General features: G+C 45.1%; 51 protein-coding genes, 3 tRNA genes and 1 pseudogene (2 of these 55 cut by a window edge). 28 read left to right on the top strand and 27 right to left on the bottom strand.

Annotation, left to right across the window (positions count from 1 at the left end; translation table 11 throughout):
- The 3 genes in view from BMX44_RS01905 to BMX44_RS01895 are tightly spaced (at most 59 nt apart) and all read right to left on the bottom strand, a layout consistent with a single transcriptional unit that may run on beyond the window.
- Positions 1-1,052, bottom strand: the 5' portion of a protein-coding gene (locus BMX44_RS01905) for a dicarboxylate/amino acid:cation symporter (RefSeq protein ID WP_090627430.1). The gene continues 247 nt to the left of window position 1, outside the view; the window shows 1,052 of its 1,299 coding nt (coding positions 1-1,052); the start codon lies at positions 1,050-1,052; its stop codon lies off the left edge, out of view.
- 59 nt (positions 1,053-1,111) lie between these two features.
- Positions 1,112-2,242, bottom strand: coding sequence for a S1C family serine protease (locus BMX44_RS01900; RefSeq protein WP_090627428.1), 1,131 nt, complete (start codon positions 2,240-2,242; stop codon positions 1,112-1,114).
- Positions 2,243-2,293: 51 nt separating this feature from the next.
- Positions 2,294-3,463 (bottom strand): alkaline phosphatase PhoX, encoded by a 1,170-nt coding sequence (locus BMX44_RS01895; protein WP_090627426.1) that lies wholly within the window; start codon positions 3,461-3,463, stop codon positions 2,294-2,296.
- Positions 3,464-4,422: 959 nt separating this feature from the next.
- Here BMX44_RS01895 and BMX44_RS01885 point away from each other — a divergent pair.
- The 3 genes from BMX44_RS01885 (at position 4,423) to BMX44_RS01875 (ending at position 4,963) form a co-directional block, all read left to right on the top strand.
- Positions 4,423-4,497, top strand: a tRNA-Gly gene (locus BMX44_RS01885).
- 66 nt (positions 4,498-4,563) lie between these two features.
- Positions 4,564-4,637, top strand: a tRNA-Cys gene (locus tag BMX44_RS01880).
- A 238-nt stretch (positions 4,638-4,875) separates the two neighbouring features.
- Positions 4,876-4,963, top strand: a tRNA-Leu gene (locus tag BMX44_RS01875).
- A gap of 267 nt (positions 4,964-5,230) precedes the next feature.
- On the opposite strand, the gene BMX44_RS01870 is transcribed toward BMX44_RS01875, so the two are convergent.
- Entirely contained in the window at positions 5,231-5,602 is a 372-nt protein-coding gene (locus BMX44_RS01870) for a hypothetical protein (RefSeq protein ID WP_245738789.1), read from the bottom strand.
- 304 nt (positions 5,603-5,906) lie between these two features.
- On the opposite strand from BMX44_RS01870, the gene BMX44_RS01865 reads away from it, so the two are divergent.
- Entirely contained in the window at positions 5,907-6,791 is an 885-nt protein-coding gene (locus BMX44_RS01865) for a ParA family protein (RefSeq protein ID WP_090627423.1), read from the top strand.
- 17 nt (positions 6,792-6,808) lie between these two features.
- Here BMX44_RS01865 and BMX44_RS01860 read toward each other — a convergent pair whose 3' ends face one another.
- From BMX44_RS01860 to BMX44_RS01825, 8 genes are all read right to left on the bottom strand, one after another.
- Positions 6,809-9,676, bottom strand: coding sequence for a type I restriction endonuclease subunit R (locus tag BMX44_RS01860; protein WP_090627421.1), 2,868 nt, complete (start codon positions 9,674-9,676; stop codon positions 6,809-6,811).
- Positions 9,677-9,685: 9 nt separating this feature from the next.
- Positions 9,686-10,909 (bottom strand): restriction endonuclease subunit S, encoded by a 1,224-nt coding sequence (locus tag BMX44_RS01855; RefSeq protein ID WP_177167634.1) that lies wholly within the window; start codon positions 10,907-10,909, stop codon positions 9,686-9,688.
- A 2-nt stretch (positions 10,910-10,911) separates the two neighbouring features.
- Positions 10,912-12,513, bottom strand: coding sequence for a type I restriction-modification system subunit M (locus tag BMX44_RS01850; RefSeq protein ID WP_090627418.1), 1,602 nt, complete (start codon positions 12,511-12,513; stop codon positions 10,912-10,914).
- Positions 12,514-13,013: 500 nt separating this feature from the next.
- The gene (locus BMX44_RS01845) at positions 13,014-14,009 is read right to left on the bottom strand and encodes an AAA family ATPase (protein WP_090627417.1); all 996 of its coding nucleotides are present in this window, start codon (positions 14,007-14,009) and stop codon (positions 13,014-13,016) included.
- A complete protein-coding gene (locus BMX44_RS01840; protein WP_143056864.1) occupies positions 14,006-14,365 on the bottom strand; it encodes a hypothetical protein in 360 nt (119 codons plus the stop codon). The genes BMX44_RS01845 and BMX44_RS01840 overlap by 4 nt, the downstream gene beginning before the upstream one ends.
- A 4-nt stretch (positions 14,366-14,369) precedes the next feature.
- Positions 14,370-14,582, bottom strand: coding sequence for a MerR family transcriptional regulator (locus BMX44_RS01835; protein ID WP_090627413.1), 213 nt, complete (start codon positions 14,580-14,582; stop codon positions 14,370-14,372).
- 79 nt (positions 14,583-14,661) lie between these two features.
- A complete protein-coding gene (locus BMX44_RS01830) occupies positions 14,662-15,279 on the bottom strand; it encodes a hypothetical protein (RefSeq protein ID WP_090627412.1) in 618 nt (205 codons plus the stop codon).
- A gap of 69 nt (positions 15,280-15,348) precedes the next feature.
- Entirely contained in the window at positions 15,349-16,656 is a 1,308-nt protein-coding gene (locus tag BMX44_RS01825) for a tyrosine-type recombinase/integrase (protein WP_090627410.1), read from the bottom strand.
- Between the two features lie 459 nt (positions 16,657-17,115).
- Between BMX44_RS01825 and BMX44_RS17500 the strand changes: the two genes are divergently transcribed.
- The 5 genes and pseudogenes from BMX44_RS17500 to BMX44_RS17370 all read left to right on the top strand — a co-directional run bounded on the left by BMX44_RS17500 (position 17,116) and on the right by BMX44_RS17370 (position 19,710).
- Complete coding sequence (locus tag BMX44_RS17500) at positions 17,116-17,508, top strand: IS3 family transposase (RefSeq protein WP_177167633.1); 393 nt, start codon at positions 17,116-17,118, stop codon at positions 17,506-17,508.
- Positions 17,509-17,724: 216 nt separating this feature from the next.
- Positions 17,725-17,853, top strand: a pseudogene (locus tag BMX44_RS17495) (IS3 family transposase); the annotation flags it as partial.
- Between the two features lie 195 nt (positions 17,854-18,048).
- Positions 18,049-18,714: a hypothetical protein gene (locus tag BMX44_RS01815; protein ID WP_245738799.1), complete on the top strand. Its 666-nt coding sequence runs from the start codon at positions 18,049-18,051 to the stop codon at positions 18,712-18,714.
- Between the two features lie 173 nt (positions 18,715-18,887).
- A complete protein-coding gene (locus tag BMX44_RS01810) occupies positions 18,888-19,184 on the top strand; it encodes a hypothetical protein (protein WP_090627405.1) in 297 nt (98 codons plus the stop codon).
- Between the two features lie 391 nt (positions 19,185-19,575).
- Entirely contained in the window at positions 19,576-19,710 is a 135-nt protein-coding gene (locus tag BMX44_RS17370) for a hypothetical protein (protein ID WP_281246231.1), read from the top strand.
- 56 nt (positions 19,711-19,766) lie between these two features.
- Here the strand turns inward: BMX44_RS17370 and BMX44_RS01805 are convergent, their stop codons facing one another.
- Positions 19,767-21,134 carry a GGDEF domain-containing protein gene (locus tag BMX44_RS01805; protein ID WP_177167631.1) on the bottom strand — a complete coding sequence of 456 codons (1,368 nt, stop codon included), beginning with the start codon at positions 21,132-21,134 and terminating at the stop codon, positions 19,767-19,769.
- Positions 21,135-21,543: 409 nt separating this feature from the next.
- Here BMX44_RS01805 and hemE point away from each other — a divergent pair, with 409 nt between their 5' ends.
- The 4 genes from hemE (at position 21,544) to BMX44_RS01785 (ending at position 25,762) form a co-directional block, all read left to right on the top strand.
- Positions 21,544-22,611 carry a uroporphyrinogen decarboxylase gene (hemE, locus tag BMX44_RS01800; protein ID WP_090627400.1) on the top strand — a complete coding sequence of 356 codons (1,068 nt, stop codon included), beginning with the start codon at positions 21,544-21,546 and terminating at the stop codon, positions 22,609-22,611.
- 55 nt (positions 22,612-22,666) lie between these two features.
- Positions 22,667-23,356 (top strand): response regulator transcription factor, encoded by a 690-nt coding sequence (locus BMX44_RS01795; protein WP_090627399.1) that lies wholly within the window; start codon positions 22,667-22,669, stop codon positions 23,354-23,356.
- Entirely contained in the window at positions 23,337-24,653 is a 1,317-nt protein-coding gene (locus BMX44_RS01790) for a sensor histidine kinase (RefSeq protein ID WP_090627398.1), read from the top strand. Before BMX44_RS01795 ends, BMX44_RS01790 begins: the two co-directional genes overlap by 20 nt.
- A gap of 275 nt (positions 24,654-24,928) precedes the next feature.
- Positions 24,929-25,762: a CPBP family intramembrane glutamic endopeptidase gene (locus BMX44_RS01785; protein WP_090627397.1), complete on the top strand. Its 834-nt coding sequence runs from the start codon at positions 24,929-24,931 to the stop codon at positions 25,760-25,762.
- Positions 25,763-25,792: 30 nt separating this feature from the next.
- Here BMX44_RS01785 and BMX44_RS01780 read toward each other — a convergent pair whose 3' ends face one another.
- Positions 25,793-27,346, bottom strand: a complete 1,554-nt coding sequence (locus tag BMX44_RS01780; RefSeq protein WP_090627395.1) for a M10 family metallopeptidase — start codon at positions 27,344-27,346, stop codon at positions 25,793-25,795.
- 115 nt (positions 27,347-27,461) lie between these two features.
- Complete coding sequence (locus BMX44_RS01775) at positions 27,462-28,463, bottom strand: terpene synthase family protein (protein WP_090627393.1); 1,002 nt, start codon at positions 28,461-28,463, stop codon at positions 27,462-27,464.
- Between the two features lie 437 nt (positions 28,464-28,900).
- Between BMX44_RS01775 and rsxB the strand changes: the two genes are divergently transcribed.
- From rsxB to BMX44_RS01760, 3 genes are read left to right on the top strand one after another with little or no spacing between them, the layout of a single operon-like run.
- Positions 28,901-29,620: an electron transport complex subunit RsxB gene (gene rsxB, locus BMX44_RS01770; RefSeq protein ID WP_090627391.1), complete on the top strand. Its 720-nt coding sequence runs from the start codon at positions 28,901-28,903 to the stop codon at positions 29,618-29,620.
- Positions 29,617-30,249 (top strand): endonuclease III, encoded by a 633-nt coding sequence (nth, locus tag BMX44_RS01765; protein ID WP_090627390.1) that lies wholly within the window; start codon positions 29,617-29,619, stop codon positions 30,247-30,249. Before rsxB ends, nth begins: the two co-directional genes overlap by 4 nt.
- Before the next feature lie 48 nt (positions 30,250-30,297).
- Positions 30,298-30,741: a DUF1841 family protein gene (locus tag BMX44_RS01760; RefSeq protein ID WP_090627388.1), complete on the top strand. Its 444-nt coding sequence runs from the start codon at positions 30,298-30,300 to the stop codon at positions 30,739-30,741.
- A gap of 381 nt (positions 30,742-31,122) precedes the next feature.
- Here BMX44_RS01760 and BMX44_RS01755 read toward each other — a convergent pair whose 3' ends face one another.
- Entirely contained in the window at positions 31,123-31,938 is an 816-nt protein-coding gene (locus BMX44_RS01755; RefSeq protein ID WP_090627386.1) for an SDR family NAD(P)-dependent oxidoreductase, read from the bottom strand.
- A gap of 216 nt (positions 31,939-32,154) precedes the next feature.
- Between BMX44_RS01755 and BMX44_RS01750 the strand changes: the two genes are divergently transcribed.
- A complete protein-coding gene (locus BMX44_RS01750; RefSeq protein ID WP_090627384.1) occupies positions 32,155-33,675 on the top strand; it encodes a BCCT family transporter in 1,521 nt (506 codons plus the stop codon).
- 225 nt (positions 33,676-33,900) lie between these two features.
- Here the strand turns inward: BMX44_RS01750 and BMX44_RS01745 are convergent, their stop codons facing one another.
- Positions 33,901-34,503 (bottom strand): histidine phosphatase family protein, encoded by a 603-nt coding sequence (locus BMX44_RS01745; protein ID WP_090627382.1) that lies wholly within the window; start codon positions 34,501-34,503, stop codon positions 33,901-33,903.
- Between the two features lie 90 nt (positions 34,504-34,593).
- On the opposite strand from BMX44_RS01745, the gene BMX44_RS01740 reads away from it, so the two are divergent.
- The gene (locus BMX44_RS01740) at positions 34,594-35,019 is read left to right on the top strand and encodes a secondary thiamine-phosphate synthase enzyme YjbQ (RefSeq protein WP_245738788.1); all 426 of its coding nucleotides are present in this window, start codon (positions 34,594-34,596) and stop codon (positions 35,017-35,019) included.
- 53 nt (positions 35,020-35,072) lie between these two features.
- On the opposite strand, the gene BMX44_RS01735 is transcribed toward BMX44_RS01740, so the two are convergent.
- The 3 genes from BMX44_RS01735 to BMX44_RS01725 all read right to left on the bottom strand — a co-directional run bounded on the left by BMX44_RS01735 (position 35,073) and on the right by BMX44_RS01725 (position 38,044).
- A complete protein-coding gene (locus BMX44_RS01735) occupies positions 35,073-35,333 on the bottom strand; it encodes an acyl carrier protein (RefSeq protein ID WP_090627378.1) in 261 nt (86 codons plus the stop codon).
- 15 nt (positions 35,334-35,348) lie between these two features.
- Entirely contained in the window at positions 35,349-36,572 is a 1,224-nt protein-coding gene (gene fabF / locus BMX44_RS01730) for a beta-ketoacyl-ACP synthase II (protein ID WP_090627376.1), read from the bottom strand.
- Positions 36,573-36,820: 248 nt separating this feature from the next.
- Positions 36,821-38,044, bottom strand: a complete 1,224-nt coding sequence (locus BMX44_RS01725) for a porin family protein (protein WP_090627374.1) — start codon at positions 38,042-38,044, stop codon at positions 36,821-36,823.
- Between the two features lie 508 nt (positions 38,045-38,552).
- Between BMX44_RS01725 and dnaB the strand changes: the two genes are divergently transcribed.
- From dnaB to BMX44_RS01710, 3 genes are all read left to right on the top strand, one after another.
- The gene (gene dnaB / locus BMX44_RS01720) at positions 38,553-39,941 is read left to right on the top strand and encodes a replicative DNA helicase (protein WP_090627679.1); all 1,389 of its coding nucleotides are present in this window, start codon (positions 38,553-38,555) and stop codon (positions 39,939-39,941) included.
- Between the two features lie 182 nt (positions 39,942-40,123).
- Complete coding sequence (locus BMX44_RS01715; RefSeq protein WP_090627372.1) at positions 40,124-41,296, top strand: FAD-dependent monooxygenase; 1,173 nt, start codon at positions 40,124-40,126, stop codon at positions 41,294-41,296.
- Between the two features lie 80 nt (positions 41,297-41,376).
- Positions 41,377-42,054 (top strand): class I SAM-dependent methyltransferase, encoded by a 678-nt coding sequence (locus BMX44_RS01710; RefSeq protein ID WP_090627370.1) that lies wholly within the window; start codon positions 41,377-41,379, stop codon positions 42,052-42,054.
- Here BMX44_RS01710 and BMX44_RS01705 read toward each other — a convergent pair.
- Both BMX44_RS01705 and BMX44_RS01700 read right to left on the bottom strand, forming a co-directional pair.
- The gene (locus tag BMX44_RS01705) at positions 42,040-43,527 is read right to left on the bottom strand and encodes a sensor histidine kinase (protein WP_090627368.1); all 1,488 of its coding nucleotides are present in this window, start codon (positions 43,525-43,527) and stop codon (positions 42,040-42,042) included. The genes BMX44_RS01710 and BMX44_RS01705 overlap by 15 nt on opposite strands.
- A gap of 27 nt (positions 43,528-43,554) precedes the next feature.
- Positions 43,555-43,959, bottom strand: a complete 405-nt coding sequence (locus tag BMX44_RS01700; protein WP_090627677.1) for a response regulator — start codon at positions 43,957-43,959, stop codon at positions 43,555-43,557.
- A gap of 362 nt (positions 43,960-44,321) precedes the next feature.
- Here BMX44_RS01700 and BMX44_RS01695 point away from each other — a divergent pair, with 362 nt between their 5' ends.
- The 5 genes from BMX44_RS01695 (at position 44,322) to BMX44_RS01675 (ending at position 49,935) form a co-directional block, all read left to right on the top strand.
- A complete protein-coding gene (locus BMX44_RS01695; RefSeq protein WP_090627366.1) occupies positions 44,322-45,020 on the top strand; it encodes a TIGR04282 family arsenosugar biosynthesis glycosyltransferase in 699 nt (232 codons plus the stop codon).
- The gene (locus BMX44_RS01690) at positions 45,013-45,687 is read left to right on the top strand and encodes a TIGR04283 family arsenosugar biosynthesis glycosyltransferase (protein ID WP_090627364.1); all 675 of its coding nucleotides are present in this window, start codon (positions 45,013-45,015) and stop codon (positions 45,685-45,687) included. Before BMX44_RS01695 ends, BMX44_RS01690 begins: the two co-directional genes overlap by 8 nt.
- A gap of 67 nt (positions 45,688-45,754) precedes the next feature.
- Positions 45,755-46,801 carry a methyltransferase domain-containing protein gene (locus BMX44_RS01685; protein ID WP_090627362.1) on the top strand — a complete coding sequence of 349 codons (1,047 nt, stop codon included), beginning with the start codon at positions 45,755-45,757 and terminating at the stop codon, positions 46,799-46,801.
- Positions 46,798-47,760, top strand: coding sequence for a radical SAM protein (locus BMX44_RS01680; protein ID WP_245738787.1), 963 nt, complete (start codon positions 46,798-46,800; stop codon positions 47,758-47,760). Before BMX44_RS01685 ends, BMX44_RS01680 begins: the two co-directional genes overlap by 4 nt.
- A gap of 30 nt (positions 47,761-47,790) precedes the next feature.
- Complete coding sequence (locus BMX44_RS01675) at positions 47,791-49,935, top strand: FAD-dependent oxidoreductase (protein WP_090627360.1); 2,145 nt, start codon at positions 47,791-47,793, stop codon at positions 49,933-49,935.
- Between the two features lie 32 nt (positions 49,936-49,967).
- Here BMX44_RS01675 and msrB read toward each other — a convergent pair whose 3' ends face one another.
- Complete coding sequence (gene msrB, locus BMX44_RS01670; protein WP_090627358.1) at positions 49,968-50,480, bottom strand: peptide-methionine (R)-S-oxide reductase MsrB; 513 nt, start codon at positions 50,478-50,480, stop codon at positions 49,968-49,970.
- 170 nt (positions 50,481-50,650) lie between these two features.
- Here msrB and BMX44_RS01665 point away from each other — a divergent pair, with 170 nt between their 5' ends.
- Positions 50,651-51,253, top strand: coding sequence for a DUF4202 domain-containing protein (locus tag BMX44_RS01665; RefSeq protein ID WP_090627673.1), 603 nt, complete (start codon positions 50,651-50,653; stop codon positions 51,251-51,253).
- Positions 51,254-51,653: 400 nt separating this feature from the next.
- Here the strand turns inward: BMX44_RS01665 and BMX44_RS01660 are convergent, their stop codons facing one another.
- The 4 genes from BMX44_RS01660 to BMX44_RS01645 all read right to left on the bottom strand — a co-directional run bounded on the left by BMX44_RS01660 (position 51,654) and on the right by BMX44_RS01645 (position 56,260).
- Positions 51,654-52,622 (bottom strand): calcium/sodium antiporter, encoded by a 969-nt coding sequence (locus BMX44_RS01660; protein WP_090627356.1) that lies wholly within the window; start codon positions 52,620-52,622, stop codon positions 51,654-51,656.
- An 84-nt stretch (positions 52,623-52,706) separates the two neighbouring features.
- Positions 52,707-54,626 carry an Lnb N-terminal periplasmic domain-containing protein gene (locus BMX44_RS01655; RefSeq protein WP_090627354.1) on the bottom strand — a complete coding sequence of 640 codons (1,920 nt, stop codon included), beginning with the start codon at positions 54,624-54,626 and terminating at the stop codon, positions 52,707-52,709.
- 66 nt (positions 54,627-54,692) lie between these two features.
- Positions 54,693-55,202, bottom strand: a complete 510-nt coding sequence (locus BMX44_RS01650) for a DUF3015 domain-containing protein (RefSeq protein WP_090627352.1) — start codon at positions 55,200-55,202, stop codon at positions 54,693-54,695.
- 209 nt (positions 55,203-55,411) lie between these two features.
- Positions 55,412-56,260 (bottom strand): alpha/beta hydrolase, encoded by an 849-nt coding sequence (locus BMX44_RS01645; RefSeq protein ID WP_090627351.1) that lies wholly within the window; start codon positions 56,258-56,260, stop codon positions 55,412-55,414.
- A gap of 606 nt (positions 56,261-56,866) precedes the next feature.
- Between BMX44_RS01645 and BMX44_RS01635 the strand changes: the two genes are divergently transcribed.
- Positions 56,867-57,671: the 5' portion of a PepSY-associated TM helix domain-containing protein gene (locus BMX44_RS01635; protein ID WP_090627347.1), read on the top strand. The gene runs 371 nt beyond the window's last position; 805 of the gene's 1,176 nt are visible here — the first part of the coding sequence; its start codon is at positions 56,867-56,869; its stop codon lies beyond the right edge, outside the window.

Here is a 57,671-nt window from a genome sequence, read left to right as displayed (position 1 = left end):
ACGCCTGGCACACCCGCAGTTCCGATTGATGCCAGAACGGACATTCCGATAACAGTTAGATAGCCGACAATACCGATTTCTATACCATAAACATTGGCGATGAACACTGTCGCGACACCTTGCATAATGGCGGTACCGTCCATGTTGATTGTGGCGCCAAATGGCACGATAAATGCAGCGGTTGAATTATCAACGCCCATTCGCTTCTCGACTGTTCTGAGCGTTACAGGAATGGTTGCGTTTGAGCTGGCAGTGCTAAAGGCGAAAATCTGGGCCGTTCGCATTTTTCTCAAAAACTTAGTTGGGCTGATTTTTCCAAGAAATTTTAGTAACAGCATCAGCGTGCCCGTCGCGTGGCAGACTAGTACGCCTACTACCACGCCAAAATAGCCAATCATTGGCATAATCAGACCGATTCCCTGTTGTGCAAAGGTTTTTGCCATTAATGCAAATACCCCATATGGTGCGAAGGACATCACAACATTCACCACCTGCATCATGACATCATTAATGCGTTCCGCAGTCTGTATCAGTGGTCGCCCGCGTTCACCGATCATGAGCAGTGAAATTGCAAACAGTATTGTAAAAAAGATAATCTGCAGCATGTTGCCTTCTGCCAGTGCGGTGACTGGGTTGCTTGGCACCAGATTGATAAAAACCTGGGTAATTGGCGGCGCTTCCGGCACGGTAAACGTATCTGGCAAACCTTCCGCTAAATTAAAGTTTTTACCGGGTGCAACGTTCTTTGCCACCAGGATCGCTAATGAAATAGCCAGAGACGTAGACAGTAAAAATAAAGTAAACGCTTTTATACCGACACGTCCCAGTTTATTGATATCGCCAATACCGCAAACGCCGCAAATCAGTGAAAATGTGACCAGTGGAACCACCAGCATTTTCAACAAATTGATAAATACTGCACCTGCTACATGGAACAGTCCGTCGACAAAATAGACCTGGATAATAGAATTGTCTGTCGCAAAATAGTTGATCAGGCTGCCAGTGACCAATCCGGCGGCCATCCAGATAAGAATTTTGGTTGTTATGTTCATGATGCCTGATCAGCCGCCCTGGGTCGGCATGCTGTTATGAATGGATGATGTGGCGTTATTTATTCACCCGGCTGTAACGTAACAGGTATTTCCATCTCCTGCTCATTGCGTATTATTCTGACTTGTATGGTATCACCAACGCGGTATCCATCAATAATTGACAACAGCTTTTCAACCGAATCGACCTGTTCGCCGTTGATGGCGATTATGATATCCCTTGGTGTGATTTCGCCATCGGGAGAAATCACGGCACCTTTGAGTCCTGCGGCCTCTGCAGCCGAGCCCCGGCCGACGCCCAGTATGACAATTCCATTAACATTGATAGTGCTGGTTAAACGTTCATTAAACTTGCCATCGACAGTTATGCCCAATGCCGGCCGAATATATTTGCCACGGCTGATGAGTTGCGGGACAACTCGATTAACGGTATTGACCGGTACGGCAAACCCGATACCTGCGCTTGCGCCACTGGGACTGTAAATCGCTGTATTAATGCCGATCAGTCGGCCTGCAGAATCCAGCAGGGGGCCGCCAGAATTGCCAGGGTTAATGGCGGCATCTGTCTGAATCAGATTACTGATTATGCGTCCGTTTTCACCTGGAAGTGAACGGTCGAGAGCTGACACGATACCGGTTGTTAATGTCCAGTCCAGACCGAAAGGATTGCCGATGGCAAACACTTTTTGCCCTACCTTAAGATCATCGCTGGTACCGAGCGGAACAGGCGCGGGGCGTTGAAAGCCGATACCGATGCGTAGAACAGCAATATCGTGTGCAGGACTTGCGCCAACCAGCGCTGCTTTATAGTCCCGTCCGTCAACCAAGCGAACCATGGCTTCGCTGGCACCTTTAATGACATGAAAATTGGTTATGATATGGCCGTGATCATCCCAGATAAAACCGGAACCCGTTCCACTGGGTACGGAAAAGATATTTCGTGTCCAGGCGTCCATGACGCGTTGACGGGTCGTAATAAAAACTACCGAGTCGCGTGAGTTTTCAAATAACTCAATTGTGCTGAGTTCGTCTTCGGCAAGATTTCCACGCGCTTCGACAATGCGAGGTTCGGCGTATTCGCGTTTGTCTCCGAAAATAAAGAAATCGGACATATCGCGAAATAAAAGAATCAGCAGCATGACCGCCAGTGTGATCCAGATCAAACGGGACAGAAAACGGCCGTTATCGGGCATATGGATTAACTCCTTAATAAGGTTTGGGTATCATTATTAAATTCGGCACAGTCAAAAAGGCCCGGTTATTTCAAAAGTCATGCCGTCTTCTGATTTGCCCGTCGAACCACGTTGCGAACTGAAATACAAACGCGTCCCGTCCGGACTGAAAGAGGGGCCTGTAATTTCTGATCGGTCATGGTTAACCACTTGTAGCAACGGCATGACAGTGTCCGAAGAGACGACAACTATCTGCATATCGCCGCCGTCTTCGGCCACCAGTAATTCGCCTGATGCATTGACCGTAATATTGTCGACACCGGTCAGTACAGGATTTGGATAACGGGCAGCATTATAAATGATGGTGAGCCGCTTCCTCAGCGTGTTGTATGCCCAAATCCGATCGTTTCCCTTGGTGGTGAAGTAAACAATGCCTGCATGGAACCAGATACCTTCACCACCATCAAATGCCGTACATTGCTTTATTTGATAACGCGTCGGTGTGTGCTTCGCAAGTGGATCGTGAATTAAGTGCCAGCGTACTGTGCCAATGCGGTCGTCGACAACCTCGGCCACTTCCAGAAAACCGTTATCAAGATCGGGTCTGCCCGTAGCATCAATTGCTCTGGCGGTGTAGCGGTATAAACATCCATCGGGTTTATCTTCAGTCAAGTACAATTGCTTACTTTGCAAATCGACGGCTACAGCCTCGTGGCTGAAAGTACCCAGTGCAGGCCTCAAACGTGCGGGTTGTATGCCGAAAGGGTCGCATTCCCATACTTGACCATTGTCATATTCCTCGCATGAGAACCAGGTCTGCCATGGTGTATGACCACCCGCGCAATTTCGCGTGGTATTGTTAAGTATGGAATAGGCGTCGGTTATTTCGCCAAGGCGGTCAAAACGAATCGCGCCAACACCACCCTTTTGGGAATCGAGTTCGCTGTTGGATACGTATATCCATCCACCGTCTGGTGATGCAAATGTTGCGCCACCATCAGGCGCTGCATGCCAGTCATAACCGAAGATTGTCTGCCCTGAATGCGCTACGATGCGTGAACGGAATCCTTCAGGCAGGCGTATGCCATTAGTATCCGGCGGCAGCAGGCCATCTTGTGCCGCCCTGGCTAACGATGCAGCCAGAGTCGACGCAGAGAACAAGTGGTTTGAAATAAATACACCTACACCACCGAGCAGGCCGAACTTAAGTAATTTTCTGCGCTGTTGCTCAAATATTTTCATAGTGATTAAAGTGCAAATTCAGCTGAAAAAGCTGATGATGCAGTATTGTTTTGAATCGAATATCGTATTTTGTTCAGAAGGCAGCGATGACATATTTTAATAATTGTATGTCCTGCATATTTTTCGGTTCAAGGAAAAAATATTGCGTGAAAGACAGTTTGATTATACACAGCCTGAGATATGATTTTCCTTGTTTCCATTCAAGCTGGAGTACCTGAAACAATTTTTCTGCTGGTATCCAATAAAAACAGCAGGTTTTTGGAAAATATGTTATTCACAATTTCTGTGGATAAAACTGTGAATTTCATCTTTAAACGGACGATTCATAAACCGGCGGGGCCGTTGCTCGAAGATTAAGCAAATTTGTTTTATTAACACTATTCAAAGTTGAAAATGTCATAAAAATATGATGGGTCGACCTGTGTCTCTGCTGGATGACAGAGACAGAAATGCCCTTGGTGATCGCGCTATTAATACTGGTAATATTAATGATAATTGTGGAGATAAAAGACTGGGAATATTTTTTGTTGTCAATAATCTAGAACGCAATGTGCTTCTGAAAACATATTTAATCAATGACTGGATTTGTTTCTAGCAGGCATTAAGGCTGTACAGTAAGTGAAGTTAGAAAAGAAAGATCACTGGTTCAGCAAGTGAGAGAGGGTAACAACGAAACAAGAAAGCCGGTTGTCGAGTCAAAATTCAAGCGCACCAGAATCGCGGTGCCTCTGCAAATGTGTGTAGGCTAAAATCCGGTTTTGCTCCTGCGTGTATTTTAAAGCAGCATTGTCGAGAGTAATCCAGACAGTTTGGGCCCAGACAGTTTTCTTTGGAAAAACTTTATACTTTACATACTTTCAATACATACCTTGACAAAAAAAACAGAGTCTCTATAATCCTTGCCTTGTCTTTTGGGTGTTTACTTTCGATATAAAAGAAAACTTCTGATCGTACAAAATGCGGGAATAGCTCAGTGGTAGAGCACAACCTTGCCAAGGTTGGGGTCGCGAGTTCGAGCCTCGTTTCCCGCTCCATTTTAGAGCAAAATCTCCAAATTCCAATTTTTTGCCGGCAATTGGTATTTTCTAGAAAAGCACAAAGGCGGGGTGGCAGAGTGGTTATGCAGCGGCCTGCAAAGCCGTCTACGCCGGTTCGATTCCGACCCCCGCCTCCACTTCAATTTGAATTAAAGCACTGTAGATTGAGCTAATCCGTGCCAACAATTCACTGTATGTAGCTTATTTCCGATTCCTTCTGGTTAATGTAGAAAATGCGTAATAAACGTATTGAAATCTGTAGTGAATCATGCAAATACAAATTTGACGCTACTATTACAATTTTTTTCAGGTTATAATCTTCTGAATTTACTTGATAGCAATAACTGTAACTCATTGTATTTTATATATTTATATGCCCGGGTGGTGAAATTGGTAGACACAAGGGACTTAAAATCCCTCGGACATTGCGTCCGTGCCGGTTCGACTCCGGCCCCGGGCACCAACAAAAACAAAAAGTTACAACAAAATTTGCTTTAGGTTGATTGGGTAAATTTTTCAGCCCGCTAAAAAATGTAACGGGATTTGTAAGCAAATTCTGCAAATAGCAGACATTAAAAACCCACGTAAAGTGGGCAGTGTTTCAGGGTAGTCAAACGATGGCTAAAATAATTCTAAAGTTTCGCCGTGAATGTTCGATCTTATTAATTACTGATATGAAAAATAGTTTCGGTTCTCGCGGTCGGTCGGGGTTCTGTCCCGGCTGACCGATTCACCGGCTTTTAACCTGAAACTTGACCAATCTTGGCCACCTGTCATGTATCCACGCATATTCTGGCGGTGTCTCAGTCGTAACAACATAAACCCGCTGTTCAATCTTTTGTTCTTTTGTTCGTTCAGCCAATAAACCCTGAATCACCAGCGTTTTGTCCAGTTCTATCCAGTGGGACTGCTCATCATAGTCTTTTTCCATGAATTGATCAGCAACGATTAAAACCGGCCTCGGGTGCCAGGGTTTCCATTTACCTGCTTTAATTGAATCCAGCCGCGCCCAGCCGCCATTCGGAAACTTTCTGTTTGCTTCTTTTTTGCGATTACCCCATGTTACCCAGGTCACGCCGCCGCTACGCAATAATAGAGGCAATTTTGCATCTGGTTGAGGAAAATGGATTTTCTGATCCTGATATTGAATGCCGCCGCACATTTGTGAATAATTACAGATTAGTTAATGGGTTATTTCAAAATAAAGTTTTCACAAATTACCACAGTTAATATCAATAGATTTATATGGCATGACTTGTCGAAAAACGTATTGGGAGACAGATCGTCAAGTAATTAAAATTTTTTCCGTTAAGCTTCTTGTGGCATGACAAGCCTTGCCTACAAAAAATATCGAATTTTGATTACGCATACCACACGTGTACTTCGAAGCAAACAGAGGATATAAAATGGCCAAATCAATCGCAATATACAACAACAAAGGCGGCGTGGGTAAAACAACACTATCACTTTTTTTATCTGATTTTCTTTCATCAATTACTATAAACAAAAAAAAATCCAAAGTGTTAGTTATGGATTTTGATCCTCAAGCTTCTTGTGCGAATGCGGTGCTAGGTATAGAAAAGGTGTCGGAAATTATTAACAATTCATTAACGCTTCCTTATATATTGAATGCTAAACTTGATAAAAAAGAAGAACCAGATTTATCAAAGTTCATTTTTACCAGAGAAGAAAATAGTGAAACAAAAACGAGAAAAACCCGACTTGGAAATCTCGATGTCATGGTATCTGAGCCAAATTTAGCACTGAGCTTTGATGAAAAAGCTTCTATTGATGATTCATTAGAATTGGCTCACTGGATAGAAAGTGAACTAGTTGCAAAATATGATTTTATTTTTGTCGACTTGCCGGGAAGTATATCAAAAGTAAACAAGTTCTCTTTAGTTGGTGCATTTCTAGCAGAATACTTTATTGTTCCAACAGAGCCAAACAGATTGAACGTTAACGCCCTATCTGGCACATTAAATATGCTTGAAAATATTAAAAATTGGAAGGGGCGTAGAAACAACTTTAAGTTATTAGGCTTTGTTCTTAATAAAACGGACAAAAGAGCCAGACAATTTAAACTTCATAAAGATGAGCTAAATCATTTTGCAAAATTTAAAAACTGCAAAATTTTTAAAAATGTTTTACCACCAACTCCAAAATTATCCGATGCTTCTGACGATTCCATAAAATTTATAACATTATCAGATAGGTATGATAGTTATTACTCAAATGTCAGAGATCTCGTTATAGAGATAATTAAAGATTTAGGCTTTGTCAAAAATTAATATTTTTAAAAAATACTTCAGACACTGCCGCCCATGCCTTCAACAAATGTATTAATAAACGATTTAATCTTGTCCCTCACGCGGCCAATGACTGATTTACGTTCAAGTATTTTCGGTCTGAAGTTGAGTGAATCGACAATTTCCTGATCACGCGGAAAACGGCTGGCGAATGCGTAATTGGTCAGCAGTTTTTCCAATTGCTGCGGATTGATGTTTTCATTCACGCACAGTTTATCAAGCGCATCTTTTTTGCTGCTGTCCCAGAATTTCTCAAATGCCTTGATAACATCATCGTTCGGTTTCAGTTTGGGCAGGTTTTCGTCGATGAAGGCTTCTATCAATGCGCGTTTGCTGCGCAGTTGTACTTCACCGGCCACTAGGTCAATAATTTCTTTCTGGCGTTTTTTCGCTTCATCCGGGTCAAGTTTGTTCAGGCTTATCAGCAGATTCAGGATATAAGCCACATTGATTTCATCGCGGTGAATCAGGCTCAATTCAAAGTCGACATCTTCCAGAATCGATACTTTGTCAGGATCATCCCTTCTCTTTGTCTGTTCATGCACATCCAGGTATTTGCTTTTGAAGTCTTCAAAGGTCTGCGCGTCCATTGTCAGGTCTTTATCTTCAAAATCGGCAAATGTGGTCAGGATGTTTTTGACGCGCATCAATTCCCGGAATTTAACGACAAAATCACGCAGCGCGTTTTCATCGGGCAAGGTGTCCACACTTTGCACCGTTGGCGTAATGGCTAACAGTTCCTCGGTGGCTTTATTGAATTTCTTGACGTAGTTGTCATACGGTTCGAGTAATACCGTTTCTTTAGCGTCTTTGTTCGAGAATAGCGCTATGGCTTCATCAGTAGCTTTTTTCAGGTTTCTGAAGCAAACGATATTACCCTGTGATTTCTTTTCGTTCAGTATGCGGTTGGTACGTGAGAATGCTTGCACCAGTCCATGAAATCTTAAATTCTTGTCGACATACAGCGTATTCAGGCGCGGGCTGTCAAAGCCGGTCAGAAACATATTCACCACCAGCAAAATATCGATTTCAGCGTTTCTGACGCGCTTGGCTATATCCTGATAGTAGTTATAGAACGATTGGCTGTCATTCGTGCTGTAGCGCGTTCCAAACAGCGTGTTATAGTCATTGATGAAGGCGTCCAGCTTGTCACGGCTGCTTTGATCAATTCTGGCATCGCTGGGCACATCGGGCGATTCTTCCGGGATCATGCCATTGGCCAGTTGACTGGGTTCATTGGCGGCATAACTGAAGATGGTGGCCACCTTTAACGGGCGAATGGGTTTGAGTGCTGCCTGTCTTTGTTTGAACAGCTCATAGTAGGTAATCAGGCTTTCAATGCTACTCACGCAAAACATCGCGGTAAAGCTCGGTGTTTTGGTTTTCTGCGCATGGTGGGCAAGGATATAATCCACGATTCTTTCCAGCCGCTGCGGGCTATCCAATAGTTCCTTTTTGTCGATATCCTCGACTTCGATATCCAAATTATTGGCACTGTCCTTGTACTGGTATTTACCAACGTATTCAACCGCAAAACGCAGTACGTTTTCATCCTTGATGGCGTCGACAATCACATATTTATGCAGGCACTCGCCAAACAGGTCTTTGGTGGTCTTGATCAGCCCAAAACCCGATTTGGCGTTATCGGCAAAAATCGGCGTTCCGGTAAAACCGAACATCTGCGCATTGGTAAAAAACCGCTTGATGTTCTGGTGCGTTTCGCCAAATTGTGAACGGTGGCATTCATCGAATATGAATACAAACTTCTCATCCTGCAAATGCGCAATTTTGTCAAAGTAACGCGGGTTTTTTAGCGCGTTGTTGATTTTCTGCAACGTGGTGACAATCAACCGGGTGGTGCTGTCGTTCAGTTGTTTCACCAAGTGGTGCGTGTTGGTGGTGGCGTCTACGCTGCCTTTGGAAAATGCGTTAAATTCGGTCGTGGTCTGGTAATCCAGGTCTTTGCGGTCAACCACAAACATGACCTTATGCACTTTAGGCATGCGTGTGATGATCTGGCTGGCCTTGAATGACGTCAGCGTCTTGCCTGATCCTGTTGTATGCCAGATATACGCGTTCTGGTTGCTGTTCTTTACCCGGTCGACCAGTGCTTCAGTGGCGTAATACTGATACGGGCGCAATACTTTCAAAATGCCCTGTTCGGTGATCACCGTATAATGCGTGATCATTTTGGCAATATGGCATTGTTTCAGGAATACGGCGGTAAATTCGCTCAAGTCCGAATAGCGGTTATTTGCCTTGTCCGTCCAGAAAAAAGTCTGTTCAAACGTTTGATATCTGTTGTTTGCAAAATACTTGGTATTGACGCCATTGCTGATAATGAACAGTTGCACATACTGGAACAGTCCCGCGCCTGCATCATACGATTCATGCTGATAGCGGTTTACTTGGTGAAATGCCACTTTCAATTCTGCGCCGCGCCGTTTGAGTTCGATCTGTACCAGTGGCAAGCCGTTGATCAGGATAGTGACGTCATAGCGGTTTTTGCGCTTGCCTGCCATGCTGATCTGGTTGGTTACTTGAAATTCATTCAGGCACCAGTCATCACAGTTCAGGAAACTCAGCCAGATTGTTTCAGCCGGTTGGCCGTTGGCGGCTTCGCGTTTGAGTGCGAATTTATCGCGTAGTATGCGGGCGCGATCCACCACAGTACCGGTATTCAAATGGTTCAGTATGCGTTCAAATTCGGGTTCCGTTAGCTGAATATTATTGTTATGGATTTCAAGCTGGCGTTTTAGGTTGGCAAGCATTGCCGCTTCGTCATCAACATGCGCCCGCGCATATTCCATGCGTTCCAGTTGTTCAATTAAACCTTGTTCCAGTGCAAATTCTGATTGGGTGGTCATATCGGGTAATCAGACAAACATTTGCTGTAACAAGCTATTCTTGTAGTGTTTGACGGCTTCAAGCTGGGCTTGGGTCTGGGTGATTTTATCGTCGATGGCGGTGAGGAAGTTGGCAATTTTTATTTGTTCGGTTATGCACGGATAACTAACCAGGCAATGACTAATTTCACCAAGATTTATTTTTTTAGGGAATGCCACATGAATAGTTCTTTTGTGAAGTTCACCTTGAAATGAATCTGATCCAATGTAATGAGACAGATACAACGAATTTATTTTCTTAGATTGCTTTAGTAAGGCGAGGCTTACATAGAATGAGGCTTCAACTTCCCAATTTATATACTTTGGAGTGCCAATATCCCCAATCCTTGTCATTAGAATATCGCCCTTTTCCAGCTTTACTCTTTTATTTTCTTTTTCAAAAACTTCTCTTGAAATAAACCTGGTTTCTTTAAAATTATTATTTGTTACATGTTCAACACTATAAAAGGGTATCCCTTGATTCTGGTACTTTGGCGTCATATGTGTGCCATCATAAACTTTAACCAACGAACCTAATTGCTTTGTTTCCCATTCCGGAAACTCCCGTCCATCGTCATCCTTAAACCGCAGCTTTTGGCTGAAAATCTGCTGCATGACGCCTTTTTTGTATTGCTTTAATAAGTCGTTTTTTTGCGTGAGTTGGGTGATTTTTTCATCGATGGCGGTGAGGAAGTTGGCGATTTTGGTTTGTTCTGGAAAGGATGGAATATCAATACTAAACGATCTTACGGCTTGAAAATTCAGGCCTTCTCTACCACTTCCAACTTGGTGACTTAAAACTAACTTTTGGCCACGTGTAGAACTTAAAAATGGTTGAATGAATCGAGAAAGAAAACCAGATTTCAGCCTAATGATACAAACATGTTGGTTAACATTACCTTCCTTAAAATTATCTGGAACAACACAGCTTCTTCCAATTGATGCACCGGTAATATTTAATAAAATATCATTTGCTTTAACCGTGCTACCTTGCATCTGTTTATGTATCGCATCAGGTATAAATGTTAAATCCTTTAGATTTAGAAAATTGTTATTCACATTCTGGCTTCTGATAAATGGAATGCCATTTGATTGATATACTTTTTCACCGCCTCTTGGAGTACTACCACTACCAACTTTCAAAGTTATTTCACCAATCTTTTTTTTAATCCAATCATCAGAAAATCCTTTAAACCGTAACTTAGGCACATTCATATTCATTTCCCAGTCACCGCAAACGGTGGCGCAATGCCCAGTTCTTCACAATATGCCGCAATCGTGGCGTCGGTCTTCTGGTTTTGTTGATCCAGTGCTTTGAGTTGCTCAGCGATACTGTTCAGGTCAATTTCTTCCTCGGCTTCAAACGTGTCTACATATCGCGGTATGTTCAGGTTATAGTCGTTTTCCCGGATGGTTTCGAGACTCGCCACATGGCTGAATTTGTCTTGGTCTTTACGCGATGTGTAGGCATCGACTATTTTCTGGATATGTTCCGGCCTCAGAATGTTTTGCGTTTTGGCTTTGTCAAATTCCCGGCTGGCATCAATGAATAAAATATCGTCCGGGTGTCTGCGGCATTTCTTGAATACCAGTACACAAGTGGGTATGCTGGTGCCATAGAAAATATTGGCAGGCAGGCCAATGACGGCATCAAGGCAGTTCATATGTTCAACCAGATACTGGCGGATATGGCCTTCAGCCGCACCACGGAACAGTACACCGTGCGGTAATACAACGGCCATAGTGCCATCATCCGATAACTGGTAAATCATGTGCTGAACAAACGCCATATCCGCTTTGCTGCCGGGTGCCAGTTTGCCGTAAATGCTGAAACGGTCATCGCTCATGAATAACGGGCTGGCGCTCCATTTAGCTGAAAACGGCGGATTGGCAACAATGGCATCAAAGCGTAATTCCCTGTGTTGCGGGTGTTCCAGCGTATCATCCTGACGGATATCAAAATCGGCATAATGCACGTCATGCAATATCATGTTCATACGTGCCAGGTTATACGTGGTGCGGTTCAGTTCCTGCCCGTAAATCTTGTCCACATGCGCCGCTTCGCGCGTGACGCGTAATAACAAAGAACCGCTGCCACACGTTGGATCATACAATGCGCGGATGTTTTTATTCTGGCTGGTGACAAGCTTGGCCAGTAAAGAGGAAACCGGCTGCGGGGTGTAAAATTCACCGGCTTTTTTACCCGCGCCGCTGGCAAATGCGCCAATCAGGTATTCGTATGCATCGCCCAGAATGTCCGCCGTACCATCGGCTAGCCTAAAATCGATCTTGTCGAGATGTGCCAGTATCTTGGCCACCAGTGCATTCTTGGCTTTTACCGTCGAACCCAGCTTGGATGATGTTAAATCAAGGTCTTCAAACAGGTTACTGAAATCATCCGCGCTTTCTGTGCCAAGCGTGCTTTGTTCGATGTTCTTCAGAATGCGCGTGAGATCATCCAGAATAAAATTACTGGCTTCGGTTTCATCATCGCTTTCTGCTTGGCTGTTACCCTTTAGCGCAATAGCGTGAAACAACTCTGAAGGTTTCAGGAAATAACCCAGCTCTTTGATGGTGGCTTCCTGCACGGCTTCAACGATCTGCGCCCCTTCCTCGGTGTTCTCGCTCAGTTTGGCGAATTCAAGCTGATCTTCAGCCAGCACTGAATCCGCATAGTGTTCTACTTTTTCAGACAGGTATTTGTAAAAAATGAACCCCAGAATGTAATCCCGGAATTCATCCGCGTTCATCTTGCCGCGCAGCGTATTGGCGATATTCCAAAGCTGCTGCTGTAGCCGCCTTCGTTGTTCCTCGGTCATGGTTTTTGTTGGTTTTGTTTAGTAGGTGTAATATTTACGCCAAGTTATAGCTAGACAGTTAATTGGATGAACTAACTATATTAAATTCACTACCCCCCTGTTTTATTTCGCGGTTTTGAATAAAAAGGTATGCAGCCGGTTTATGAAAAAATAACTGTAGACTTTTAACCCTCCCCAGGGGAAATACTCGGTAAACTACTTTTTTTAGCCTCTATTGCATATTCCTTATCCTAATTGTAAATGATCAGAAATCTGGATTACAGATTTAATGCTTTGAGCAAGTAATGTGCGGCCTCAATTTTACTTTTGCAGATACTGTATTTTATATATTGCATCTAGGAATACCGCCAATACTGACTTTCAGGCCATCCTGCACAGTAATAACAATACCTGTAATTAAAAAATAATTGTAATGTGCGAATGTGCGCATTATTAGGGGGTGCACAATCGCACAAAATATCAATGCGTAAATACTGATCTATGATGCATGCTGTAACTTGTTATTTTTTTCTTGAATCGGGCAACTTGATATTTCGGCCTGATTCATTAGCTTTTTTTACGATTCTTGATAATTGAAAACGTGATAACCCAGTTTCCGCCATGATTTCCTGTCTGCTTGAGCCATCCTCAATGAACACCTCGATTCTGTCTATGATTGAATCTGAAACGGGTTTATGCATCCAGGTTATCTTCTCATGATCACTGTGCATCTCTACTTCAAGCGGCATCGCTTCATCACCAGTAAGATTACGCGCTTTCTCAAAATGCAGTTCAAATTTAGCACCATCAGATGATTCATAATCAGGCGGCCTGCGTAAATTGATGACGGTATCAAGTACATCTTCTTTGCGGCTTGTTCCTCGCTGATTTCCATTTTTTCCAGAATGGTGAATGAATAATACCGAACGTCCTTGTGCACGATGTTGTAACGCCCATTCTTGAATAGGTAGCCATGATTCCGATTCGTTCTCCCGGCCACCTCTGGCCAATGTAGATAGGTTGTCCAGTATGATTAAGTCAACATCTTGGGCAATAGAATTTATTTGCTCCCGGCCGTATAAATCGGACAAGTTCGGCATAATGCCATTTAACTGAAGATCGGGCGTTATCAGTTTAAAGCCGTTTTCTTCTGGTTTTGTATCGAAGCTATTTGCAATCAAGGTTAATCGTTGCTGCAATGTATACGCCGGTAACTCCCCGTCAATGTATAGAACATGGTATCTTTTTGGGGCTGTCCAGCCCAGAATCTGGCCGCCACTTGCAACCGCATAACCAATAGACAAGGCTAACCAGCTTTTACCCATCCCACGCCAGGCAAATAGCATGGACAGGCTTTGTTTGGGTAACCAGGGGGCAATCAAAAGTTCACGTGGTGGCAATTCGAGCGTTAAAAAATCACTTAATCCGATACAGTTTGCTTTGGTGCCAATGCGTTGCTGGTTCAATGTCTTATATGCCGCTTGTTCTTCTTCAGTGGCTTCTCTGAAATCTTTCATGTCAATTCTCTTGTGGAGTGCACCAAGTAAAATGCCGGATTGTCGGTAACATTCTGCTTTGCCAGCATGTAATTAAAAGTTGCCAAAATTCTGGGATTGACCTGCAAAACTTCGTTAATTAAATCAGGCAGCATGTGTGCGTCATTGAAGCTGTGTGCAATCATTACGCTTAATCCTGTCAAGTAATTGAAATATAATGACTTAATGGGCTTGTTTGCAGGTATTACAATTCGAGTAAAAAGCCTTCCGATTTTCCAGTTAAAGGTAATGATCACATCGCTGCTTGGAACCAGCCCTTTGTCTCTCATTAATTTGATTCTTTTACCATAGGCGGGGTAACATTTTTTTTCAGACATTGCTCTAACCCTCTACGCCAAGCAACTGTTTAATTTCTGAAACCGGCCAAGCCAAGCGGCCATTAATGCGAATAGGGCGAATCAGGCCATTCTCATTCATGGCCCAGATTCTCAGTGTTTGGGGTTTGCGGTTTAGATAAAATGCCGCTTCGTTTGTGGTTACTGCTGTACGCGTGACTTGTTCGATTGGTGGGAATTGATTATTGAATTTTTCCATACTTGAATACATTAAATTGTTGAGATGTATTCATGGTATGAAATCTGTTTCCCGGTTTAGCGAAAGCCGGGAAAAAATATTAGATTCTTTTTCTTAGCGTGGACAAGCGGTCACTGATGCGTTTAAAAGATGTTTTTTTATTTTTGTTCCAGTAGACAGCTTCATCATCGACTTCATCAATCAGTTTATGATTATTATCAGCTAGTTCACTAAGCTTGTTGATTACAGCTTTTGCTGGTGTTTTTTTCCCGTTTTCAACAAGAATTTGGAGTAGCAATGTACCTAATGCGTCCGTGTTACGTTTATTTGTCCCCCGGAATTTACTTCCATGTTCAACTAATTCATTTTTTGCTAAAGAATATTTACGGACACTGTCAATTCGTCGATCAAGGCTGATCACGTAAGCCTTAAATAACAGCTCTTTTAATTCAGGCAAGTACGCCTTTAGTATGGAAGGTTTTGTGCAAGTTTGAATACGATAGTACAAATTGGCGAGAATCTCTGATTGATATGATTTGCCAGGTGTTACTCCATGCGCAAGTTCCAGTTTGCAAACTGATTTCATAAGTGCATTTATGCGAATGTTAAATTCTGAATTTTTGCCGCAAATCCAGTTCAGTCGCTCCTGACCAGGTAACTCACTGTCAATATCGAGTTGTTCAAAAATATGCTCAAGCTCTCCAAGATCTCTGAACATTTATATAGTATTCTCGTTAGCTGAAATTAAATCAGGAATCTAAACTTTCTATTTTAAATAAAAATCCTATTAAATGATTGCTCTTAAACCTGTGTTTGTTTTTGTTGGTGTAAATTCAATTCCGGCTTGTTCTAATATCCAATCTTCAATTTTTATATGCCACTTTCTAAGTAGATCAAGTGGTCTTCTAATATAGCTTTTTTCCCGCACGCCTTGGGGCTTGTGCCCTTGTATTTGTGCAGCGATTCCGGCGGGCATTTCTACCCATTCGCAAAGACTGGCGAAAGAGCGGCGCAAGCCGTGGATAGTCAATTCAATGCCAGCAATCGCACAGGCTTTGCTATGTCCTGCGGCTGGTTCTGACAGTCTGCCGCTTGCGGATGCAGGACTACTGAATACCCACTGATTGCGCCGGGGTAGGGAAGCCAGACAATGGCTAACATAAGGCGTTAAGGGAATGACGCGCAGCCCGTCCACTTTGTCACGAATGGTCATGCTGTTCCATTGAAAATCTATATCTTCCCATTTTATTTGCAGGATTTCTTCACGCCGTGCGCCGGTCAGCAAAACGGTTTGCAGGTAGGCACTGATTACGGGGTTTTGAAGTTGTCGCACTGCGCTGAACCATGCGGGCAGTTGTTCACGCTGTAACACGTCGTTTTTAGCCATCGTCTTGCCAAGTGTTTCACGGATTGCCTTGTTGCTTGTGGGATTGGTCTGGACAATATGGCTGTATAAATCGTGTTCACTGCACCAGTTGAAAAAAGCCCGCAGCAAACGCAGTGCAAGGCGGGCTTGTGTTGGTCGTTGCTGGCTTTCCTTGTCCGCCCAGGTGGTCAATAGTTCCTTGGATATGTCCCTAAGCGGCATGTCCAGGAAGGGTGTGAGTAATCCCGGAATAGTCAGTTTGTCGATTCGCTTGTAAGGGTCTCCGGCTGCCCGGATCATTTTCATGTGGTCTTTATAGTGCGACTCTGACCATTTCGCTTTCCGGGCTTTCAGGTATTCGTTCCACGCTTCGCCAAACGTCAACCGTTCGCGTGTTTCTTCCTGCACTCGTGCAAGCTTGGCGGCTTCATCTTTTTCGGCTTTTTCTTTTTTCACTTCGCGCGGGTCGTTGCCCTGATCGATTAAAATCTGTAACCGGCGGGCTTCGGTTTTAGCTTCGGGAATACTCCATACTTCTACCTTGCCGATGGTTAAGCGGATGGTCTTACCGTTAAGCCGGGATTGGTAAATGTAACGCTTGGTATCGGATGAGGCAGTTGCTCGGACTGCCAGCCCTTTAACCTCACTGCACCATAGAAAATCCTGTTTCTTGCCCTCAGCACATTGAAAGCTTGCAATGCGTCCGGTTGTTAATTTGATCTTTGCCATAAAATCCCCAGATTAATCCCTTGAAACTTTTGTAACGATATTTGTAAGCATATTGTAAGCAAATTTTATCAATTTTAACAATTACCGATCAACGCGCATAAAAACACGTATTTTGTAAAAGTGTTTATATTCAATGATAATCAGGGATTTTTTGAATGTGGATCAACACAGGAAAATACAGTCTGAAGGGGACTTAAAATCCCTCGGACATTGCGTCCGTGCCGGTTCGACTCCGGCCCCGGGCACCAATTTTGAGTTTCATAAAACCTCATATAAGAACAAATTTATTGTATTTATTGAGTTTTATGGACTATCCCACGCCTCATAACATCGCATAAAATCTTTTGACGTACCATCAATTTGTTGGTGCTCTTTGCTTCTGATTAGTGATGTGCCACCAAATGCTGACAGATATTGCAGCGCGTCTGGCCAAACCTAAAGATAAACCTGACAAAATAAGTGACGCTGCTGGATTATCTAGACGTATTGGATGACTTGTTCAGCCAGAAGAAAAACTGTTACTACACCCGATATATGGATGACATCCTCATTATGACGAAGACAGGATGGGAAAACAGAAAAGCCATCAAGGAAAGCAGAAACAGTCTTGGCGGTCGGAAATTATTTAGGAAACTGTGTGAAGAAGGTTTCCACATTGGCCGGTATCGTACCCGTACACTAATGCGCCGATTAAATCTGAAAGTTCGGCAGCGTGTTGCTTTCAAAGTGACGACGAAACGGAAACAAAGTGATGCGGTTGTTGACGACTTGCTCAACCGGAAGTTCAATCCCGCTGGTAAGGACGAAGTCTGGTCTGGAGACATCACCTATCTGCGCACAAATGAAGGCTGAATGTATCTGGTGATTGTGATGGGTTTATACTTCCGCCGCATCGTGGGGTGGTACATCGCAGGCGCCTGACAAAAGACTTGGTCTGCAAGGCATTGATGGAAAGCAATTAACCTGTGTCAACCAAAGCCTGGATTGTTTTTTCATAGCGATTGCCGCTCACAGTATACCAGCTGTTTTTATCGAATATTACAGGTCGCCTATGGTATCCGGATTTCGATGGGCAGCGTAGGCGCGTGTTGGGATAATGCCGTCGTTGAACGGTTCTTCGGTAACTTGAAGCATGATTGGATTTTCAAAGTGGCGCAGCTAACATGGAATCCTATGAAAAAGGATCTGGCAGATTATATTCGATATTTCAGCAATGACCGGTTACACACGGCAGGTTGCGGAATGTCTACGGTCAATATGAAATGTCTCAGATTGAAGTGTCCGGTTCGACTTGACCGGAACAGAATCAGATGTAAATCTTTTTCGGCTATTGTAAAGCAAAAAATAAGTAAAGAATTCTGCTCATTAATCGGACAGGGGGAGGAAACAATAATGTTAAATTACAGAACATTTTTTGCAGGAAGCTTTGTATTGCTGACTGGGCTGTTTCTGAAACCATTTAATCAAGCCGTTGCTTCGAGTTATTTGGGGCAAGTATGCTTGGTAATGACTGTTAATGCTGTACTTGATGGTCAACCAGTTGAAATCAAGGAAGGTGTACTCAGAATGGGAGTGGACAACATGAGAGACAATCACATCACAGTTTTGGGTACACTGGAAACATCTGCCGATGCACTGCCCGTAGGTGGTAATGCTGAGTTGATAAACAATATTTGGCGCATGAATCTTTTATCTACTTGGCATTTGGGTAATGACACCTATCATGTGAACTTGATACCGGAAACGTTGGAAGGTGATTTCTCCCGAATTAGCCAAGTTTACAATCCCGAACTTCAGACATTTGAGCCCAGTTATTTGACTGGAAATATTGTTGGTTTTGCTTGCCCCGTCGTTCATTCCGGCTCGGCTTGTGACTTTCCTGAAAATCCTCCCGGACATTTGCCCCCTCCCGGGGAGTGCCGTATCTGGAACCCTGAATTACCACCGGGGCAGCAAAGCCCACCAAGTGCTTGTGGTGCTTTTTTCAACAATGTCCCACCAGGTCTTTGTTTGGTTGATCATTATGGTGTTGTGAGAGAAATTGGCGGTGGATTCTGACTTAAACAGCCGCTCACGGCTTATTTTTTCATGAGTAGAATATAAACAATCCATCAAATGGTCATTGGCTGATTGCTGATAGATACACTCTATGTCTTTTATTCAGCCCAAATTCAGTTGCAAGCAATTACTATCATCAAATGACCTTATACTTATCAATTGAAGAATGATAGATGAACAGAATGAATTATTTTATTGCAGGTTGCACAGTACTGTTAATTGTTTCATCTTCAATCACACTTGCAGATTCCCCATGTAAGGACGAATGGGAGCACCGCAAAGAACACATGAAAAATGAACGTGAATGGATGAAGCGGGAACATGAATTGGAAAAAGAAAGGCGAAAACACTATGAGGAAATAGAGCGAGAGCAGCGTAAACACTATGAAGAAATGCAACGTGAAGAAAGTAAGTATTTCGATGAATTGGAACGGGAACGCTTAGAGCATGAGCGGGAAATGTACAGATAAAAATTCTTTTGCTTAGTTTTCGGCAATGCCATTCAATACAGGTAAAACTGACAAATTGGCCGGACAAAATAAATAATCCCCTATTAGTAAAGACGCATGTTTTGTCTGGCAGTTTGAAAATCTGATGGTGTTTTATTTTTTAAAAATATAATAATTAATATTATCAATCCGTTAATCTGGTTTTTCGATTACGGCTCCGGTCATATTGTTTCACAGGCTGATTGACAGTACCAGTTGTCATTTTGACTATTTGTCAGGTCATCGTAAAGGTTCTGTATCTTCTATTTTCAGAAATATGGGGTAAAGCGAAACGTGTCTTTGCTTTGTATTCAAGAAAATTTACGATTTAATATCACTTCAATTTAGTCAATAATTGCGGAGGTGAACTGCAATGAATACAGAGTGCTTTGTAGAAGATATAGATGATGTTGCAGATGGCTTGATACCGGATAGCAGGATTGTAGAGTTGATCGATGAGCTGGAACTCGTCAAGGATGTTATCGAGCGAATCCGTATTGAGTTGTAACTGATAACAACGCTTAGAGTACAGTGTATAAATGGAATGGATTGCAGAACTTCGATTTATGAAGATACGAGCTTTTTTCTTTTTTTATTTTCATACATCAACACATCCGCCTGAGTTAGCAAATCATCCAGGGAACCAAAATTTTCTGCTTTCCCGATTATCTTTCCTTCGCTGTAACTGATGCGGTAGCGTTTATTATTACGAGCGTTAGCAGCATTGACGGCGTCTGCCAGTCTTTTTGCTGCTGTGTCTACTTCTTGATTCTTGCTCAGTACAACAAATTCATCACCGCCAATTCGGGCTATAGTTTCATTACGGCGAAAATTCGTCTTCAATAGATTTGCAAATTCAATAATCATATCAGAACCGACCTGATGTCCCTGAGTGTCATTGATTTTTTTTAATCCGTCCAGATCAAAATACAGCAATGTCAGTATAGTGTTGTTACGCAGGCTTTCCAGGAAAGCCTGTTTTCCCAAAATGGAAAAAGCACGGAGGTTATAAAGACCGGTCATTTCGTCGGTCAGTGCGAGTGTGCGCAAATCATTTTCCAGGTGACTGATTTTGTTGGATAACCATAAAATGATAAAAAAGAACATGAGTGATAACAGGGTTGCCGATAATGCAATTTGAATTTCTTGAGAAGCGCCCCTTGGGTCCCAAAAATAGTTAATGGCACTGATAACAAAAAATGGACCCATTATCGCCCATGGCAAAGCTACTCTGGCTGTGTAGCTTCCGATTCCGGAACCCAGGAATAATGAGAATATTCCACCGTCAACACCGCGAACAAAGTTCGTGAATGTCAATAAACACATACAAACAAAAGTATGATATGAAACAAGTGTTTCAGTAGAGTGGCTATATAAACTTGTAGCTGAAAAAAGATATCCTGAGAAGATAACCAGTACCATTCCAATCAACAGCAGCGTTAAAAAATCACGAGCGTTATTACAATGTTTCTGATTCTTTTCTTTTTTCGCAACGATGATTGAAGCGCCATACAAATAGAAGAAAATAATGCTGTGTATGGGCACTTGGTCGGATAGTTCTGTCAAATTACCCTGTATTTTGATTGATTCAAAGGCAATCGACTGGCCGTTGATGTAGCCATATAATGCGAACGTTGTGAAAATGATAACAGCGAGCCCGCAAAATCGGATAACCAGAATATTCGAGTCGTTTCGGATCAATATGATGGCGAATGCACTGATCAAGATGGATAACGCGGTATTTTGGGTCATCAACCACCAGCCATCAGGCAGTTTTGAAGCAATGGCAGGTACCATCCAGCCACACAGCGTGACAATGGCGATACCACCCGCAAAAACCACGCAAGCAATCTGTGCAAAAAAAAGCCCAGACAGGTGTTCGTTATTTTGCTGTTCTAATTGGTGACCGAAGGAATCCATGTGGATTTTCACAGCTATTAAAGTTGTTAAACCTGTTGTCTTCAAAAAAACGAGAACAATCAAATATTGATAATTCTGATCGAATGCAGCGAACATTGGTTTCTGTCAATTGCATAATGTCAGATTCTATAGCTTTTATACCGAAGTGAAATGAAAACCTGAGCAAAACAAGGTATATTGACTCCATAGTATGGGTATTAGTCAAAATGTCAATGTACCTATGCTTTATACACTGGTATCATAAAGCCTTTGAATAGCTGGCTTTTAAGAAAGTTTGTTTCGTATGTTCGTGACTCGTTGTCGAACGGATAAATTAAATTGCGCTAGTAACTAACTATTAGCGTGGAAACACTTTTAGCTGTGTTGCTAGATAATAATAACTAATAATTAAATAACAAAAATATATCGTGTAGACGGATTCATGAAGACTTCTAACCATACGTTTTTACGAGCTTTACTCAAACAACCCATAGAATACACACCCATCTGGATGATGCGTCAGGCTGGACGCTACCTGCCCGAATATAATGAAACACGCGCCCGGGCTGGTGATTTTCTCTCCTTGTGCAAAACGCCGGCACTGGCGACAGAGGTGACTTTACAGCCGCTTGACCGGTTTCCGTTAGATGCAGCCATATTATTTTCGGATATCCTGACTATACCGGATGCAATGGGACTGGGCCTTTATTTTGCGCAGGGTGAAGGACCGATGTTCGAGCGTCCGCTGCGCGACGAAGCGAGTATTCAGGCATTAAAAATACCTGACCCGGGTGATGAATTGCAATATGTAATGGATGCTGTATCCGAGATACGCAAGGCACTGAATGATCGGGTGCCGTTAATCGGGTTTTCCGGCAGTCCGTTTACGCTCGCTTGCTATATGATCGAGGGACGCGGCGGCACGGATTTCCGCGAAATTAAAACCATGTTGTATAACAGACCTGAACTGCTGCATCAAATACTGGAGAAGAATGCGCATGCCGTAACAGCGTATTTGAATGCGCAGATTGATTCAGGAGCTCAGGCTGTGATGATCTTTGATACCTGGGGCGGCGCACTGTCACATTCTGCGTATCGGGAATTTTCTCTTCATTATATGCATCAAATCATTGAAGGTCTCAAGCGGGAAAGTGAAGGTATGCGTGTTCCCTGCATCGTTTTTACCAAAGGTGGTGGCTTGTGGTTGAAAGCGATTGCGGATATCGGTTGTGATGCAGTGGGCCTTGACTGGACGATTGACATGGGTGAAGCGCGCAAGCAGGTTGGTGAAAAGGTGGCTTTGCAGGGTAACCTGGATCCATCGATATTATTTTCTTCGCCACAGGTCATCGTCAAAGAAGTTGAAAAAATATTAGCAAGTTATGGCAGCGGGAGCGGTCACGTATTTAACCTGGGACATGGTATCTCCCAGTTTACACCGCCTGAGCATGCTGGTGCATTGGTTGAAGCAGTGCATACACTAAGCCGCAAATTTCATAGTGCATCATAGTATTGGTGAAACGTTATTAGCGGTCTGGTAATGGTAGTAAAAGGTAACAGACATAGTGCATATTTTGATTATTGAGGATGATTTGGCTATTGCCGCCAATCTGTATGATTTTCTTGAGTCTCGCGGCCACAGCGTGGATGCCGCTGCTGATGGGGCGTTAGGCTTTCATTTGGCAGTGACTCAGCAGTTCGATGCGATTTTGCTCGATCTGGGGTTGCCGGGGATGAGTGGTATTGCTCTGTGTCAAAAACTGAGGCAGGAATCAAACGTCGATACCCCGATACTGATGCTGACGGCCCGTGATACTCTCGAAGACAAACTGGTCGGATTTGAGCACGGTGCTGATGATTATCTGGTAAAACCATTTGCCCTAAAAGAAGTGGAAGCGCGTCTGAATGCACTGCACAAACGTCATTCAGGACGCATGGCAAGTCGCTTGCTCGAAGTCGACAGTCTGTCTTACGATCCCAAGACATTTTCAATACGTTTTGAGAATAAAGACGTCAAGCTGCCGCCAAAATGCATTCGGTTATTGGCATTAATGATGAGTGAGCCCGGTCGTGTATTCAGCCGCAAGGAGTTGGAATCGGAAGCGTGGGAGGATGTGCAGGAGACCAGTGATACGCTGCGCAGCCATATGCACGTGCTGCGACGTGCTCTGCTGCGTGCCGGTGGCTATGACCCGATTGAAACGGTACACGGTATCGGTTACTGCTTAAGTTCTCGTGCTCAAACTCAGGATTGAACATGGTTTACGTCTGCGTGTTGCAAACGCGTTGGCGAATTTCTGTATTATTACAGTAGGTGCACTCGGCGTTATTCTGTATATCGCTTCAGATAATATTGAAGAGGCGCATATCCGGCAAGTGATCAAGATGGAAATGGATCATTTGGTGCATCGCTATCGGAAGCATTCTGATTTTTACTCCCAGATTGGTTCACATCTAAAAGGATATGTCATACATCATGTCGATGATGAATTGCAGATCCCTTCCTATTACCGTGGACTGAATACCGGATACCACCGGATTTACTATGATTTCGAGGACATTCACGTTCTTGTTCAGACCATCGATGATGTCAAATTTCTGGTTGCATATCGTATAGCATTACATAACCAGCGGCTGAGTGAGTTACGTTTGCTGATTTTGTTGTCCTGGGTGGCTGTTGTCGCGATTGCTTTCGTTGTCGGTTATGTTTTGGCGGGAATTCTTGTCAAACAGGTAACAGATCTGGCTGAACGTGTTAAATTACTTGCGCCGGGTGATGTGCAGGGTGTGCCTTTAATGCAGGCAGACATGGATAAGGAAGTTGCGCAACTTGCGTCTGCCCTGGACGATTATCAGAACAGGATACGACGTATGCTGCAAAGAGAGCAGGAATTTACTGCCAATATCAGTCATGAATTGAGAACGCCGATTACAACCATTTTAACAAGTTGTGAACTGCTGGATGCTGAACCTGGTCTTTCAGACAAGGTGCGTATGAGAATTAAACGTATTGAAACAGCTACCACACGGATGGGCGAACAGCTGCAGGCATTATTGTTTCTTGCTCGTGAACAGGCGCTGGGTGTGATGGAGCCTGTTGCGATCGCAGAATGCGTGAATGACGCCGTTGAACCTTTGTATCCACAAATACACCGAAAAAAATTAAAGTTTATTGTCAATATCGCGCCAGATGTGGTTGTCCTGTTAAATCGCCAGGCGCTGCATACAGCAATGACCAATTTGCTGCGCAACGCAATTCAGTATACCGAGACGGGTTTTATCCGTGTTGAATATGGCCACGGGAGTTTGTCGATAACCGATACGGGAATGGGTATCGAATCTGCATTTTTACCATTATTATTTGAACGTTTTTTTCGTGGCACTACGCATGTAGAAGGGCTTGGTATCGGGCTGCCGATTGTCAAACGAATCTGCAATCATTATGGCTGGCAGATCAATGTTGAAAGTGAAGTAGGCAAAGGTACTACGTTTCGAATTACGTTTCCTTCGCTACTGACCTCTCATAGCAAAACAATTTTGAATGCGGTGTAACCAGGCTCTCTTTACGTCTTGAATGTGGCAGACTCGTGACTGAACTTGAGATTGTCTACACAGCAACTGTATAGACAAAGTGCGAACATCTTTCTGGATACATTCCTGTGAGAGAGCGACAGGAATGACAGGGCTTCACCGGCAAGAGTCCCCAATGCAATTCAACCAGCTTCCTGGCTGAATCTATCCTGGATGAAGTAAATAATCAGTTATGAAAATTGCTCGGCAATTATATAATCTACTATAGTCTTTTTTCTATCCATCAAAGTTTATCCATGAGGCGGTTTTTCTTAACGGTTTATAAAACACTTGTCAGTACAGAAAAAAACTCATACCGGTCATTAAAAGACAATATATCGCAATTTGACTACAAAGTGATGCTGATATGCCTGACGACGGCACTAGTGCTGACCTGCACGCACTATTTCGGTGATTTCAAATTTCTTGTTTCAATTCTGCTGAATTTGGGTTTTAACGATCTGGCCATCAAATTACAACGATTAATGCTGATGCATCCTGATTCAGGTTTCTTTCAGGCGCTTTACTGGGCATCGGTCATTGTCTTTTTTTATCTTGCGTTACCGGCAATCTGTATTAAATGGATTTTCAGAGAAAATTTCACTGAGTACGGAGCGGGTTTCGAAGGTGCATTGAGATATTATCGACTGTATATCTGGATGCTGATTGTTATGATACCGCTGGTTTATTATTTTTCAGCAACCGAAAGCTTCATCAAAATGTATCCGTTTTATAAGGTGTCCCCGGGCGACAGTTTGTTTCCGAAGTTTTTTGTCTGGGAATTATTTTATTTTTTGCAGTTTGTTGCACTGGAGTTCTTCTTTCGAGGATTCATGCTTCACGGAACTAAGCACAGGTTCGGTTTTTATTCAATTTTCTTCATGATGGTGCCTTATTGCATGATACATTTCGGTAAACCCATGCCAGAAACGATAGCAGCCATCATTGCCGGTGTGATTCTGGGTTATATGAGTTTAAAGAGTCGCAATATCTGGCTGGGCGTGTTTGTTCATTGCAGTGTAGCTTTGATGATGGATGTTTCGGCGTTAATACGACAGGGGGTTTTTGGAAGTCAGGCCGTTTCAGTTTAGCTCTCGGCCGACAGCGGGTTTGAATAGGATTTATAAACTGAACGTTAGACCAGATTGCATCAAACCAACAAGATCAATATTTTCGTCATTTAACGGTGTACTTGCAGCCAAAATCGTAAGGTCAGCAGCTGACAACTGCTGACTATCGAGTAGCGTTACATATGGTTGTTTTTCGTCTGGTGTAGGATCAAATCCGTACAGATTATGCCAAAGCAACGAAACAAGTTGATCATGACTGCTTATACCTAAAGCGGTCAGCGCTGTAAACGCGAGTTCTTCATTACTGGCTCCATTATCTATTAAAGACAGCCCAACGCGAATAAGATCGGGATTACTCACTGTATCGGCACCAAATGTAATACTTACAAGCTTGGCAATCCGACCGGCATGCCCATCGATATCAAGTGCAAGCCCTTTATCAGTAAATTTCAGGCGTTCAATTTCCAGGAGTATATCTTTTCCATCAGTGCCTGTTTGATGTGTTATCGTGAACCCGTCAGCGGTTTTATTCAGCAGGTAATCAGTTAATTTATCTGTAAACACAACTTCATCGATACCGGTGCCGCCCAGAAATGTATCGTCACCTTCCAGACCTGTCAGGATGTCGTTGCCGGCGTTACCAGACAGTATGTTGTCAAATGGATTCCCGTAAATCTCATCATCGTTGATACCACCAGCGGCATTTTCTATGACGGTGTCATATGCAATCCAGATATTGGGTACTGCAATGTGTTCGTTATCACTGATTGCATGTACCGCGTTACCGATGTATGAACCACTGCCCGCCGTAAGCTGGATTATGGTGTGCTGGCTGCCTGTGTAGGTGATTGTGTCTATTCCGCCGGTATCGAAAATGGTTTCGTGATAGGTTTTGTCATCTGTGAAAAGAATTGTGCTGTTGTCTTTTTGGAAATCTGTATTGGCACCATACATATGCTGAATGGCCATGATATCCAGCGGCATTGGTGTGGTAGGGTAATAATCAAAGACTGATTCCTGGTTGCCTGGAAGCGCGGAATAGCTCATGATTGTGGACGACATGGTATTGTCTGCAGTAGGAAAAGCGGGATCGTCAAAGGGATGGGTGAGACCCAGCGCATGTCCGATTTCATGAAGAATTGTCAAAAATGAATAATTACCTGGTGTCCACTCGCGACTGGCGCTGACGCTTGATTTGTTGACCCAGATGTCACCTCCCCAGACTCCCTGTGCTGGCAGATAAGCCCATGCTTCGGCAGAGGATAATGCAGGCACCTGAGAGTAGGCAATACGAATATCGCCAACAGTATTCTGCGTTTCGTTGATCGGCTCGAATTTAATATCAGCAACATTCTGCCATTGTTGCAATGCGGCTTCGAAATCGGAACGGTTTGATAATGAAAGTGGCGCATAGGAAAGACTCCATGGTTCGTCACCGGGATCGTAACCAGTGAACGGATTTGTTGACCATACAGATTGTACGCCTGGGAAACTGTAAGAAATAACGCTATTCTCCCAACGGAAGCCGTATATAAGCGCATCAACAGTAATAGAACCTGTAAAGCCGGTGGCTATGGTATTGCTGAATGAGAATGGCGTTGGCATGTTGTGCGCAGTAAAGCCAAATAACGATTATTTCGCTTCGATATATTTCAATACAATATAGACAATATTACAGATAATTTTATCCCTTGGTATCCGATTGAGATCCTGACATGGATCATTCACAGTATAGTGCGAACGTTCTTTGGCGGATACTTTGATTTACATCCTGCGAGGCTTTGTATCGTCCAGATTCGTCAGCCCAGTCCAGATTTCCACGCATCCAGGAGCGCAGAACCGAAACGTATTTTTTAACGTCCTGATCACATACATCAGCAAATTCGGGCAACTGTTTTTCGAGTATCAGAAATTGCTGTATCTGCGTTTCGATAAGATTTTTAACAAAATCCAGTGCTTCCTGCAGGCTGATATTTCTTTCACGTTGCAGCACCAGAACCATGTTATGCATATCACCGTGCGCCTTTTCTTTTCTTAGTGAAATAATGTCATTAGACCAGCACACTACATTGTTTGTCAGAGCAGTTAGCTTCATCAGGTGTGGGTTCGCGCGGGCTAGGCATGACATTTTGATGTTTTCTGCAATTTCAATCAATTCTATATCGGTAAATAATCCACCACTGAAAGGGCGCATCAGCATATAACTATCAATGTCCGGCCATCGGCTATGGTATCGGTTTTGTGCCTCCCAGAACGTCGCCTCAAAATATTCGGCAGCACTTTTTGCGAATCGCAGCATCCAGGATTTCGAGGCAAGCGGTAACAGACGGCAGTATATATCATGTAAAGCGTGAATCAGCGGAATATCGTTTGGTTTCGTAGAATAACCGGACAAAATCTCAATGCAACGGCCGTGCAAGGCTAACAACCGGTCAGGGTGCTTGCCCAGCCCGCTTTCATCACATTGGTCATCAATTACAAAAAGCCAGGTATTCCAGTCAGAAATGATTTCAAGTCTATCCAACGCAGCATCCGGATAAGCGCGCGCCGCAAGCCTGCCAAATTTGGATGATCGCAGGCGTTCAAATGCTTTCTCGTTTGTAACGAGTCTAAAATGTTTGACCCATTCAAGGGTATGATGATGAACATCATTTGCATAAGGGCTGATTCTTTCTGGAAACGGGCATGAGAGTTTGGGCAGGCTAATGTTGTCATTCGTCATAACAGTATTCCTCATTGCAAACCAAGTGAATAAGACAGGAGGAAAGTGTAGCAATGGATAGTTTGTTGATATTACTTAAAGAAACGCCATATATAGCTTCTGTTTGAATAATCATGCGGTTTGTGAATAGCTGTAACACATTATTTGAATGCGGCTACTAATCGATACCACCTGTTTTTTTGGGTGAAAATGTGCAGGAGCTAATATATTCTTCAATGATTTACAGAATTGTTTTTCATCTGAATATAATTGTGAGGCATGACAATCGTATGTATGTGCGTAGATTTTTGAATAAACGATAGATAAATTCAATCCTGTTGGAAAACGGGATGGTCAGGTTTTTAATCGCGATGTCTGGGGATCGCTGTATAATTTAGACATTTCGCATCTGCCGGGATTTGTTAACAGCGGTTAAGAAGTTTAGTGTTCCGGGAGTCATGCCTGAACAATCTGAAAGAGAGTTTTCATTGAAGTATAAACACCAACTCATCAAGCAAATCGATGCTGTTTTGCCGCAAACGCAATGCCGTCAGTGTGGATATTCCGGCTGTGAGCCTTATGCTTCGGCTATCGTAGAAGGGCGGGCGGATATTAATCAATGCCCGCCAGGTGATTCAATTGTTATCGAAAAAATAGCTGCGCTACTGGGTATTCAACCCAAACCGTTGAATACAGAGCACGGCTATCCCAAACCCAGGTCTGTTGCGGTAATTGACGAAAATCTGTGTATTGGATGTACTTTTTGTATTCGTTCATGTCCAGTTGATGCAATTGTGGGGGCAGCCAAGCAGATGCATACAGTCATTTCTCGGGAATGCACCGGATGTGAATTATGCCTGGACCCATGTCCTGTGGATTGTATTCAAATGATTCCTGATATTTCACAGGCAGATTCAGATAAAACTCAGCAAAATGAATATGATAATAAAGCGGACAAGGCCCGCCGACGGTATCAATTCAGGCTGCAAAGACTTAGCCAGGATAAAAAACAGACGCCGGAAATTGTAGACGGAATGAAGCCGGCTGCACCGAATAACAGTGTGGAAACATTAAAAATACGCAAAAGGATTATCGTTCAGGCTGCGTTGGAGCGAGCCGCTTCCATTCGTTCGCAGGATATGGATGGCAATTTAAAATCGCGGTCTACTGCATCATGAATTCAGCCACGCGACAGGAACTATTTGCGTGCTTGAAAACTGTCAACCCTAACCCGACAACCGAACTGGAATACCAGTCATCTTTTGAATTGCTGATTGCAGTATTACTCTCAGCGCAGGCGACGGATAAAAGTGTCAATCTGGCCACACGGAAATTGTTCGCTGTGGCGGATACGCCCCAGAAAATGCTCATGTTAGGTGAAGAAAGGCTACTGGATTTTATTAAGAGTATCGGGCTGTTTAAAACAAAAGCAAAAAATATTCTCGCAACCTGTCAGATTCTGGAGCAACAGTATAATGGCGAGGTGCCAAGAACGCGTGAGCAACTCGAGCAATTGCCCGGTGTTGGCCGTAAAACGGCCAATGTGGTTTTGAATACAGCTTTTGGTGAGCCGACCATCGCTGTTGATACACATATTTTTCGTGTAGCCAACAGAACAGGCCTTGCACGTGGTAAATCTGTGCTGGAAGTGGAATTAAAATTATTAAAAGTTGTTCCCAAGGCTTATAGGCATGACGCACATCACTGGTTGATATTGCATGGCCGATATGTCTGCAAAGCCAGAAAACCTGAATGCAATCGATGCGTGATTTATCACTTATGTGAATATAAAGACAAGACAGCTTGACATTTCCGAGACACCGGCACAATAACAGGACTACGCATTACTTCTGACATGTTTAAACCTACAAGAAATCAGGCGCGCCAGCTATTTTTCGGCACTTGGCGAAAATATAGGCAGCAGGAAATTTTAACTGGACTGGAGCAAATTGCTCTGGAGGTCATATTACTTCACCCCGAGTATCATGGCATGCTGGATGATGTGGAACGCTACGGCGATAAGGATTTTCTGCCGGAGATGGGGGAAACCAATCCATTCTTGCACCTGAGCATGCATGTTGCCATTAGGGAACAGCTGTCAATCAATCAGCCGGCTGGTATAAGTGAACGTTTCTTACAACTCAAACAACAGACCGGAGATGAGCATGATGCGGCTCACCAGGTGATGGAATGTCTGGCTGAAATGCTGTGGCAGGCGCAGCGTAATCAGACTGCCCCCGATGCAACAGTTTATTTTTCCTGTCTGGACAGACGGTTAGCAGGACAGACTAAAGGATAGATAACTGAATCTGTCAGTGCTCTGCGCAGCAATGATACGTCAGTAACGGGAAAACTTCTAGAGAAACGGTATCCCTGTTGCCTGGCGGGTATCAGAATGCTCGGTATCCGTTCTTGGTTGTTTCCAGAGATTCGATTTCTGTAACAGTGGTTTTGTGGTGATTTGTTAACTGAACGTGTAATCGAGGAACCGGTTCTTATTCGAATGAATCATATGGAGATCGGTGTCACGTCTGTTACGTCTCTGTCTCTGTGTGTAACTTCAATCCAAATTCTCCAGCTCCATTTCCACGATTTTGTGCTTTAAACGGGTCTTGTTGGAATTTTTGTGTTTGTTGCCTTCTGCAACAAAAAATAATGCTGTTTCAGTTGTTACAGTGATTCAAAGCTTCATCTTTAAGCGTACTGCCCAATTAAAAATTCGACTGCCCAGCAGCCAGTGAGACACTACTGCCGTTTTTGAATCACCAGGTAATGCATGGCGCATGGGTGGAAAAGCTGTTGTGGCCGCTTTCAAAATGGCTTGTGCGATAATTTCTGGTCCTGGTGCTTTGGGTTCACCGGCGAGAAGACGGGGAAGAGCATCGAGCAATTTTTTATATGCAGGCGGGTGCTGGACTGTTTTAAGTAAGGCAAATTCTTTTTCCGTAAACTCTGTTCTGATCAGACCCGGCGCAATGACGATGACCTTGATACCGAATTTCATAACTTCGCTACGCAGGGTTTCAGATAACGCCTCAACTGCATGTTTCGAAGCCGTGTACCAACCAAAACCAGGTAATGAAACTTTTCCCAGAATCGATGCAATATTGATAATACATCCGGATTTTTGCGAACGCATGTGCGGAAGCACCGCGTGCATAAAACGCGCATAACCGAAAACATTAACTTCAAACTGCGCGTGAGCAGCTTCCATGGAAACGCATTCAATAGCCCCTAATTGTCCATATCCAGCGTTGTTTACCAGTAAGTCAATGCGGCCCTTGGCGGTCATGACATAATCGACGACAGCTTCAATGGCGCTTGCGTCAGTTACATCCAGCTGAATCGGCTCAATACTGTCTGAACGCATGGCCTCAAGTCTGTCTTTGCGGCGCGCCATGGCGTAGACATAATAATCATTTTTCGCAAGCAGTTCGGCAGTTGCTTTGCCTATACCGCTTGAGGCGCCGGTGACCAATGCGATGCGTTGCGTCATAGCCGTGTTTTTGATTATATTTAAAATACTTTTCTTATCAGTTCTTACGCATTGCTGGATTTAACAACGGAAGCAAAGCAAGCTACAATGATTATAATGAAAATGCGCAAGTGTGTGCTGGTTTGCAGCTACGCTATTTCTACGAGCTATTTTGGCCATCTGTCCTCTGTTATTTTGTTCCAGTCTATCTGACTTCAATACAGCACTTCAACGCCTATGCACCAGACCATTACTTATTGTACACAATTGTTACGCGAGTGGCGTGAAGGAATTTCACCGCCTGTTTTTTTTACCGCTGCGATCATTAATATCATTATTATTGCGGTTGCCGGCATTTGGAGTGAAGCTGCAGGACGCTTATTTGACGCATTACTGCATGACATATCTAAAATATTCGGTGGGTATTATATTGCAGCAACCGTAGCAATGGTTATTTGCGCTTTCTGGCTGTTATTCAGTCGTTATGGAAATCTGACACTGGGTGTGCCTGGTGAAAGGCCTCAATTCAGCTTAATGGCATGGCTGGCAATGTTATTTGCAGCCGGTATGGGCATGGGACTGGTGTTTTGGGGAGTTGCTGAACCGCTTTATCATTATTATGATCCTCCAACAGCCGTACCGGAAAGCCAGGAAGCCCAGGCGGAGGCCATGCAGTTCAGTTTTTTCCATTGGGGACTGCATCCGTGGGCAATTTATGTCATTTTCGGACTGTCTATTGCATTGCTTCATTTCCGTTTTGGTTTGCCGCTGGCTCCACGGTCACTTCTTTATCCATTGTTTGGGGAGCGTATTTACGGCTGGCTTGGGCATGCTACAGATGCATTCTGTACGATCGGAACGTTACTTGGTGTAGCGACCTCACTCGGCCTGGGTGCAATGCAGATCAACGCTGGACTGAATCATGTCATAGATGCCGATTACTCGGTTACGAACCAGATATGGATCATTACGCTGATTACAGCAATCGCGACAATCTCGACAGTTAGCGGTGTGTCCAGAGGAATTCGTTACTTAAGTGTTCTGAATTGCCTGATTATGGTTTTTTTCCTGGTATTTGTTTTTCTGACGGGGCCTACCTTTTATCAGATTACAGCTTTTTTTACCGCAGCTGTTGACTATGTTCAGTATTTCGTTCCGACCAGCGTGTGGCTGGATACACGGCCAGAGAACGACTGGCAGACGCGATGGACATTGTTTTACTGGGGGTGGTGGTTTTCCTGGAGCCCCTTTGTGGGTATTTTTATTGCGCGTATATCCAAAGGACGAACCTTGCGAGAGTTTGTAGGTTTCATATTGTTGGTGCCGACATTGATAAATTTTATCTGGTTTTCCGTGTTTGGCAGTACCGGGATCTATTTAGAAAAAGAAACCGGCAGTATGGCAGCTCCGGTGATAGACAATGCCGCCATGTCGCTTCATGTACTGCTGAGTCATCTACCCTGGACAGCAGTCATGCAATGGGGTGGATTGCTGCTTGCTGTGATTTTTTTTATTACATCGTCAGATTCTGGATCATTTGTCGATGATATGATCACTTCCGGCGGAAATCCAAATCCGCCGGTGGCCAATCGTGTTTTCTGGGGTATCTCGGAAGGGGCAGCTGCCGCGGTCCTGTTACTGGCAGGCGGACTTCAGGCGCTTCAGGCTGCTTCAGTTTCGGCTGGATTACTGCAAAGCTTGTTGCTTCTGACTGGATGTGCGGGCCTGATAAAACTGTTGCGTAAAATATCAGTATGATGTCAAATCGTGATGATGGATAATTTTAGGTCAACTGCATGATAAGACAACGTTGCACAATGATAGGCCGGGCTGCCGGTACACAGTTGTATCTGGCGGGATTGATATGTTTAACAAAGTGACCGTCCAGCAGGGTGCATACTGGAACGAATTTGTTGATAGCTGCCACATTGATGAATCAGTATGTTTGTGCGGCAAATGTTTCTCTGATTATAAACCTGTTGTTTATTTTTCTGTCATTTGGCCGTTCAGACATTCCAGAATCCCACCGGATTCAGTGTGACGGATGCGTGTTATACCGCCATTGTTAATTTTCATTCGATAAAGACCAACGGGAGCAGCACAGACAGTACGGGCGATAACTGCACGGATGACACCGGCATGTGTAACAATTAAACAACGTTTGCCGTTGTGGTGCTGAACCGCATCATCATAAGCGGCGGCAACGCGTTGAATAAAACTATCAAGCGGTTCGGCACCTTTGGGGCGCCGATTAACCGGGTCCCGTAAAAAGGCATGATACTCATCGAATCTATCCGTTTTGATGATTTCATGACTTAAACCCTCCCACTCGCCAAAACCGACTTCACTGAACCTGGCTTCAACTGTGACGCCGATGTTATGCCGTTTGCCCAGAGCAATAGCGAATGCCTGGCAACGCGACAACGGGGAGCTGATGATTTGCTGCCAGTGATGACAGTCCCCGACAGTATTCCACATTTGACGCCATCCTTTTTCTGTCAGGGGATCATCAATTGCATGCCCTCGATAGCGGCGACCGCCAACCGGCTCGCCATGCCTGATTAATTCAATTATAGTCTCAGTCATTATGCTTGTTTAATGTGACAAAAGCACCCCGGTACACATTGTGCTTCTGTTTTGGTTAATGAATATTTGTGAATTATTGTGAGTCGTACTATGTCTATGTGGTTACAAAAACAAATCCAGTTAAATCCGCGTACCCGTGGGTTTCATCTGGTTACTGACGAAATCGCGCTGCAGTTGCCGGAACTTAAAAATTTCAACATTGGTTTGATGCATATATTTATACAACATACATCAGCATCATTGACAGTGAATGAAAACGCGGATCCAAACGTGCGTCAGGATTTTGAAACGTACTTTAACCACAGCGTGCCGGAAAACGAACTGTATTACAGACACCGTGATGAAGGCGCGGATGATATGCCTGCGCATTTAAAATCCAGTTTGCTGGATAATAACCTGACTATCCCTGTAACCAATGGTTGTTTGAATCTGGGTACCTGGCAAGGAATCTATTTATGCGAGCATCGTAATGATGGAGGCAGCAGAAAAATCCTGATTACAGTGCATGGCGAGTAGTTTTTTTCAGTAAGACACAAAATAAATCGTACAGTACCCTGAATCCGATCTTATTAATTTTTAGCTGAGGAAACCGGCTGGTGATTGCTAATGTAGTCGATAATATCTTTGACACAATGAAAGCTTTTGACTTCATCGTCCTTGAAGGTCACGCCAAATGTTTCCTCGGCGTCAAATAGTAACTGAACCCGATCCATGGAGTCGAGGCCAAGCGCTTCAAATTCGGACTCGGCGGTTATTGTTGACGCATCTACTTCCTCTACTTTCGACGCAATAAATTCAATTACTTTTGCTTCAATATTTTCTGTGTTCATATTAGATTGCTTATTTTAAACATTGGGTTTTGAGAAAACGAGGCTGACATTGTTGCCGCCGAATCCGAATGCATTGCACAGAGCAGTATTCAATGTTTTTGCAAACGCTGTATTTGGCGCATAATTGAGATCACATTCCGGGTCTGCTTCTTCCAGATTGATTGTCGGATGAACCATACCTGTACGTAACGATTGGATTGCAGCAATGCTGCCTATGGCTGCAGATGCACCGATAGTGTGTCCAATCATGGATTTTGTGGCGCTGATGATGATATTTTCGGCATGTTTTCCAAATAACTGCCTGATTGCCTTGGTTTCAATGACATCCCCGAGTGGTGTGGATGTGGCGTGAGCGTTTATATAGTCAATTGAATCAGGCGTTATTCCGGCGTCCTGAATTGCAGCCGTCATTGCCGCGACCTGCCCGTCTATGTCGGGTGCTACCAGATGGGCTGCGTCGCATGCACATCCGTAGCCAGCCAGTTGTGCATAAATACTGGCGCCTCGTCGTATTGCGGTATCTTCCTTTTCCAGCACAAGAATGGCCGCGCCTTCTCCCATTACAAAGCCGTCACGGCCTTTTGCGAACGGGCGAGAGGCGTGCTGTGCATTATCATTGAAACCGGTTGATAGCGCATACAAGGCTTCAAAGCCTGAAATCGTTAAAGGTAATACGCAGGCCTCTGCACCGCCGGTGACAACAGCGTCCGCTTTTCCTGCGCGCAGCATGTCAAGGCCCATACCGATTGCATTGCCGCCAGAGGAACACGCTGTACTGCAGGTAAGGTTTGCACCTTTTAATTCATGTATGGTGGCAATCCAGGCGGCAGCGGAATTAGCCATTGTGCGGGGAACGGTAAAGGGCGGAATTGACCGGTTCTTTAGTCTGCGTTCTGCTGAAGATTCAAATGTTGCAAATCCGCCCATGCCAGATCCCAGACTGACTGCACGTCGGCGCGGCTCATAATGATCAAGACCTCCGGCATCTATGATTGCCTGATTAGCCGCATATACAGCCAGCTGTGTAAAGCGATCCGTTTGCTCAATTTGTTTGTTTGATAGAAGCGATTTAGGGTCAAAATCTTTTACTTCGCCTGCTATGCGAGACCGGTTATTTGATGCATCAAAAGACTTGATCGGACCAATACCATTAATGCCATTGATGGCTGCATTCCAGAATTCATCGACACTGGAGCCTATTGGCGAGACGATTCCCATTCCGGTTACAACAATGCGCATAGTGAATTTGAATTGAAGGTTCTTGGATAGGGCGTCAAGTACTTGATAAATTGAATGCAATCTTTTAACAATTCGAAATATACTGCATAGCCTGAATTGTTGTCAAACAACCTGATCAGTATAGAGAAACCGTGCTTGTGTATCAGGCATGGCCGGTTCCCACAGAATTTTTGCTTTTTTATTTTTGGCAGCGGGCAGCCACAGTGCGCTTCGTTTCGGAATAGGGTAATAAATTACAACAGGTTAAGTTAAAAACGATAGGAAAACATGACTGTTACCAGGTCCCAGTTGGGATCCCCCCCGGAGCCTCGCAAAAGGGCTGGATTGTCTGCAGGTGATAACCAACCCGTACCATGGACCCTGTGGTAGTCGGCCGCAACCATAAAATTTGTCGCAAATGTCCAGCGCAGGCCGAACGTTATATCCCTTGAAAAAAACATGTGTTTTGGCAACCCTGTCATTTGAGCCATTTTTTTTCCGCTGCGGTCATGAATGTCGGCAAAGAATGCGTCAAAGCGCAGCAATGCAGTCCAGTCAGGGGCAAAACGGTATTCGGACTGAACATAGAAACTTTCTGAAGTCATGTCCAGTGGAATACCCCTGAATAATGATTCACTGCGTTTGGTCATGACTTGACCATACTCTGTCGTGAAACTCCATTTTTCCAGATTGATTTGCGCCGAGGCCAGCGGGTATGTCGTTTTGATATTTCCAGAAGGTATGGTGGAAGAAGATGATTTAAAATCTCGATTGAGGTCTACGATACTGAACAGCAGGCGAAACCGGCCTTCTTTCCATTGATAACCAGCGCGACCTATAAACAGTGGTCTCCCGGTCATTTTTCCGGGTGCATCTGATAATCCAGTCAAAAACTCTGTTGCGCCACCCGTGTTATCAAGGGGATTGGCTGTAACAAATTCAGCGCTGAGTGTATGATTGCCAAATGAGTGGCGGCCATAAATCAGCCCGCCGTCAGATGAGATCATTGCCTGACGCAAAGCCAGCGCGTCAAAATAGATTGACTGCGGCAAAGTCGCACTCGGCCGGGTCCAAATAACATCGCGTGTATCGTTGTACAGACCGAACGGGTTTTTTATTCGGCCCAGGCGGATGCCTATAGTGCTTTCATTGTTGATCGGGTATTGATAATCTAAATTGGCAAAATCCAAGCGAAAATCATCCGTGTCTGAGCCACCGGCATCTCGATAAAGACCTTGTGCAGCGATCAAAACGTTTGGATAGATGTTACCGGCCACATTGATTCCAATTTCCCTAAAGTCGAAACTGCCATCATGCCGACTTTTACCAAAGAAATTATTGCCTGATGTGTAGGTGTAGCCTTGGCTCGCAAAGCCATGTGCCTGCCAGTCCCCAATACCAATTTCGAACCCTGAAGCAACCTGGCCATATGCCAGAATTAATGTGGAGATTATCAGTATTGCCGAGCATTGTATTTTGTCAAAAGCTGTCATGTTGTTAGCTTTTTAGAAAAAACAATAGCATCAAACATCGATTTGAATGTGTTTAAAATTTTCCGACATAACGTACTGCAATGTGATGAAACCATGAATAAAGTATATCACTTGGATCAACGCGGAATTTGAAAGACAGAAACGTTTTTTAAGTTGTTTTGAAGAGAACTGTTGCTGCAGGAAATATTCAACTATATCAACTGATAAATCATTATGACTGATTTTGCCGTTTCGAGCTGCAAGTGCAGAAGACTAAACCATTATCGTTGTCGGTATGCCGCAGATATTTGAATCTGAACATATGATATGCCAATAGCTTTCTAATTATTCAATCATAATCCTGTTATTTTAATATCTATTATGAGCCGATTTTTTATGAAGTAGTGTGGATGATTTATTGCAGAGCAGTGTATATGAACTTCAGTATTATTTTTTTATTTACTTTTTGTTAATAGCAATCCAGTAAATGCTAAAATCGGAATCCAGTATTCAGTATCCGCTAAAACCAATGGCCCAATCCATATTTAATGTCACGACCAGCGAGGTGTTGGAAACCTACAAAACGCCACCGCATTCTATAGAAACTGAACAATCGGTGCTGGGTGGATTGATGCTGGATAATCAAGCCTGGGACAAGATTGCAGATATCGTAACAGGCGATGATTTTTATCGCCATGATCACCGGTTGATTTTTCAACATATATGTAAATTAATCGAGCATAATAAGCCGGCTGATGTAGTTACCGTTGCCGAATCAATGGAACTGTCTGCAGAATTGGAAACGGTTGGCGGACTTTCCTATATTGGTGCTTTGGCGCAGAACACACCATCTGCTGCAAATATTAAACGGTATGCAGAGATAGTTCGGGAGCGTTCGATAATGCGCAATCTGGCCCAAGTGGGTGTTCAGATAACGGAGTCTGCGTTCAATCCTGCCGGACGGTCGGCTGTTGATCTGCTTGATGAGGCCGAGTCCAGGGTGTTTGAAATTGCTGAAGAAGGTGCGCGCAATAACCAGGGGTTTGTTGACATCCAGCCACTCTTGAAAGAGGTGGTTGAGCGCATCGAACTGCTATACAGTCGGGAAAGCCCCAACGATGTAACCGGTATTGCTTCAGGGTTTCATGATTTGGATCAGAAGACCTCAGGTTTCCAGCCCGGTGATCTGATTATCGTTGCCGGTAGACCATCAATGGGAAAAACGGCGTTCTCGCTGAATATTGCTGAACATGTTGCTTTGGAGCTTGAGAAGCCGGTAGCGGTTTTCAGCATGGAAATGGGTGGTGCGCAGCTCGCTATGCGTATGTTAGGTTCGGTCGGCCGGCTTGATCAGCATAAAGTTCGTACCGGACGACTGGATGATGATGACTGGCCGAAGTTGACGCATGCCCTGGGTAAGCTCAGTGATGCGCCTATTCACATAGACGAAAGCGCCGCACTTAGCGCGCTTGAGGTCAGGGCAAGGGCAAGGAGGCTCTATCGTCAGTATGGCGAGCTAGGATTGATTGTCGTAGATTATCTGCAACTGATGTCATCAAGCAACCCGGGTGAAAATAGGGCAACCGAGATATCGGAAATATCTCGCGCTCTAAAAAGCCTGGCCAAGGAACTGAAAGTGCCGCTAATCGCGCTGTCGCAATTGAATCGCAGCCTGGAACAGCGACCCAACAAACGCCCGGTAATGTCTGATCTGCGGGAGTCGGGCGCAATAGAGCAGGATGCCGATGTTATTTTATTTATTTATCGTGACGAGGTCTATAATCCTGAAACACAGGATAAAGGCATTGCAGAAATTATTATTGGAAAACAGCGTAACGGACCGATCGGAAAGGTCAATTTGACTTTTCTGGGCGAGTATACACGTTTTGAGAGCTACGCCAAGCAGGAATATTATTAAACGACTGTATTGGAACGGATTTTGGTTTAAAACAGAAGCAGCTGTTGACTGTGCGCGGCGTGCGAATCCAATTTAAATAACCAAGATTACAGTGTTACAAAATCAATCTGATGCAGCAGATATATCTCAGCGGCAGACTTCTTGAGAGAGTGTGCGGCCTCAACAATTTGTGATGGAAATTCATGCAAGATAAACACTACGATATTGTGATAATCGGAGGCGGCCCTGTGGGTATGGCGCTGGCGCTGGCGCTGCGAGACTGTAACCTGACCGTTCTGCTCTTGGAGGCACGGGGATTGCCAGAAAAAGTGGATGACGAGCGGCCATTGGCTCTTTCACACGGCAGCTATCTGATTTTGCAACGACTGGGGGTCTGGAACAGGCTTTACAGGCATACACCGATACAGACTATACATATTTCAAATAAGGGTTTTTTCGGTCGTACCGTTTTGACGACCGAAGATGCTGGCGTTCCGGCACTTGGTTATGTGGTCAATTATCATGATTTGTATCGTGCTCTGTATGAAGCTACAGTTAATAACGAAATTCAGTATCAGACCGGTGTTGCTGTAAAAACCTTTTCAACAGATCAGTATTTGGGTTACGTTCAATATGAGCATGAAGGCGCTGAAAAAGACTTGACTGCAAAGCTGCTGGTGCTGGCTGATGGCGGCCGCCTCAGCAGTCAGATTGAAGACATCGCCTATCAAACCGAAGCATATGATCAATGGGCAATTGTGGCCAATGTAAAAACCGAAGTTCAGCAAACTGGTATTGCATACGAGCGTTTTACATCAGAAGGACCGGTTGCATTGCTTCCTTCAGGAGATGACTTTGCACTCGTTTGGACGACGTCTCCTGAAAACGCGAAAGTAATTCTGGCGCTGAATGAAGCACAATTTCTACGGCGATTGTACAATCATTTTGGCGACCGGCTGGGACGTTTTGTCTCCACCGGGAAGCGTTCAGGGTTTCCTCTGGCGCTTAAATATGCAATTTCACCGACTACGCAACGTATTGCACTTGTCGGGAACGCTGCCCAAACTCTACATCCTGTAGCCGGACAGGGCTTTAATCTCGGCCTCAGAGATGCCTATGAGCTTGCGCTGGAATTGACTGCAACTGCTTCTGAAAATAAGGAAATTGGCGCGTTACCAATGCTGGCAAGATATCGTCATCGACGGCGTGCAGACAGTCAGGGTGGTCGCATTTTTACGGATTCACTGATCAAGCTGTTTTCTAATGACAATACGCTGCTCGGGCATCTGTGCGGCATTGGACTGACCCTGCTGGACAATTGTCCGCCAATGAAACGTTTTGTCTCTCGGCGCATGATTTTCGGGTCAAGAGGCTGAGCATCAGGCATTTTTCAACTGGGTCGTGAGTTTTTAAAAATGACAAGGATTCCGGCGGTATGTGGTGACAAAATCACGAGATGGCACGTAAAAAATATGTACCGGCTTTGGGTTTTCATTGCCTGACTTCATTTTATGACCGGGTTGCTGGTTGCGCCGGTTACGGGTACCGGTTTTGGTATGCATTGATGATTCAGGCCAGGCTGGCTGACGGGCAGCGCGTGCTTGATCTCGGTTGTGGTACAGGCTCGCTGGCTGTGCTGATAAAGCAGTATTATCCTGGTATTGATATTTCGGCACTCGACTGCGATCATGCGATGCTTATTCAGGCAGGCCGAAAAGCCGAAAAGCGGCAGGCCGGCATCCATTTTGTTCGAGCATTTGCTGAACATACACCGTATCCCGATCGTCATTTTGATCGTGTACTGTCAAGTCTGTTGTTTCATCATCTGAGCAGTGATAGCAAAGCTTTGGCTGCGTCGGAATTGCTGCGTGTTTTAAAACCTGGCGGGGAGTTGTACGTTATGGACTGGGGACGTGCCGCGAGTCGGCTAATGAGATACCTTTTCTATACAGTACAACTGATGGACGGTTTCGACAGCACCCGCGACAACATAGCCGGAAGATTGCCCGAGATATTCGAACGTGCCGGATTCTGTGAAGTTGTGAAGCTACAAGCGGTAAATACCGTTTTTGGCACCCTCGCATTTTACCGCGCTGTAAAAAAAACTGGCTCCGGAAATTCACTGCTGCTGTAGTGAGCTGCCTAGGAATGAACTGGATTTTGTTTTCTCAGTTGTGGAAGGAAATTGTACTTTAGGGAACATGACGGTGAACGCAGTGCCCTTATCGGGCTCGCTGGTAACATCAATATTCAGATAATTGTTTTCAGCCGCTATTTTGACAATCGACAGGCCGACTCCACTGGTGGCTTTATTGTGGGAAGCGGCGCGCGGTGAGTAAAAATATTCATTGAAGATATTTGGCAGGTCATCGCTGTCAATGCCAATGCCGTGATCGGTAATGGTCAGCGTTGTATTTTTACCTCTCTTACTGATATTTGATGTAATTTCAATCGATCCGTTTTCATGCGAATAAGTAATTGCGTTGGCGATAATATTTTCTACCAGAATCTCAATCTGATCTGGGATGCCATTATAAACAAATGGATCGACAGAAATGTTAAAAGTGATATTTTTAGTATTGATTACCGGCGTCAGCTTGTCTATGCATTTGAGCACGGTTTCCTGGATGTCAACGGGTTTGGTCTCGGCGCTGCATGAGCAGGTTTCTTTAAGCCGCTGAAGTCTGAGCAAATCCAGAATCAAACCAGCCATATTCGTTGCACGTCGGTCGATTTTAAGCAACGTATCTTTAATTTCTTCGGGAACCTCTCCGCAGTAACCGCCTTTTATTAAATTAATTTTGCTGCGTATAGCATCCAGTGGTGATTTTAGCTGGTGTGTCATCAAAACGGCATATTGGTCTTTTTCGTGCTGTGCTTGGTTAATGCGCTTGTAGGCTTCAGCCAGTTGATGCTCATGTGCCCTGACGACGAGGGATAACCGAGAAACCAGATACCACACGGTAAAAAACAGGATGTCTAGCGCGATCATCCAGAACAGCATGTGATTCTTGGTTTTGCCGTTCTGAGCGATGGCTGGGTCAACTGAAAACGTTATGAAAAACTGACCGGCAAAGGAATATTCAATCAACAGTACAAGGGTGTACATTGCGCTGACAAGCAGTGCGACGAGCAGACTCTCTAGGGTTGAAAAGAAAATGCATGCCAGTGCAATATGAAGAATATAGAAAAAAGGCGCTGGTGTTGCTGTACTGCCGATAAAATGCACGACCACGGACAAACAGACCAGGTCGATAATAATCTGCAACCATAGATTAACTGATGGTGTATTTAATTTACCGGGATTGCTGGAATTCAGTGCGTATATATAGAATAGATTGGCTACGCCAAGAATTAACGTAATCGTGATCGGCCAATTGTTTTCTTCGATTATGCGGAACTGTATCAATGTATCCGGCACCAGCAGCGCTATTACATGAATCAGAATCAACGCACCGATAACGCCCCAACGAAAAATGATAAACCAGCGAATGTTGCTGATTAATATATCATCGCTGAGCTTGGCGGCACAGTCGCTGTAATTGTTGCTGGCGGGTAACACAACAGTATCCGTGGATTTTTTCCAGTCAAAATGAACACTCGCCATGGCCGATCCTTTTTGTTGTTTTTTTAATTAGTGCGCTTTACCGATCTGGTTATTTTTCTTTTGAGAAAGACGGTCCTCGATAACGCTGAGCAGACTGTCAGGCTCAACAGGTTTTTCCATGACACAAACCCATTTATCTGACTCTTTGTCAAAGTATTGCCGTATCATGTCACCTAATGAGGTCAAGAAAATAGTTTGAATACTTGGATGATTTTTTTGAATCTCTGCGTAAGCAGTCAATCCAGCATCCATCGATTCAACCATAACATCCAGAATGGCCAGATCGGGCGGATTGCTGTTTTGTTCCAGTGACGCGATAAAATCCTTCATGGTTAGATAATGTTCAACTTCGTAACCGTTTTTTTCCAGTATGCGTGCCACGGCATCGCGAATATCCGGGTCGTCATCAACATGTGCGATTCTTTTTGTCATGTCTAGTGTCCTTTTTACTTTTTGTTCACTGGGTTGTTTTTGATCAGTCAGAATATATAAGTAAAATATAAAAAACAATAATGTCTGTCATTCCGGCTGATTATTTTCAGTTTACGTTATTTTATTTTTATATCGGCTGTATAAGTAAATATAATAACCATTATAAGAATAAGCTTATAAAAAAAATGTGAAGTTATCGAGCGCAAATAGTGATATTTGTACATTTTCGTAAGATTTGCGGGCGTTTTCCGACTATGTGTAACAGATAAAAATCAGGTCTTGCGGACACATGTCATGTTGAAAAACAAACATGATTTTGCAAAGATACAGTTACTGAATTATCGGCCTAAATTTGATATACGATGGATACAACGCTTGTACTGGTACATAAAAAACCGCAAATTGGCGTTGGCAAGCAACGGCTTGCGGCACGGTTTGGCAGGGAACGAACACTGCAGATCGCGCAGGCGCTCTTGAATTGCGCCATAGAAGACGCACTGGCATGGCCGGGACCGGTGGTGCTTGCTCCGGCGGATGAACAAGACAAAAGTTGGGCATGGGAACAGGCGTCGCAATTTGGTTTTTCACCCAGCATAATTCCACAGGTTTCGGGCAATTTGGGTCAGCGGCTGAATGCACTGGACACCATGTTGCGCAAACAGAATATCACCCGGCTGGTTTTTATTGGCAGTGACGCTCCCGGTATAAGCGAGACAGATTACGCCGCGGTGAGGTCGCATTTGTGCAATAGTGATGCCGTACTAATGCCGGCAGTAGATGGCGGTGTTGTACTCATGGCCAACCGGTGTGCATGGCCGGATTTATCAATGCTGCCCTGGAGCACAGATTGTCTGGGTGTGGCGTTGGCCAGCTGTTGCCGGGCTGAGATGGATACGGTAAGCATATTGAATGAAAGCTATGATATAGATGAGCCGGATGATTTTTTTCGCTTGCTGCGATTGCTCGAAAATGACAGGCGTCCGGCCCGTCTGGCTTTATATACGCTGGTTACAGACGTCGCATCAGCGTTGAACATTAACCCGGATTGTTACCATGCCTGATTTCAGTGTCATAATTCCCTGCTACAGGGACGAAAAGAAGCTGCACAGTCTGCTGAACCAGTTACAACACCTGCCAAAATGTGTGAACGAAATTATAGTGGCTGACGGTGCCAGCAGCATTGCCTGTCGAGATATCTGCAATGCCGGCGGTGCACGCTGGTTGCCTTGCCTTCCATGCCGGGGGCAACAACTGTCAGCCGCTGCTGCAATAGCACAAGGGGATGTGTTATGGTTCTTACATGCGGATGCGCGTATTTCGGACAATGCATTTACAGCGATGAAAGACGCGCTTCAACGGGGTGCCATCGGAGGATATTTTACTTTTCGTTTTGACGTGCCGCGTCAGTGGCCTGCAAGAATTCTGGAGCCGGCAATTGCATTACGTTGTCGCTTTGGCGTGCCCTACGGCGATCAAGGGCTTTTTATATTGCGTAAAAGCTATTTTGCAGCTGGCGGTCATGCACCGTGGCCTTTGTTTGAAGAGGTGCCGCTCGTGCATGGTGCGAGGCGACTGGGTAATTTTGCTGCATTGAGCGAACATATATTTGTTGATTCGAGACGCTGGCAACGGGATGGCTGGTGGCGACGGACCTGGTATAACCGTAAACTGGCACTGAAGTTTGCATGCGGCACAACGCCTGATGTGCTGGCGGAACGTTACCAGTAAAGTAGTTTGTTGACCAAGCAAGTTAATTATCAGACAGTATTGATCATTACCTAAACCGGGGAAAATTATGCAGGAAGTTGTACAAAAATATTACGGAGAAACTCTGTCCGGCACGCACGATCTGAGAACAAATGCCTGTTGCACAGATGCGCGATTGCCTGAGTATATCAAACCGATGCTCTCCAGAGTGCACGAAGAAGTGCTGTCGCGCTACTATGGATGTGGTCTTGTGCTGCCCGAACAATTGGAAGGGTTGACGGTTCTTGATCTTGGTTGCGGTGCAGGGCGGGATGTTTATTTGTTGTCTCAGTTAGTCGGCGAAAAAGGAAAAGTTATTGGGGTCGATATGACCGAAGAGCAGCTTGCGGTTGCGCGCAAACATGAGAAATTTCATCGACAGGCATTTGGATACCGGCGTAACAACGTGCGGTTTTTATACGGTTACATTGAACAGCTCGATGAGCTGGATCTGGCTGATTCGAGTATCGATATCATAGTGTCGAATTGCGTGATCAATCTGGCAATGGATAAAGCAGCTGTATTGCGGGAAGCTTACCGGGTACTAAAACCGGGCGGTGAGCTTTATTTTTCTGATGTTTACAGCGACAGGCGCATTCCCAAAGCTCTGGTCAACGATCCGGTTCTCTATGGCGAGTGTTTAAGCGGTGCACTGTATTGGAATGATTTCGTGCCGTTGGCGCGTGAGCAGGGTTTTATCGATCCGCGCCTGGTTACGGACCGGTCAATTTCGATTGATGATTCCCAACTTCGAGATAAAATCGGGAATATTCGGTTTTACTCGGCTACCTATCGTTTATTCAAATTGCCAGATCTTGAACTGGCTTGCGAAGATCACGGGCAGGCAGTCGTTTATCGCGGCACCATACCATATCACCCGCATGCATTCTTACTCGACAAACATCACCTGATTGAAACGGGCAGACAGTTCCCGGTTTGTGGCAATACCTGGCGTATGTTGCATGATACGCGTTTTGCAGCGCATTTTGATTTTTACGGGAATTTCGATCGGCATTACGGTATTTTCCCAGGGTGTGGTATGGGTATTCCGTTTGATGACGAAACGCAAGGCGAGTCGAAAGGTGGTTGCTGTTGAAAACAGAGGTTGAGTTAAAAACAATGTCCTGCGAGCGAACAGTAAAAGCACGCAAACGATCGCCTGAATGGTATGTGACTTCAACGAGCGAACCGCGCGGATTTATTGACTCGCATGGACTGGACGAGCTGTGGTTGCATACCGGCACGGCTTGCAATCTGTCCTGCCCGTTTTGCCTGGAAGGTTCCAAGCCCGGAGACAGCCGTCTGCAACTGATGCGTTTTGACGATGCCCGACCTTATATCGATGAAGCATTGATGCTCGGTGTTCGACAATTCTCGTTCACCGGCGGGGAACCTTTTGTCAATAAGGATATTGTCCGTATACTGGATTATGCACTAAGCCATCGTCCCTGCCTGGTGCTGACCAATGCCACCGAACCATTGATCCGGCGTCTGCATCAACTACGGTCATTACTGGATCGCCAGCATCGGTTGCATTTTCGCGTTAGTCTGGATCATTATGACGCTGTCGAACATGACAAAGGCCGCGGAGAAGGCATGTTTGAGCTTGCTTTGGAAGGGATGCGCAAGCTGCATGACATGGGATTCCAATTGTCAGTGGCCAGTCAGGTGTTGCCGGATATGGCGGCCGAACAGATCAGGCAACGTTTTGCGGACGTGTTTCGCACAGCAGGGCTGCCAGAAAATTTGCGCAGGATCGAATTTCCTGAATTTTATCCGCCTGAGGCGGTTATTACGGCGCCAGAGATTACACAACGTTGCATGCTTGATTTTCAGACGAAAGCGTCGCGTCGAGAATTCATGTGTGCATTCAGTCGTATGGTGGTCAGGCAGAATAACCGTTGTTGGGTGTATGCCTGCACCCTGGTTGACGACGATGCCGATTATGCACTGGCCGAAACACTGACCGAAAGTCTGAGAGTTCCTGTGAGCATGAAGCATCACCGCTGTTACAGTTGTTTTAAATTCGGCGCCTCATGTAGTGAAATCAAATAGTACAGTGCATTGACACATAAGGATAATTCAATGAACAAACGCTGGTGGTTGCTGTGCCTGCTGGGTCTGCTCATTATTTTGTTTTTTGGATTTGATTTGCAGCGTTATTTTAGTTTGGACATGCTGAAGTCAAGCAATGACACGCTGCAGCAGGCATACCAAGACGAGCCGTTTCTTGTCATCGGCATTTATTCGCTGACGTATATTATTATGGCCGCGCTGTCTTTGCCAGGCGCTGCGGTGATGACGCTGGCGGGTGGTGCGATGTTCGGATTATGGATCGCGGTGCCGGTTGTACTGGTTTCTGCCGCTGTCGGCGCTACACTGGCGTTTTGGGCGTCGCGCTACATCTTGCGCGATACCGTGCAGCGCCGTTTTGGCGACCGACTGGAAACACTCAATAACGGGCTTGAACGCGATGGTGTGTTTTATCTGTTTTCATTGCGTCTGGTACCTGCATTTCCTTTTTTTCTGATCAATCTGCTTATGGGACTTACCCGAATTCGCAGCAGTGTTTTTTTCTGGGTCAGCCTGATCGGTATGTTTCCCGGCAGTGCAGTTTATGTCAATGCAGGAACGCAACTAGCCACAATCGACAATTTATCCGATATTCTGTCTCCGGCGCTCGTTCTGTCGTTTCTGCTGTTGGCTGTTTTTCCATGGCTGGCGCGCTGGGGTATCGGGATCGCAAAAATGCGCCGGTTATATGCGCGCTGGTCCAAACCAGAAACTTTCGACCGAAATCTGGTTGTTATTGGTGCGGGTGCGGCAGGTTTGGTAACCGCGTATATTGCTGCTGCAGTACGTGCCAAAGTGACGCTCATTGAAAGCCATAAAATGGGGGGCGACTGTCTCAATTACGGTTGCGTTCCATCCAAAACGTTGATCCGCTCGGCCGGCTTCTTGAAAGAAGCGCGTCAGTCTGTATCGCTTGGCATCAAGCAAGCCCAGGTAAATTATGATTTTGCCGACGTAATGGCACGGGTTCAACGTGTCATCAAAGCTGTTGAGCCGCATGATTCCATCGAACGTTACACCCGGCTTGGTGTTGAAGTGGTCGAAGGTCATGCCAGAATCACGTCACCCTGGTCTGTTGAAGTTAACGGCCAGACTCTGACCACACGGGCAATTGTTATCGCAACCGGCGCAAGCCCGGTAGTTCCTGATATTCCTGGGCTTGAGTCGATGCGTTATTTTACTTCTGATACCATTTGGTCGTTGACGGAGCGTCCTGAACGATTAATTGTGCTGGGTGGTGGACCAATCGGCTGCGAACTGGCGCAGGCTTTTGCACGGCTCGACTGCCAGGTGACTCAAGTCGAGCAGGGCGATCTGCTGCAACGAGAAGATTCCGATGCGCGGGCGTTGGTCAAAAACGCTATCCAGGAAGACGGTGTGCAGTTATTGACATATACCAAAGCCGTGCGGTGTGAAATTGCGCATGAGCCGGATGGCAAGGTGCAGCGGCTTATCGTGCAGGATCAGGATGGCCGGGAACAGGTAATTGTCTTTGACGTTATCCTGTGTGCAGTTGGCCGTACACCTCGCACCGAAGGATTTGGACTTGAAGAGCTGGGCATTTCAGTTACTTCACAGCGCACCATTGATACAAACGCCTGGCTGCAAACGATTTATCCAAATATTTACACCTGCGGGGATGTCGCTGGGCCTTATCAGTTTACTCACACTGCTGCGCATCAGGCATGGTATGCGTCTGTCAATGCGCTATTCGGCGATTTCAAGCGCTTCAAAGCAGACTATTCGGTGATTCCATGGGCGACTTTTACCGACCCGGAAGTTGCCCGGGCCGGACTGTCCGAGGATGAAGCCAAAGCGCGCGGCGTGGCTGTGGAAGTGACACGATACGGGTTAGACGATCTGGATCGTGCTATTACCGACGAAGCAACAGACGGGTTCATCAAGGTGCTAACAGTACCGGGCAAAGATCGAATTCTGGGTGTGACCATAGTTGGCAAACACGCTAGTGACTTACTGGCCGAGTATGTACTGGCGATGAAACATGGATTAGGGCTAAACAAAATCCTCGAGACTATCCATACCTATCCGACCTGGCCCGAAGCCAATAAATACATTGCTGGGAAATGGAAGCGTGCGCATGCACCGGAGAAACTGTTGCAGTGGGTTGAGCGGTTTCATGCCTGGCGGCGCGGGTGAAAGGCCGGTCCCGGTTTTGCAGAACCTGATTGTCAGCCTCTAAGTGCTGGCAGTGCATCTTCAACCGGTACGAATTTCAGGGCATAACCGTTGTTGCACCAGCGTTCCCCGCGAGGCGGAGGGCCGTCATTGAAGACGTGGCCCTGATGGCCTCCGCAGCGTACGCAATGGTATTCGGTACGTGGCCAGATTATTTTGAAATCGATTTTGGTCGCGATATGACCAGCAATTGGTTCGGTAAAACTTGGCCAGCCGGTCCAGCTTTCATACTTGTACCTGCTTTCAAACAGCGGCAGGTAACATGCGGCGCACAGATACGTACCTTCACGTGTTTCATATATTAAATTACTTGATTCCGGTCGCTCCGTCGCCTCCTCGAACAATATTTCATAGGCTCTCGTTGAAACCAGCCCGCGCCATTCTTTGCGCGGTTTGTTAAGTGGCGTTACCGGAATTTCGGCTTCACCCACTACCCTGGTGCAGCCCGGCATTAGCGGCAACACGGACGCTGCTGCAAACCCCTTTAAAACTGTGCGTCTATTCATTGATGTTTCCTATGAGATTTTTCCGCTGTGCAAATGAAAAACACAGGCGGGAATGCTGTAAAATTTTTAAAATTGAACGATAACGCTGGAACAGCGTTTTGGCAATATGAATGGAATAACGGCACTGAAAATACAATTTCTTGTCAGGGGTGAGCAGAGGTTATGACAGTATGACCGATAAACGTTTTAACATCGCCATTGCAATGATTGACGCTGTCAACAGTGAAGACCCGAACATGGAAACCAGCGATGACAAGAACTGGCCCAAAGAACTGTTGTACGCGCAGCGCATGTCACAGATGCTGGAACGTTATGCACCAGAGGCCGGTGACGCCGTCAGGCTTGCTGCCAGGGCGCAGCATATCCAGCGTTGGAAGGTGCCACGTAATGATTATCCACTGGACCGAAAAGGCTACCATCAATGGCGCACCGCGTTGAACATGTTCCATGCCGATACCGTAGCCAGTCTGCTTGAAAAGGCCGGTTACGATCAGGATTTCATCACACGCGTAAAACGAATTATCAGCAAACGATCACTCAAAACAAATTCAGAATCGCAACTGCTTGAAGACGTGGCCGGGCTCGTTTTTTTGGAACACTACCTGGTTGACTTCGTGGCCAGACATCCCGAGTACGATGAAATTAAATGGAACGATATTATTCGGCGAATCTGGAATAAACTGTCCGAGCGGGCGCACCGGTTTGTACAGGCTGGCCAGATAAAGCTGCCGGCGTTGATGAATGGCCGGATTGGGAATGTGATGCGTGAATAAATGCTGAGTGTAATTATATGGTAGTACAGGTTATTTCTACAATGACGGGCGCTCTATGATTGATAGATACCGTACGGACATACTATTGTTCGTATAATAACTAAATCAATCGGTTCCAGCTACGTGAGACTCGTAGAAAAATAAATTTTCTTCTGCTTTTGATTATTGCTTCACAGCCCCGGGCTGAAAGTATTCGTAGTAGCAGGCTTTAATGACAAATTGTCTTTATTAGCCTGGAGTCATCAATGTTGTTGTCAATTTCTGATTCGTTAGCAACGCTATTGTGCATCGGTTCGGCTCAAGTAGGCTGTTGACGGCTGGTACACATTAAATCGACGTATATTAAAACTGCTTTATTGCCAGTTCCGTATCTTAGCAGAACAAAATCAATCAAACCCATCTAGCCAAATGTTGTTCCGATCAGATAAGCGGTATAACCCGTATAGCAGGCTAATAACAGAGATCCCTCGATACGGTTGATGCGACCGTGACCGTGGGGTCCGTAGCCGATGACGAATAGCGAAAGGGTCAGCGCCGCCATGACGGGCATGTCCCGGCTTAATACAGCCGGATCCACCGACATCGGATGAATCATGCCAGCGATGCCAACGACGGCTAGCGTATTGAACAGGTTGGAACCAATGACATTGCCGAGTGCGATATCGTGTTCCCCTTTGCGGGCAGCGATGATTGAAGAAGCCAGTTCGGGCAGTGATGTGCCGATAGCGACAATTGTCAAGCCAATGACAAGGTCGCTGACACCGAATCCCTGCGCAATGGCCACTGCGCCCCAGACAAGCATGCGGGAGCTTATTATTAACAATACCAGTCCGGTAACCAGCCAGAATACAGCTCGCCGGATGGGCATTTCATGGGATTCCAGTTTTTGCTCGATTTCCGTACCCAGTGCGTCGGTTTTTTCTTGTAGCCCCTGCCTGATTGCCCATGCCATCAGTACACCAAACACGCCAAGCAATACGCCCGCGTCGATACGGGAAATATGACCATTCCAGAGCTGCGCGGCTGTCAGCATGGTCACAATGGCAAGAACGGGAAGTTCCTTGCGCAACACCTGCGAGTGTACTGTTATGGGGCTGATTATCGCAGTGAGTCCCAGAATCAGGGCGATGTTGGTGATGTTGGAGCCAAAAGCATTGCCGAGCGCGATACCCGGATTTCCCTGCGATGCGGCAAGCGCGGATACGACCATTTCGGGCGCAGATGTACCAAAACCGACAATTACCATGCCGATCAATAGTGGCGGCATGCCGAAATGGCGAGCGGTGACGGCGGCACCCTCTACAAAACGGTCTGCACTCCAGGCAAGCAGTATCAGACCTGCTGCAACGGCCAGAAAAGCTTCAATCATAAAATATCGTGATCGTGTCCCGTCATTTGTATAATCTAATAGAACAAATACGTTGCAGTCGCCAATTGATCAGCTAGAACAGCGCTAGAAGTAATAATTTACAGCAAAGATGCTCTCATTGTTATGGTCATATCGATTGTATTTCATCCGCATATCGAGATTTTGTGTGAGCGCATATCGGGTGACAACGTGCGTGGTGAAAAATCGCTTCTTGTCTCCAAGAAAATACACACGGTAGCTTCCCGCCAGCCTGATTCTCAGCCGATGGTTGAAATTGTAAAACGCGCCCAGTTCCGCATTGCCGCCAAACCGGTAATTCTGTTTCAAATGACTGGATACGTCGGCTTTCAAATCCAGAAACGAAAATAACAAAATTGGCGAGAAAAAATCGGGACGGTAGGCAATGCCTCTGCCGTAGCTGCCTGAAACTGTATTGCAGTAGCCGCAATCCTGTTCTCTGAGCGTGTCAATGCTGAAATCGAAGCGCCATGATGGTTTGACAAACTGTGGGTCGTACGGGTTTAGTGCAGTAATTGATAACAATCGCGCCTGGTCAAGGCGTACGCGCTGTGACTCGAAAAAATAACGCAGTTTGAAATCCATGAAAATGATTTCTGAGTCCTTGTCATAGCCCTCGTCTCGAGCCATTAAATCATGATAGGCGGGCCGGTAGGCAAATTCTATAAAAGGTTCTCGATCATTATGGCCCGCAGCGATCCGTATACGATCGGCACCGTGGCCGAGATGCGGTGGGCTGGAGAAGTAAAATAGGGAATTATGTTCAGCATCGTCAGTATCCAGGCGGCTGCGTGCCAGTAAAACCGGGTACGGAATTTTTACTTCGCCAGCGCGTTGCTCTCGCATACTCTGATATTGAAGCAAGTCCATATAAGCATCCAGCAAAAGTGCCTGCGTTTGATCCGGGAGCTGTTTGAATTCAGCAGCGTCCGGTGTCAATTTTTCTTTGACTAGAGCACGAAAAATCCGACGCTGTGCGTTAGTCATCTGATGCCTTTTTTGATTCAGCTGGCTCACAATTGACGGTCGATATACGACCTTTTTGACCAGATTCTCCTGTGCTACGACGATTTTTACCGTGTCAGCAGGGATAACGCTGAAAATGAATTGATCTTTTAAATGCAGTTCCGGTCTGGCGATTTCAAAAAGTGATAAAACATGGTATGAGCAGTTTTCCTGAAAATAATAATAATCAAAATGGGTGCCGCCAAGTTCCCATAGATGCAGCAGCATGGTGTTTAATTGTGCTTCTGTGAAGTTGAGTTCGTATTCCCAAAGATCACGGCTTTCAAGATTGTTATATTCCTGAACTTTAGTGTAATAAGGAAAGATGGCAAATTTCCCTTCAAATGAGCCGGTCAGGCCACGCCAGGCATACAGGAACGGATTATCGGTATCCGGAACCGCTGCATAGTTTGCCCCGTAATTTGTGAGCTTCTTGTCGTCTTGCCGTTCCCTGCTGTCGATGCGCACCAGTGTATGACCAAACATAGAAGCCGGATTGTTTAAATAATAGGATGCGAAAACCAGTGTGACACCCACCGGATCCAGCTCGTTGATCCAGCGCTCAAGACGGTCGCATACTTGTATCTGGAGACGGTTGGTGTCGAACTGAAGTTGCTGATTTAACCATTTGAAACGAGCGGGAAAATTACATTGCGGATGTTCGCTGTTATCTGCCAGATCTTCTGTTGAGAGAAAAAAACTTGCCAGCGTTGCCGTCAATTCGGATTCTGGACTGGTTTTCCCGTCAGGTGCATTGAAAAAATCCATGCCGTCTGCTTCACTGACAACGCCGCCGAATAATTGCGGCTTGTATTTTAGCAACAGGTGCCAGACACGTTGCTCATTCAGTTTCAACTGTTTGGCTTGTTGCTGAAGTTCGGTCAGATAATCGTTGCTATGATTGTTTCTGGAGTAGGCGCTGTCAGGGAACAGGCAAAAGCAAACGGCTAAAATTCCGGCGGCTAGTAAATAGAGTGGCACGAAGTACCCGTAGAACGGGGCGCAGGATGCACGGGTACCGGCGTATGATGATACCCGTGACGTGTTTTAGTCTAATGCTGATAATTGCATATTACAGGATTCCGACAGTGTGCGATGTTGACCCAGCAAGGTTTCCAACTGGCTTAGCAGGATATCCGGTGTTGTTTCAGCATCGGGTACAATCTCGTTAAATTTTTGCTGTGTCAAAGCACCGAATTCTTGGTGCTGCGCGGCAGGGCAGTGATACATGCTGGCAAGAATATTGAGATGTTCGCCTTTACCACGGGCCATTTCTTTTACCAGACTGGTGTAATTCTCGGTGGCGAATATTTCTCTTTCTTGACTTAAATTAAGCAGGCCATGGTCGCCGCAATTTGATGTGCCCGAGGTCATGCCGAAGGTTTGAGAACCCGAGGTGCCATTGGTGGTGGCGGCAAAAATCTGTTCCGGACCACGTTCCGAGCCGATGACCATCGAGCCCAGTCCACATCCCGCCGTGCCATATCCCGCGGCAAAAGCAGACATCGGAAATAAAAACAGACTTGCAGTGAATACAACCAGGCTTTTGCGTACCATCTAAATTCTCCTATCATTGATCTCTTCTTCGAACCGATATCGCGCGGACGATTGAAAAGAAGATAAAGTTTAAATAAAACTCTGGAATTTGTCCCAGCCTATAAACATTGCTGAGAACCCGAATGAATCTACTTAAACTTTCTGGACCTGTCAAACGAAAACCGTTCGGGAAGCAACGTGATGCAGACAAGCCACAGGGTTTGTGGAATTTAGTGCTGACTTAATCGTTCCAGGAAAGCCAAAAATTCACTGCGGTATTTCTGGTTATGTCTTAGAAACACATCGGTGTGTCTACCGTCCGGGATTATCCAGTATGTTTTCGGTTCTGCCAGTTGTTTATAAATTCTTTCACCGAAAACTGGTTCGACTGTTTTGTCCTGTTGACCGTGTATTACCAGAACTGATACAGGTGATAATGATGACAGATTTCCGGGAGCCCAATAATCGCTTAAAAGGAGGTAACTCAACAGTTGCATCGGCCATGTCACCCAGTGATGAGACAGTTTGACACGTGCAATTTTCTGAAAAGAGTAAAATGTACTGTCTGCAACCACCAGTTTTAGATTGATTTCGTCTTTTTTATCCAATGCTGTTCTCAAGGCAATATTACCGCCCAGGCTTTGCCCATAAATAATAATCGGGCCGCCTTGTACTTTATGCCTATTGACCCAGTCTACGGCCGCATGGCCTGATTCGACGCAGCTTTTTGGTGTCGGATGACCTTCGGACAGTCCAAATCCGGGATAATCAAAAATGAAGACATTGTAATGTTCGCGACTGATCCATGCTATCTGAAGGAAATGTGAGGTCAGATTCTCAGCATTGCCATGAAAGAAGACGATAGTCGCTTTTACTGGTGATTTTTGTGCAGAAAACCACCATCCATGTAATTTTCTCTGGGCAGCGTCAGTAAAAAAAACTGTTTCCGGCGTATACCCAACAGCTTCAGGATCAAAATAACGATGTCGCGTGTCAGGATAATATAAAAGATTAGAGCAACTACAAAATAACACGACCATGGCAAGAAGTATGCTATGGCGAATGCTGAACGAGTTCATGGCCGGTGCTGGCAGACAGTCAAAGCGAATATCATGCCTGCTATGTTATTCGTAATCAGTTACACACACAAATGTCTTGTAATCAGGTATATATTGTGCCATGAATTATTAATGCAGATAAACAGTGGGTTATCTGTTTATCTGATGTGTCACCACCCACAATCACTGCCTGTAATGTCAAAACTGGCGCGACGCTCCAAGAACGCTGCTAGAGCGGCACTGCCGGTAAATAACGGCAATACTCAGCTGTGTTTGTACGGAACATGATAAATGATGATATGAAATCAATAACAATGACTTGCAAATAAGAACAATTATCATTAATATTAACATTTGTTTGTGCAATTGAGCCTGGAGCTTTCAGGGGATTGCAGCAAGTATTTGCTCTTCGCGATTGACAAGGCATATATATATGTTCCGTTTGGGTGCTGGGTTACAGGTTTGTTGTCTGAATGCTTATATGAGTATTTCTCAAAATCACAGGATATTGCGATCGGATTGATAACCCGTTTTTATCACGGTGATGTATCGAAAATTGACCCGTAGCGCTGGAATAGATCGTGTTTTGGATTGCGCAATTTTCATTTGTTGACTGGAAGGTGAAATTTGATACAAAAAATTCATTTGTGGATCGGCATTATCATCGGTCTGTTCTTTAGTTTGTCGGGTTTATCCGGAAGTATTCTGGTTTTTGATGATGAACTGGATGTTTATTTCAATGCCAATCTGTGGCGCGTTGAACCGCAATCCGATGTAATACGGCTGGATGAAGCGACGCACAAGGTGCAATCAATATTTGCCGGTCATACGGTATTATTGGCGCGTTTACCTCGGGAGCCTGATCATAGTATTGAATACTGGATAAAAAAGAATGAAATATTTGAGCAGGTGTATGTCGACCCATGGACTCTGGATATTCTTGGCAGACGGGATGAACATGCCGGCTTTCTGGGGTTTCTTCACGATCTGCATGTCCATTTGCTTGCTGATGATGATGGTTTATTTGTTAACGGCATACTCGGGCTGATCCTGATATTAACGCTGTTGACCGGATTATGGCTGGCCTGGCCGGGCTGGCGGAAATTAATCGGCGCGTTACGCGTCCCTCGCAAGTCTGCGCGATTTGCCCGCTGGTTCGCGCTGCATCGTTCGGCTGGTCTGGTTTCAATGCTGCTGTTGTTTATTGTGGCGCTGACCGGTGCCGCGATGGTTTTCTACAAACCGACCAATGCCGCATTGGTTGCTGTGTTCGGCGGACCCGGGTTGTCCGAGCCGCCATTGATTGAACATATTGATCCGCACGCTCTGCAAAAGCTGCCGAGTGCGTTGCTGCGGACGGCCGAGTCGGAGATACCCGGCGCCAGTGCAACCTGGCTGAGATTTCCGGGTAAACCGGAAATGCCGTTTGTCG

The organism is Nitrosomonas marina (assembly GCF_900110145.1).
Classification (GTDB): Bacteria; Pseudomonadota; Gammaproteobacteria; order Burkholderiales; family Nitrosomonadaceae; genus Nitrosomonas; species Nitrosomonas marina.
The sequence above is the reverse complement of the archived record's forward strand: the minus strand, read 5'-3'. Positions and strand labels throughout refer to the sequence as shown.

Coding starts and splice junctions, on each gene's coding strand:
- BMX44_RS01900 (WP_090627428.1), bottom strand. CDS start 2,242: ATGCCCGATAACGGCCGTTTTCTGTCCCGTTTGATCTGGATCACACTG.
- BMX44_RS01895 (WP_090627426.1), bottom strand. CDS start 3,463: ATGAAAATATTTGAGCAACAGCGCAGAAAATTACTTAAGTTCGGCCTG.
- BMX44_RS01865 (WP_090627423.1), top strand. CDS start 5,907: ATGGCCAAATCAATCGCAATATACAACAACAAAGGCGGCGTGGGTAAA.
- BMX44_RS01860 (WP_090627421.1), bottom strand. CDS start 9,676: ATGACCACCCAATCAGAATTTGCACTGGAACAAGGTTTAATTGAACAA.
- BMX44_RS01855 (WP_177167634.1), bottom strand. CDS start 10,909: ATGAATGTGCCTAAGTTACGGTTTAAAGGATTTTCTGATGATTGGATT.
- BMX44_RS01850 (WP_090627418.1), bottom strand. CDS start 12,513: ATGACCGAGGAACAACGAAGGCGGCTACAGCAGCAGCTTTGGAATATC.
- BMX44_RS01845 (WP_090627417.1), bottom strand. CDS start 14,009: ATGAAAGATTTCAGAGAAGCCACTGAAGAAGAACAAGCGGCATATAAG.
- BMX44_RS01840 (WP_143056864.1), bottom strand. CDS start 14,365: ATGTCTGAAAAAAAATGTTACCCCGCCTATGGTAAAAGAATCAAATTA.
- BMX44_RS01835 (WP_090627413.1), bottom strand. CDS start 14,582: ATGGAAAAATTCAATAATCAATTCCCACCAATCGAACAAGTCACGCGT.
- BMX44_RS01830 (WP_090627412.1), bottom strand. CDS start 15,279: ATGTTCAGAGATCTTGGAGAGCTTGAGCATATTTTTGAACAACTCGAT.
- BMX44_RS01825 (WP_090627410.1), bottom strand. CDS start 16,656: ATGGCAAAGATCAAATTAACAACCGGACGCATTGCAAGCTTTCAATGT.
- BMX44_RS01815 (WP_245738799.1), top strand. CDS start 18,049: ATGTTAAATTACAGAACATTTTTTGCAGGAAGCTTTGTATTGCTGACT.
- BMX44_RS01810 (WP_090627405.1), top strand. CDS start 18,888: ATGAACAGAATGAATTATTTTATTGCAGGTTGCACAGTACTGTTAATT.
- BMX44_RS17370 (WP_281246231.1), top strand. CDS start 19,576: ATGAATACAGAGTGCTTTGTAGAAGATATAGATGATGTTGCAGATGGC.
- hemE (WP_090627400.1), top strand. CDS start 21,544: ATGAAGACTTCTAACCATACGTTTTTACGAGCTTTACTCAAACAACCC.
- BMX44_RS01785 (WP_090627397.1), top strand. CDS start 24,929: ATGAGGCGGTTTTTCTTAACGGTTTATAAAACACTTGTCAGTACAGAA.
- BMX44_RS01780 (WP_090627395.1), bottom strand. CDS start 27,346: ATGCCAACGCCATTCTCATTCAGCAATACCATAGCCACCGGCTTTACA.
- BMX44_RS01775 (WP_090627393.1), bottom strand. CDS start 28,463: ATGACGAATGACAACATTAGCCTGCCCAAACTCTCATGCCCGTTTCCA.
- rsxB (WP_090627391.1), top strand. CDS start 28,901: ATGCCTGAACAATCTGAAAGAGAGTTTTCATTGAAGTATAAACACCAA.
- nth (WP_090627390.1), top strand. CDS start 29,617: ATGAATTCAGCCACGCGACAGGAACTATTTGCGTGCTTGAAAACTGTC.
- BMX44_RS01760 (WP_090627388.1), top strand. CDS start 30,298: ATGTTTAAACCTACAAGAAATCAGGCGCGCCAGCTATTTTTCGGCACT.
- BMX44_RS01755 (WP_090627386.1), bottom strand. CDS start 31,938: ATGACGCAACGCATCGCATTGGTCACCGGCGCCTCAAGCGGTATAGGC.
- BMX44_RS01750 (WP_090627384.1), top strand. CDS start 32,155: ATGCACCAGACCATTACTTATTGTACACAATTGTTACGCGAGTGGCGT.
- BMX44_RS01745 (WP_090627382.1), bottom strand. CDS start 34,503: ATGACTGAGACTATAATTGAATTAATCAGGCATGGCGAGCCGGTTGGC.
- BMX44_RS01740 (WP_245738788.1), top strand. CDS start 34,594: ATGTCTATGTGGTTACAAAAACAAATCCAGTTAAATCCGCGTACCCGT.
- BMX44_RS01735 (WP_090627378.1), bottom strand. CDS start 35,333: ATGAACACAGAAAATATTGAAGCAAAAGTAATTGAATTTATTGCGTCG.
- fabF (WP_090627376.1), bottom strand. CDS start 36,572: ATGCGCATTGTTGTAACCGGAATGGGAATCGTCTCGCCAATAGGCTCC.
- BMX44_RS01725 (WP_090627374.1), bottom strand. CDS start 38,044: ATGACAGCTTTTGACAAAATACAATGCTCGGCAATACTGATAATCTCC.
- dnaB (WP_090627679.1), top strand. CDS start 38,553: ATGGCCCAATCCATATTTAATGTCACGACCAGCGAGGTGTTGGAAACC.
- BMX44_RS01715 (WP_090627372.1), top strand. CDS start 40,124: ATGCAAGATAAACACTACGATATTGTGATAATCGGAGGCGGCCCTGTG.
- BMX44_RS01710 (WP_090627370.1), top strand. CDS start 41,377: ATGGCACGTAAAAAATATGTACCGGCTTTGGGTTTTCATTGCCTGACT.
- BMX44_RS01705 (WP_090627368.1), bottom strand. CDS start 43,527: ATGGCGAGTGTTCATTTTGACTGGAAAAAATCCACGGATACTGTTGTG.
- BMX44_RS01700 (WP_090627677.1), bottom strand. CDS start 43,959: ATGACAAAAAGAATCGCACATGTTGATGACGACCCGGATATTCGCGAT.
- BMX44_RS01695 (WP_090627366.1), top strand. CDS start 44,322: ATGGATACAACGCTTGTACTGGTACATAAAAAACCGCAAATTGGCGTT.
- BMX44_RS01690 (WP_090627364.1), top strand. CDS start 45,013: ATGCCTGATTTCAGTGTCATAATTCCCTGCTACAGGGACGAAAAGAAG.
- BMX44_RS01685 (WP_090627362.1), top strand. CDS start 45,755: ATGCAGGAAGTTGTACAAAAATATTACGGAGAAACTCTGTCCGGCACG.
- BMX44_RS01675 (WP_090627360.1), top strand. CDS start 47,791: ATGAACAAACGCTGGTGGTTGCTGTGCCTGCTGGGTCTGCTCATTATT.
- msrB (WP_090627358.1), bottom strand. CDS start 50,480: ATGAATAGACGCACAGTTTTAAAGGGGTTTGCAGCAGCGTCCGTGTTG.
- BMX44_RS01665 (WP_090627673.1), top strand. CDS start 50,651: ATGACCGATAAACGTTTTAACATCGCCATTGCAATGATTGACGCTGTC.
- BMX44_RS01660 (WP_090627356.1), bottom strand. CDS start 52,622: ATGATTGAAGCTTTTCTGGCCGTTGCAGCAGGTCTGATACTGCTTGCC.
- BMX44_RS01650 (WP_090627352.1), bottom strand. CDS start 55,202: ATGGTACGCAAAAGCCTGGTTGTATTCACTGCAAGTCTGTTTTTATTT.
- BMX44_RS01645 (WP_090627351.1), bottom strand. CDS start 56,260: ATGAACTCGTTCAGCATTCGCCATAGCATACTTCTTGCCATGGTCGTG.